The sequence below is a fragment of the Acidobacteriota bacterium genome, from assembly GCA_026393755.1.
GTDB lineage: Bacteria > Acidobacteriota > Vicinamibacteria > Vicinamibacterales > JAKQTR01 > JBAXOX01.
In genome coordinates this window covers 1-57,105 of sequence record JAPKZO010000004.1, presented here as the reverse complement: position 1 = coordinate 57,105, position 57,105 = coordinate 1, and the positions used below count along the sequence as shown (strand labels likewise).

The following is a 57,105-nucleotide window of genomic DNA, read 5'->3' as shown; positions in this document are numbered from 1 at the left end:
TTCTCCGCGGCGAACGAGTCGCGGGTAATGTGGATGGCCTTGATCATCGCCTTCGGCGGCAGTTGCGCACCCTCGAAGCTGTCGACGCGCATCGTCGCGCCGGTTCCAGCCATGTCCTGAAGCTGCCGCGCCATCTCGGTCGGATCGTCCGATAGCGCGTCGATCTGTTCGCGCGTCAACGCCGACCCGAACGTCGCTCCGCGATCCGATGCGACCGTCTGCTTGTCGCGGCCAACGGTAATCTCCTCCGTCAACCTCGCCATCGGCAGCACGAGCACGCCCTTGTTGTCGCCGGCCTTGACGCGAAGGTCGTTAATGGCGCCGATTTCGAACCCGGGGAACTCCCCGCTCACGGCATACCGGCCGGGCGCGAGCCCCTCGAACGTCGACACGCCCTTGTCCGATGACTTGGCTGGAGCAATTGTCGCTTTCTTGGTCGTGTCGTCGATGCCCACGATCGTCACCGTGGCATTCGGGATGACCAGTCGGCTCTGATCGACAACGGTAATCATGAGCTTGCCCGTGGGCGCCGGCTTGGTCTGAGCCGACGACACGGCGGGCAGACTGGCGAAGACCAACAACAGCAGAACCGCAATGATCGCACGACGAATCATAAAGCCTCTCAGTGCTTCGACTCACAAATACGGCAGCGCATTCTCCGGAACCCAATTCAGTCACCCTGCTCGCTCAGCACTGAGTCCTGACCCTTCGACCGGCTCAGGGTCATCCCGAGCCAGGTCGAGGGATGAGGGAATACGTTCGTCGCCGAACTTATGAATCGAAGGACTCAGCGCTCCGGCTACTTGAGGGGAGCAAATCGCCTAGGGTCGATCTTCTTGTTGATGGCGAACTCATCGAAGGTGGGTCGATCTTCTTGTTGATGGCGAACTCATCGAAGGTCATTTCTTCGATGGTGTCGCCGGCCACGGCGCGGCGCAGGCGGAACGGGAACTTCAGTCCGTTGCCAATGTCGCGATAGTCTGCGTAGTAGACGCGGTGCTCGATGAGCCTGCTAGTGAGGGCTTGCTTCCGCAGCGCCATGATGTCCTGCGCGTACTTGGCCAACTCTTCCTTGGGTGCGGTGGCTGGCGGAGCCGCCGGTGCCTCCACGACAATCGACCCAGGCGGCAGGGTCGCGGGGGCGGGCTGGTCGGGCGTCTTGATGACGACGTTGGTCGCCGGCACCGTCCAGCTCACCATGACGGGCAGGTGCGTCCCACTGTTGATGAACAGCTTGAGCAGGAATGTGCCAGCGCCTTTGACTTCCAGCACATCGGCTTTGCCCTGCGGGGCCTCGGCCTGGCCGATGTGCCTGAAGGTGACTGGATAACTGCTGAACGACGCGGCGAACATTCCCAGCGTGAGCCTGACGAAGTCCTGCTTGACTGTCGTGACTCGCGCCTTGCGCGGATCTGGCGGTGGACCAGATGGAGGTCCGCCAGCAGTTGGCGGCGTCCCACCCGGTCTTCCCGACATCGCAGTCGCAGCCGCCGCTGCCGCGGCGAGCGGATCACCTGACGCTGGCCGCGTTCCGCCCGGCGCTGTCGCGCTTGTTTGTGGCGGGGCTGTGGCTCCGGGCGGCGGAGCGGCTGGCGCCGGTGCGCCAGTCGCGGGGCCGGCAGCCGGCTTTGCGGGAGTCGCTGGTCCTGGAGCGCCGGGCCGGGCCGCCATCGGCGGAGCCGGCGGCGGCGGCGGGATCTGAATCAGACTGTCGCCATTGAAGCCGCTGGACGTCGGGTCGGATTCCTGCGCGGGAATCTCGTCCTTCCGGACGTACTTGTCTGGCAGTTCACACCACATCTCGAAGACGATTGGCACCAGATTGTTGCCACGCAGCTGGCGTGTCCGCCCCGTCGCAGTAAACGATGTCACTGCTGCCAGCTTCTGCTCGCCACCGAGCGCCGCGCGGGCCGCAGCAAGCACGCTCGCTGCGTCGACCACCGGGTCGACGCGTTCTGCGACGACGCCAGCCACCAGGCACAGCACAACACCCACGCTCAGAATCACACGCATCGAATCCCTCGCTGTTGAAGACGCGAAAAGTGAATGGGTCACATCTCCGGCCTATCGCGAAGAGTGACGGGAGCACTTTATACGCACTCACACAACGTGCGACAACCCCCGTACGGGGGAGGAGACCGCTGTCCATTGGGGGCGTGGCGCGGACGGCGGAGACAGTTGTCCATATTAGACGAAAGGGTGCTCGTCGAAGTTTGGAAAAATTCGTGACAGGGGTCACTTCTGGACGCGGACGGTAAACCGGGTGGCCAGGACGACGAACAGGCCGACCACGAACAGGATGGCGCCGGGAGCCGCGTCCGACACCCGGCTCTCCGCGCCGAGGATCTGCGCGGTCCAGCTGGCAGAGCCGGCCACACTGTTCAGAAACAGCAGCACACCCCCGATCAGGCACGCCAGTCCGAGCACCAGCCCGCAGAGCGAATACACAAACTGGTACCACGACAGCAGCCGGTACGTCCTCGCGTCCTGCAGTGTCGACGGGAGATCGAGTTGGAAGGGCATAATGGGCGCATGGTAGCACCCCGTCGATGCCGAATTCGGGCGTGCCGCGGCTCGCGGGACAGGAAGTGTGCAATGCGGTTTTCTGCTAGACTCAGACCACTTTCAGCAACGAATCGTAACTGTCGGGACGGGTTGACGCCGGCCCTCCCGGGAGAAGGCGCTGTCGATGACGATCGCGAGGCAGTTCAACATCCTTGTGTCATCCGTGTCGCTGCTGGTTCTGGCTGTGGCGGCAGCCCTGGCCTACCAGTTTGCCAACGTCTCTGCACAGGGCACCAGCCTTCTCGAGAACCTGCAGCGGACCTCGACACTCAGCCAGCAGCTCACCCGGGGCAACGCCGAACACCTCGTGCAGATGCAACGGCAGTTGGTTCAGCGCGAGCCTGGGTTTGCCGAAAACCTCAAGGAACTGAACTACAGGCTCGGCGAGAGGTACACCGAGTACCTGAAGCTGGACATCGGCGTTCAGGAACGCCTCACGGTCGAGCGGGCCAAGGCGTTGCAGTTCGATTCCAATCTCCTGTCGATGCAGGCCGCCTCCGAACTGGCCGCCGGCAAGTCCGCCGAGGTCGCCGTCAGCGTCCAGCGGCTCTATCGACTCCACGACGAAATCAGGACCGAATTCGACCAGCTGAGTGCGCTCCAGTTGGCCAAGCTCCGCGACGTCGTGGTCCACCTCGAGCGGCTTGGGAATCGGGGTCTGGCGGCCTTCTTCACGTTGATCGGACTGACGGTTGTCGGAGCGGTGGTCTCGACGGTCGTGCTGCGCCGGAGGATTCTCGGGCCGGTCAGCGAGCTTCTTGCTGCATCGGACCGCATGCGGCGTGGCGACCTCACGGCCCGCGTTCAGGTTCGCGTTGCCGACGAGTTCGGCCAACTCACCGAAGGTTTCAATTTCATGGCCGAGTCGCTGGCCGAGAGTTATGCCGGTCTCGAACGCAAGGTGGAGGACCGGGCGAAGCAGCTCCATGACGTCCAGGCCAAGTTGAGCCGGGCCGAGAAGATGTCGGCGGTGGGGCTGCTCGTCAGCGGCGTCGCCCACGAGTTGAACAACCCGCTTGCGACGATCAGGGGCTTCGCCGAACTGGCGAAGATGGAGCTGACCCCCGGCGGCGACCACGCCAAGGCGATCGGCCTGCTCGACGAGGCGGACGCACAGGTGGAACGGTGCCGCAAGATTGTCGCCAACCTCCTCCAGTTCGCGCGCCAGCAGGAGCCGCGGTTGGAGGCGGTCGGCGTCAACGAGATGGTGGATCAGGTGCTGAGCCTCCGGGAGTACGAACTGGGCACGCGCAACATCACGCTCGTGCGCGAGTTCGACCCGTCCAACCCGGTGATGAGCGCCGACCGCAGCAAGATGCAGCAGGTCATGCTGAACCTCCTGAACAACGCGCACGACGCCATCCGCGGGGAAGATCGCGCAGGGACCATCTGGGTTCGGACGCGCCGGATCGGCACCAGTGTGGCCATTGAGTTCGCGGATGATGGACCGGGGTTCCGCGATCCGGTCAAGGCCTTCGATCCGTTCTACACGACGAAGGACGTTGGCCAGGGCACCGGGCTGGGGCTGAGCGTGTGCTACGGGATTGTCGAGGAGCACGGCGGCGAGATTCTCGCGGGCAACTGGGAGAAGGGTGCCCGGGTCGCAATCACACTGCCTGTCGGCGATCCTGACAGCGTCGCGAAGAACGCTCAGCCGGCCCCGCCGTCACCCGAGCCAGCCAGCCGCGAACCGGGTACGACGTCCGAACGGCGTGCTCTGGTCGTCGACGACGAAGAGATGCTGGTGCGGCTGCAGGTGTCCTACCTGGCGAAACTCGGCATTCAGGCGACGGGCGTGGCCACGGGCGCCGAAGGCATTCGCCACCTCGAGGCGAATGACGTCGATCTGATCATCTCCGACGTCCGAATGCCGGGGCCCGTCGACGGCATCCAGCTCTACGAGTGGGTTCGCCTCAACCGGCCACGACTCGCGCGGCGGTTCGTGTTCGCGTCAGGCGACCTGGTTGGTATGAATCAGGGTGACTTCTTTCAGCGGACCCTGGTGCTGCGGGTGGAGAAGCCGTTCCGATTTGCCGACTATGCCGACGTGGTGCGTCAGGTGCTGGCGTCGGAGAGGACCTGATGATGAAACGTCTGTCGTTGGTGACGACCGTGGCGATCGGCCTGACGGCGCTGGCGTGCCAGGCGCGGCCGTCCCGCGTGGTGTTCGGCATTGGCATGACGGCCAGTACCCACGCCGCGGTCCAACTGGCCGCCCGGGAGATCAATGCAGAGGGCGGCATTGGTGGCGTTCCGCTGGAACTGGCCGGACTCGACTTCAGCGGGATCCAGGACGAATTCAACCCCGTGACGGTGCTCCACCTGGCGGATCGTTTTGTCGGGGACCACGAACTGCTCGCCGTGATCGGGCACAGCGACAGTGCGTCGACCCTATCGGCCGCGGCGGTGTACAACAAGAGCGGCGTGCCCCAGATCGTCACGATTGCCACCAATCCCGCCATTACCAGCATCGGCGTCTGGACTTACCGGCTCTGCCTGTCGGATGCGGCGCAGGGGCCGGCGCTGGCCGACTACGCGGTAAGCGACTGGCACAAAAGGCGAATAGCCGTGTTCTTCGTCAACGACGACTACGGCCGCGGCCTGGATCACCGGTTCGAAGAGCGCGCGCGTGAACTCGGCGCGGAGATTGTCTCGTCCGTGATGCATCGGAATCTGCTCGATGACGATGACAGGAAGATGATTCACTCGGCGCTGGTGGGCATGAAGCGGGGCACGCCGCCGGATCTGATTGTTCTGTTCCAGCGCGCGGCGGCGGCCGTGTGGACTGTGCGGGCGATTCGCGAGGCCGGTCTCTCGGTCGACCTGATTGGGGGCGACAATCTTGCGCAGTATTCTGTCGCAAGGCTTGGTCGGGAGCTGACCAACGGCGTTCGCGTCTCGCAGTTCTTCAGCCTCGACCACAGCGATCCGCGCGCCGAGCGGTTTGCCAAGGCGTTCCGCCAACTCACCGGCAGCGATCCGGACTACGGCCAGGCGTTTGCCTATGATGCGGTCTTTCTGCTTCGGGACGCCGTGCTCCAGGGCGGCTACTCGAGGGCCGGCATCAAGGCCTATCTCGACCGTCTCATCCAGGATCGCATTCCTGTCCACGGTGTAGGTGGCACGTTTACATTCGGCGCGGACCACGATGCGAGACGCCCGCTCTACGTGTCCGAGATCCGGAACGGTCAGTTCAGCATCCTGAAGACCCTGGCCGTGAAGTAGAGCGGTGTATCATGCGCGGAGCCGTCGCCCCGGCGTTCGGGGTGCACGCGTGTCCGTCCACTCACCGAGGGTCATTCGATGCGTCGAATCCTGTTTGCCGTGCTCTGTGCCTGTGCCGTCGGGAATCTGTTTGTCGGCGCGCAGCAACCTCCGTCCACACCACCGGTTGCCGGCCAGCCTCAGTCGAAGGCCCAGGTCGCGGCGGCAGGAGCCGTCAAGACGACGCCGGTCAAACCGCCGGTCCCCTTTACGCTCTCCATCGACAACATCATGCGCGGCCCGAAGCTGGTGGGCAACGCGCCGTCAGCGATCCGATGGGCGCAGGATTCTTCGAAACTCTACTTCTCGTGGCAGAAGTTCACCGAGGATCGCGCCAACACCTACGCCGTCAATCGCGACGGGACCGATCTGAAGGTGCTCAGCCAAGAAGAGGCGCGGCAGGTGACTGCCGGAATCACAGGCCGGGCCGACCGGACGCGCAAGCGGCTGCTCACCGCCGAGGGCGGAAACATCGTCATCTATGACATGCTCACCCACGCGCGCCGACTCCTGATAAAGACCGCCGCCGCCGAATCGAGTCCGCGCTGGGCCCGCGGCGATAGTGCGATCACGTTTATGCGCGACGGCAACTTGTTTCTGATGACGCTCGACGGCAGCGGCAGCGCGCCGGCAGAAGTACAGCTGACCGACGTCGTGGCCCCCGCCGGTGAGGCTGCGGCTTCCGCCTCTGCGGGCGGCCGGGGCGCGACGGGGGGATCTGGCCTGACGGGCGGGCGTGGTGCGGCAGGGCAGGGCGGTCGCGGCGGCGGCGACCAGACGCTTACCGAGTCCCAGCGGAGGATGCGCGACGAAGAGCTGAAGCTGATCGAGTACCTGAAGCGGCAGGCAGATCTGCGCCAGCAGAGCGGGCGAGGCGGCATGGGCGGCGGACGGGGAGGTCGCGGCGGCGCCGGCGGGCCCGGAGGCGGGCCGGCCGATTCTATCGCGAGATTTCAACTGGCCGCCCGGCAGAGCGTCACCGACATGATCTTGTCGGCCGACGAGAACTACGTGTTCATCGGCGTGACCGAACGGCCGGAGGTGGCGGCTCGCAACCAGGACGTGCCGAACTACGTCACCGAATCGGCCTATCCCGAAATGATCAACGGCCGTTCCAACGTCGGCGATTCACAGTCGCGCCGCCTGCTCGCCATCCTCGACCTGAAGCAGAACAAGGTGGCCTGGGCCGACGGGAGCGCATTCGCCGGCAGCGAGCGGACCATCAAGCCGGCCGAAGCCGTGAAACCGACGGACGCCGCAAAGGCGGGCGACGCGCCGAAGTCCGCCGAAGCGGCGAAACCGGCGGACGTCGCAAAGGCGGGCGACGCGCCGAAGTCCGCCGAAACGGCGAAACCGACGGACGTCGCAAAGGCGGGCGACGCGCCGAAGTCCGCCGAAGCGGCGAAACCGACGGACGCCACGAAGGCGAACGCGGGGCCGCGCATCCTCGACTGGGGCGTTCCCGACTGTTCAGACGATGGGAGCCGATGCGTCACCGCGGTGCGAGCACGGGACAACAAGGACCGGTGGCTCGTCACGATAGACCCGGCCACCGGCAAGGCCACCGCGATCGACAACCTGCACGACAACGCCTGGATCCGGGAGGGATCGGTCGCCACGGCCACTGGCGGGGGCGGCTTCGGAGGCGGTGGCGGCGCCGGACTGGCGTGGCTGCCCGACAACGCACGTGTCATCTTCATGGCCGAGAAAGACGGCTGGATGCACCTGTACTCGCTCGACGTGACCGCGGCGCCCCCGGTGGCGAAGCCCCTGACCTCGGGCAAGTGGGAAGTGGCCAGCGCGCGGCTGTCGAACGATCGGAGCAGGATCTTCTTCGCCTCGAGCGAGGTGCACCCGGGTGAGCGCCACTTCTACACGATGTCGGTAAACGGTGGAGCCCCCACTCGAATCACGACGGCAACCGGCGGGCACGACGTCACCGTATCGCCCGACGAGAAGTCGCTGGCCGTCGTCTATTCGTCGAGCACGAAACCGCCAGAGCTGTTCGTGATGCCGTTCGCGGCAGGCGCCCAGCCAAAGCAGGTCACCACCTCGCCAACCCAGGACTTCCTGTCCTTCAAGTGGATCGATCCGAAGATCGTCACGTACAAGGCGCGCGACGGCGCGATCGTGTACGCGCGACTCTACACGCCGGAGATGATTGGCGCGAAACGCGACCCGAAGCACCTGGCCGTCGTCTTCGTCCACGGCGCGGGATACTTGCAGTTTGTGACCAAGGCCTGGCCTTCGAGCTACTACCGCGAGCACCTGTTCCACAATCTGCTGGCGTCGCGCGGCTACGTCGTGATCTGCCCCGACTACCGGGCGAGCGCGGGCTATGGTCGGGACTGGCGCACCGGCATCTATGAACACATGGGCGGCAAGGACCTGGAAGATTCCGTCGACGCCGCGAGGTTCGTTGTGGCGACCGAGAAGGTCGACGCGAAACGGATTGGCATCTACGGTGGCAGCTACGGCGGCTTCCTCACGCTGATGGCGATGTTCACGACTCCCGATGTGTTCGCCGCTGGCGCAGCGCTGCGGCCCGTGACCGACTGGGCGCACTACAATCACAGCTACACGGCCCCGATTCTGAACCTGCCGCAAACCAGCGTCGAGGCGTACAAGCGCAGTTCCCCGATCTACTTCGCCGAGGGGTTGAAGGGGCAACTGCTGATTTGTCACGGCATGGTGGACACGAATGTGTTCTTCCAGGACACCGTGCGGCTGACCGAGCGGCTGATCGAATTGCGAAAGACCACCTGGTCGGTGGCGCCCTATCCGGTGGAGAATCACGGCTTCACGGAAGAAACGAGCTGGGCTGACGAATACAAGCGCATCTTCAAGCTGTTCGAGGATTACCTGAGGCGATAGGCCTGATTGATGTCGGACGCTGGTCCGCCCCCGCACGGCGTCCGTATCCGCGGGGCGACCTGCGTCACTCGGTGAATCGGCGGCACGCCCTCAGGCCGGGTGGGCGGAGTCTATGACATTCTGCGGCGTTCAATCCTGCGGAAGGAGATTCATGATGCGGCGGTTCCTGGTACTCACGGCTGCGTTCGCGATGTTCGGTGGTCCATCCGTCGGCGGCCAGCAGCAGGCGGCTCCGCCAGCGGCCACGACACCGGCGCCGGACGCCGCCCGCGCCTTCGCCCCCGATGTGCCGGAACCGGGTTCGGTCGAGAGCATCGCGCGCTTCACGACAGACAAGCGGTTCGTCAGCCCATGGGTCGCCTACGTTCCCGATGCGAAGTCCGTCCCTTCACCCACCAGGTTCCTCGGCCACATCGTCGGAGCCGCGGGCGAACTGTCGACGACGACGAAGATCTACGGGTACTTCCGGGCGCTGGCAGCGGCGACGCCTCGCGTGCGCGTCGAGGTGATTGGCCGGTCCGACGAGGGGCGGGACATCCTACTCGTGGCGGTGGCAGACGAGGACGGCATCCGGAACCTCGCGAAGGCGAAGGCCGCCTCAGCGGCGCTGGCCGATCCGCGCAGAACATCACCCGAGGAGGCGGAGCGCATCATCGAGTCCGCCCGGCCGATCTACTACTTCAACGCAGGATTGCACTCGACCGAGTCGGGCAGTCCCGAAATGGTGATGGAGCTGGCGTATCGCCTCGCCGTGTCAGACCAGCCGATGATCCAGGCGATCCGTCGAAACGCCATCGTGCTCATCAATCCCGTGTCCGAGCCCGACGGGCGAGACCGGTTTGTCGAATGGTTCTACAGATACCTCAAGGGCCGCACCGACTTTGAGAATCTGCCCGAGGTGTCCCCGCCGTACTGGGGCCACTACGTGTACCACGACAACAACCGCGACTCGCACCAGCAGGCGCTCGAGTCGACGCGCGCCGTGAGCCGGATGTTCTTCGACTATCATCCGACCGTCGTGCACGACCTGCACGAGTCGATCGCGCTGCTGGAGACCTGGAACGGCACCGGCCCCTGGAACCCCAACCTGGATCCGATCGTCATCAGCGAGTTCATGGAGATGTCGTTCGAGGAGGTGCGCTCCGCCGCGGGGTTTGGCATGCCAGGCGTCTGGACCTGGGCATTTGGTGAGGGGTTCGGCCATCACTATATGGAATCGGTGGCCACCAACCACAACGCCATCGGGCGCGGCTACGAGACATTTGGAAATGCCACCGCCGAAACCGTGCAGCGCACTATCACCAACCGCAAGTACCTCGGCAAGCCGGTGACCGGTCAGGAGTGGTACCGGCCGCTGCCGCCGCCGGCCCGGTTCTCCTGGTCCCTGCGCGACAACACCAACTACATGGAGACCGCGTGTCTGTCGATTCTGTCGTACACGGCGCGCAACGGGAAGGAGATGCTCCGCAACTTCTACCGCAAGGGCTACAACTCATGGCAGAAGGGCGTCACGCAGGCTCCGTACGCGTTTGCCATTCCGTCGGAGCAGGGCGACCGGCGGCGGGTGGCGCAGATGGTTGACATGTTGCGCCGGCAGGGCATTGAGGTGTCGCGCCTGACCGCGGCGCTCTCGGTCAAGGAGGGCGCGTTTCCGGCCGGGACGTATCTGGTCCGGCTCGATCAGCCGTACCGCAATTACGCCGTGGATCTGCTGCTGCCGCAGAAGTTTCCGGCCGATGCCGAATTCAAGCCGTACGACGACATCAGTTGGGCGCTGCCCGTGCACTTCGGCGTGACCGCGGCGCGCATAGACGACGAGTCGGTCAAGCAGGCGCAGACCGAACCGGTCGCCGGCGGAGACGTGGCCGTGGAAGGCCGCGTGACCGGTCAGGGAGAGGTATTCATCATCAAGGACACCGGCCAGGAAGCGCTGCTGGCTGCGCGAAGCAGGCTCTCACGTTTTGACGTGTCCATCGCCGAAGGCCCCTTCAAGATTGGCGACGTCGAGTATCCGGCAGGATCGTGGATCGTGCCCGCGCAGTCAGGCGTCGGGGCTGCCCTCTCTGATGTGGCGCACGAACTGGCGCTCGACATCACCGCCGTTGCTGCCGTTCCCGATGTGCCCAGCCACCGGGCTCCGCTGCCGCGGCTCGCCGTGTGGCACACCTGGGCCGACACGCAGGACGTCGGCTGGATCCGGCTCACGCTCGATCGCCAACACATTCCCTACTCGTACATCCGAGACGACGACATCAAGGCTGGCGGGTTGAAGCAGAAGTTCGATGTGATTCTCTACGGGCAGACCGGTCTCGCGCTCGCCGAGCAGATTCACGGCATCGATCCCAAGTTCGGGCCGATGGCCTACACGCGGACCGCGGAGTTTCCGAGTCACGGCGTGCCAGACGCGTCGGACGACATCACGGGCGGCATCGGCTGGGTGGGGATGGCGAATCTGCAGCAGTTCCTCGCAGATGGCGGTTTATTCGTGACTCTTGGCAACGGTTCCGCGCTTCCGATCGAGGGCGGCCTCGTTCGCAGTGTGTCGGCGGCGCCAGGAGGCGGGGCCGTGTGGACGCCAGGCGTTGAACTCACCGCCAGCTTCACTCGCTCCGAGCATCCGATCCGCTACGGGTATCCGAATACCACGTCGGCATTTCGCGAATCGGAGCCTGCCTATACCGTGCGCCGCGCGGATCGCAAGTGGATCGTGCTGCAGTGGGGGACGCGTCTGCCCAAGGAGGAGCGCGAAGACGCGGAGGCCGCCGCCGCGAAGCGTGGAGACCAGGGCGCCAGCCAGAGCCGCGCAGCGGACGAAGCCGCGAAGCCCGCGCCGATGGTGCTCAGCGGCGGAGCCAAGGGCGAGGACGTGCTCGAGGGGCGGCCGGCGATTCTGGACGTGCCGGCGGGCCGGGGTCACGTCATCGCGTTCAACTTCAATCCCCTGCACCGCGACCTGAACCGATCGGACTACCGCCTGCTGTGGAATGCGATTCTCAACTGGCAGGCGATTCTCGGCGCTCCCGACGCGCCGGAGCAGTAAGAACGTATGTCGTTGTTCGAACGCTTCGCGACCCCGATCCACGTAGTGACCACCCTTGGCATGTACGTCCAGATGGTCATACTCGGCGGGATCGCCACCGCGCCTGGCGCCTACGTGGCTCTCCACGCGTGGGACGCCACGGCGGGCTGGCCGCCGCTGGCCCGTGTGCTGGCGGGGTGTTGTCTGGGTTGGGGCGTGTACTTCTCGTACGCGATCTGCGTCGTGTTTGTGGTGGGAGCGTTTCGGGTCGTTACGAGCGCAGGTGCGCCTCTGGGCTCGTTTCCGTACTACTCGTTCAAGGCGATGAGGTGGGCCAACTACAACGCCCTCATCCTGATGGTGCGCTACACGTGCATGAACTTTCTCAGGGTGACGCCGTTCCTCACGCTCTTTCATCGGCTGATGGGGATGCGCATCGGCCGGCGTGTCCAGATCAATACGTGTGTGATCGGCGACTCGAACCTCATTGAGATTGGCGACGACTCCGTGATTGGTGGTGATGTGACGCTGGTCGCTCATGCGGCCGAGCACGGCCGGCTCGTGACGGCGCCAGTGAAGATCGGGAGCCGCGTCACGATTGGAGTGATGTCGGTGATCTTTCCGGGCGTGACCATTGGTGACGGGGCGACCGTCGCCGCCAACGCCGTCGTGACCAAGGGCACGACCATCGGCGCGGGAGAGTCATGGGGCGGCGTTCCCGCACGCCGAATCAAGTAGGGCGGCCTGGCCGCCGCCCACACCCAGGCTGATCCGAGTGACTGAAGTGCCGGATGCCGGCTCCGCGAGCGCGGCAGAGTAGCTGTAGAAGACCGCGGTCCGCGCAGCGTGCCCGGCGGCAAATGCTCCAGTTGTCAAACGCCGACCATTATGGTATGATTTAATATCTCCCTGGGAATACACCGCATGTCCACAGGCTCCGACAACGGCATGACCTCCCAAGTTCAGCCTACCGCGGCCTTTCTGACCGCGCTGCTCGACAGCATCAACGATGGAGTGATCGTCGCCGACCTGGACGGCCGGTTCCTGATTTTCAACGCGGCCGCACGCCGCATCCTCGGCCAGGGTCCCCTGCAGGTGCCGATCTCGAAGTGGACCGCTTCGTACGGCGCCTTTCTCGATGACATGGTCACACCCTATCCGCCCGAGCGACTTCCGCTGGCCCGAGCCCTTCGCGGCGAAACGGTCGCGGAGAGTTCCGTGTTCATCAGAAACGGGGACGAGTCGGATGGGGTCTGGCTCAGCATCAACGCGAGTCCCTTGCGGGGCGATGCCGGTGAGGTGACCGGCGGTGTCATCGTCTTCCGGGACGTCACGGCGAGCAGGCGCGAACTCGAGCGCGTGCGGTTTCTGTCAACGGTGGTTGAGCAGACCGCCGACGCCGTGATCGTCACCAATCCCCGCGGCGTCGTCGAGTACGTCAATCCCGCGGTCGAGCGCGTGACCGGGTTTCAGCCTGCAGACATGATCGGCAAGACGCCGCAGGTCTTGAAGTCTGGGCTTCACAGCGACGAGTTCTACTCCCAGATGTGGAGCACGTTGCTCCGGGGCGAGGTGTTCCGGGGAACGCTCATCAACCGCAAGAAGGCGAGCCGTGAGGTCTACTACTCGGAACAGACGATCACCCCCATCGTGGATTCGGCCGGGCGCATCTCGAGTTTCGTGTCGGTCGGCAAGGACCTGACCGAAATGCGCCGATCGCTCGAGCGCGATCAGAAGCTTCGACTCGCGCGGTCGGTCCAGCAGCGGATGCATCCGGCCGCACCGCCCGGAATCTGCGGATTCGACGTGGCGGGCTCGGCGTTCATGGCGGACGAGACTGGCGGCGACTACTACGACTTCCTCTCGCTGCCAGACGGCTGCCTGGGACTGGCCGTGGGAGATGTCAGCGGTCATGGGTTCGACACCGCACTGGTCATGGTTCAGACGCGCGCAGCGCTCCGGACCATTGCCGGTTCACACACCGACCCGGGTCTCATCCTGGCCCAGATGAACGCAAATCTCTTGACCGAGGTTGCCGAGGCGCAGTACGTCACTCTGGTGCTGGCATGCCTCAACGCTCAGACCCGCACGATGCATTACTCCAGTGCGGGCCACACGACGGGGTATCTGCTGTCGGCCTGCGGCGACATCAAGCGCGAGATCACCAGCACGGGCGTGCCCCTTGGCCTGTTTCCCGAGCAGGTCTACGAATCGGTTGTCGCGCCGGACTTGCAGCGAGGCGACGTGCTGGCGCTCATCACGGATGGCATCAGCGAGAGTTTCACCCGCGATGATGTGCCGTTCGGGTCGCTCGGGGCGCTGGAGGTCATCCGGCGGCACATCCACGAACCGGCTGCCGAGATCGTCAATCACGTGTATCGCGCGGCCCGCGAGTTCTGCGATGGTCCGCAGTGCGACGACATGACGGCCGTGGTGTGCAAGGTGGGTGATTGCGCCTAGGTCTTGCCACCTGAAGCCAGTTGTTGTCGCGTCCGCGCGAAGATGGATGGCCCATCGGCGGAGCTGGAGAAGCGGCGTCAGCCAGTCTCTCCCCGCTCCGATTCGGTCCACTGTCTGGGCGTGTCCGTCACCGGCTGCAGAATGACGGAGGCGAGGCCGATCAGCCCAAGGAGCACGAGCACGCCGATGCCCTGTCCCACCCGTGGGGGCAGGCCGATGACCGAGACCGTCAGCCAGGTCACGCCCGCCCAGATCAGGGGTCCCGTGATGGCGGAGAACCGCCCGACCATGCCGTAGAGCCCATAGAACTCGCCTATCCGCGAGGGGGGCGTCAGCCGCAGCATGTAGGGGCGATCCGCGGCCCACACGCCGCCTAACGCGACGCCGGCCGAGCAGGCGACGACGTAGAGCACCTGCAGCGGCAGGCCAAAGATACCGATGGCGGCCGCGAGCAGGAAGACGCCCGTCCACATGCAGAGGACATAGTTGAGGGTTCTCTTCGGACCGATCCGGTCCACCAGCCATCCCCAGGCGAAGCCGCCGACGACCGCGAAGGTGATCGCCGTCATCATGATCATCTTGCCCGCCTCTTCGCCCTCCGACTGGGTCAGGCCGGTGTTCATCGCCACGTTGATCGTGTAGAGGAACATGATCGAGATGACCGTGTTGATGGAATCCGTGTAGAACACCCGCCCGACCAGAAACCGGACCAGGCCCGGATACGCGCTTCCAGATCGGAACGTCTGAATCGTCTCGCGCGTGGACTCGCGCACCATCCGCAGGCTGAACACCGGACGTGGATGCGGATTGCCGCGCTCTTTCACGAACACGAAGCAGGGGATTGAGAACAACAGGAAGAAGATCGCGATCATCGTGAAGAGCAGCGGCAGGTCGGCCGACCCGAAGACCTGCTTCATCCCGAGACCGACCGCGATATAGGAGCCGAGATAACCGACGCCCACCCCGATGCCGCTGATCTTGCCGCGGTTCCCCTCGTGGCTGACCTCTGGGAGCATCGCGTCGTAGAACTGCAGGCCCGCCTGGTAGCCGACGTTCGCGATGATGAAGAAGAGCGCCGTCAGATAGAAGCCGCCGCGCGCCAGCAGGGTCGTGAACCCGACGCAGATGAGGGTGCTGATGACGAGGAAGGGCATGCGGCGCCGGGCGCGGTCGGTCATCGCCCCCAGCAGCGGTGACGACACGAAGATGATCCCCATCGAGATGGCCGTGATGATCCCGTACACGAAGTCGGCCCGCTGCGCCCCGACTTCCTGGCGCACCCACAGCGAAAAATACGCCGACACGACGCCCATCGAGAAGATCGTGTTGGCCAGGTCGTAGAGCACCCAACTGACGACCGCGCGGGTGGGGATCTTGCGCGGCGTGTTCGGTGCGGCTGATTCGGAATGGGCCTGCCGCGCGTCAGGGGCGGTCGTCATGCTTGGGGGAGACTACCACGACGGTCCCTGGAGCGGCGCGGGCGAGCCAGGAGACCGTTCGAACCCGGCACGCGCGATCTCTGGATGGCGGAACGCCGATAACCTCACCGGGTCGAGCGCCGTCAAACAACTCTGACCACCTCTGGTGCCCGCCCGCCAAGCGGCAGCCCTGTGCACTTGTGCACAGCCCGTTTGCGATCGAGGCGGGATAATTACACCGACTATGGCGACTTCAGTACACGCCCCGCCGGGCCCGGTCAGGCTATTCGTGTCAGAGGCAGGACAGATCAGCGCCTTTGCGATGAGAGCCATCCGGGTGGCGTTCCAGCCGCCCTTCGAGCTTCGAGAAGTCACGCATCAGATCTCCATGGCCGGCTGGCGCTCGTTGCCGCTGGTGATGACTTCCGGGTTCGCCATCGGTGTCGTGCTCTCCATGCACACACGGGCGACGATGGAGCGATTCGGCGCGGCCGCGATGATCCCGGCGGCCCTCGCGACGTCGCTGATCGCCGAGACCGGCCCACTGATGACTGGACTGCTTGTTTCCGGGCGCGTGGGTGCCGGCATTGGCGCCGAACTCGGCGGTATGCGGGTGACCGAGCAGATCGACGCGTTGGAATCGCTGGCCGTGGACTCGTTCCACTACCTGGTGGTCACGCGCATCATCGCCTGCATGATCGCGCTGCCGATTCTCACGACGGTCATGAATGCCTCCGGGATGATTGGCGGCTTCCTGGCCGAGACGGCGATGTCGCAGGTGTCGTTGCGGCTCTATCTCCAGGCCGCGTTTGCCGACATCGGCTTCATGGATTACATCCTGCCGACGCTGAAGACCGTCGTGTTCGGCTTCATCATCGGCACGGTGTCCGCCTACCTGGGATACACGACCACGGGCGGATCCGAAGGGATCGGCCGGGCGTCGACGCGCAGCGTCGTCATGTCATCGATGATCCTGATTGTCGTCAACGTCATCCTGGTCCGGATTATCTTCCTGCTGTTTCCGGCTGGTGCGCTATGACTCCGGCCGGCCCCGCGATCCGCTTCGACCACGTGACCAAGGCGTTCGATGACGACGTGATCCTGGATGACGTCTCCTTCGACGTGCCTCGTGGCACCGCGTGCTGCATCATGGGGCGCAGCGGGACTGGAAAGAGCGTCACGTTGAAGCTGCTGATGGGCTTGTTAAAGCCGGATGCCGGACACATCTACGTGAACCAGACCCCGATTGAAGCCCTCGATAGTGCCGGCCTGGTGGACGTGCGAAAGACGATGGGGTTCCTCTTTCAGTACTCCGCGCTCTTTGATTCGCTCTCGGTCGCCGACAACGTCGCGTTTCCGCTTCGCCGCCACACACGGATGTCCGAGGCGGAGATCGCGCGTTCGGTTCGCGAGAGGCTGGCGGACGTCGGGCTCGAAGCCGATCTCGACAAGATGCCGCTCGACTTGTCGGGAGGCATGCAGAAGCGGGTGGGGCTGGCGCGGGCGATGGCGCTGAAGCCGTCCATCCTGCTTGTCGACGAGCCAGGCAGTGGCCTCGACCCCATCACGACGCGGGAAATCGACGCGCTCCTGATGGACCTGAAGTCGTCGAGCCGCACGACGCTGGTGGTTGTGACACACAGCGTGCCCGGCGCGCGAAGCCTCGGCGACAACCTGATCATCCTGCACAAGGGACACATCGCCGCCCAGGGCACGGCCGACGAGCTGGACCGGAGCCGGGACGAGATCGTCCGGCAGTTCATGAGTTCAGCGACGGAGGGCGAGCATGGCATCCACGGATAGAGCCGCGATGGGAGCGTTCGTGATTGGAGGCCTGCTGCTGTTCGGGCTGGGCCTGTTCCTGATCGGGGACCGGCGCATGCTGTTTTCCGCGAGCCACGAGTACTACACGGAATTTGCGCAGGTCAGCGCCCTCGAGGTTGGAGCGAAGGTCCGGGTTGGAGGCATGAACGCAGGCGAGGTGATCGAAATCCGCGTTCCCCGGGGGCCAAAATCCACCTTTCGTGTGAAGTTCAAGATCGTCGAGAAGCTGTTTTCCGTCGTTCGCCTCGACTCGGTCGCGAGCATCGCCACCGATGGCCTGCTCGGAAACAAGTTTCTGCTGGTGGATATCGGGACCACCACGCTGGCGCCGCCCGGATGCACGCTCCCGAGTCGGGAGCCCTTCGAGATTGGCGATCTCCTGGCCAGAATCCGGAGCACCGTCTCGAACATCGACATGACCGTCGGCGCCGTCAAGGGCGACGTTACCAACGCCACGCAGACCGTCGCCGACACGGCGAAGCATGTCGATCAGATCGTCGTCGCCATTCAGGATCCGATGGATCGATTCACGATCGCGGTGAGCAGAATCTCCGAGGATGCGGGCGCGATCCTGGCGCGCGTCCGGGCCGGCGAGGGCACGCTGGGCAGACTCGTGAACGATCCCGCGGTGTACAACAGTCTGTCGGCCTCGGCCACTGAGGTCCAACGAGTGATGGAGAACGTCGGCCAGGCGTCCTCGGACGTGAGGGCCCTGGTGTCGCGATTCAAGTCCGGAGACATGCCGGCGGACATCGAGCGGACCGTGAAGAATGTGGGCGAATCGTCCGAGCGCGTGAAGGTGCTGGTGTCGGCCTTCCAACCGGGGCCAGGAGGCGGGGACGGCGCAGGCGCAGATCTCCGAGCCACGCTCGGCAGCGCCCGTGAGGCCATGTCGGATCTCGCCGAGAATCTGGAGGCGCTGAAACACAGCTTCTTCTTCCGCGGGTTCTTCAAGGACCGCGGCTTCTACGATCTCGGGAGCCTCTCTCCGGTCGAGTATCAGTCCAAGCAGTTCGAAAGCAATGTGACCAAGCAACGGGTCTGGATGCGGCAGGACGAACTGTTTGCGCTCAAGGCCGGAGGCGGGGAGGAATTGTCGGACGCGGGAAAGGCACGACTCGACGCGGTGATGGCGAACTTCCTGCGGTTCACGAAGGATCGCGCGATCATCGTGGAAGGTTATGTCGTGGCCGGCACGCTGGACGATCAGTTCCTGCGCTCGCGTGAGCGTGCAATGAAGGTGCGGACGTACCTCATCAGGAAATTCGCGCTCAGTCCGGACTACGTCGGGGCCATGCCGATGGGAGCGGTCGCGGCGTACGGGGACGGCGTTGCCCTCGTGCTCCTGAAGAAATAATCCGCCGCGCGAGCCAGCCGCCTGCGCCATCCAGCCGTGCAGGGCACGCCTCAGGCCGGCCTTGTGTATACTATCGGCCCGACACAGGAGGGGCCGATCATTCAGCACACAGGCAAAATAGGCTTCCGGATCTTCACTGATCCGGATCGCCCCGATCCGTCGCTGGTTCAGCAGTTTGTCGGGCTGGCCTCGTCAAATCTCGCCGACGCGATGGGGCGATTTCACTTCATGGATCCCGGCATCAGGATGCGGACCGGACTGCCTCTATGCGGTGTCGCGGTTACGGTGATGGCGCGCCCAGCCGACAACCTGATGGTCCACAAGGCGATGGAGGTTGCTCATCCCGGCGACATCATCGTCGTGAACACGAGCGGCAACACCACCAGCGCCGTGTTCGGCGAATTGATGGGCAACTCCGCGATCGCGGCGCGACTGGGCGGTCTGGTCGTCGACGGCGCCATTCGGGATGTGAGCGCCCTGACGGAACTCGGGTTTCCGGCCTTCAGCCGATCGGTGTCGGCCGGGGGCTGCGACAAGGACGGCCCTGGTGAGATTAACGTCCCGATCGCCTGCGGCAACACGGTCGTCAGGCCCGGCGACATTATCGTCGGCGACGACGACGGTGCCGTCGTCGTGCCGCGCGAGGATGCCGAACAGGTGCTCACGCTGGTCCGTGCGCTGAAGGAGCGCGAGGCCAGACGCGTCGCGGAGATTCGCGGCGGCGTCGTGTTCAAGGCCGAGATCAACGACACGCTGCGGGCGAAGGGAGTGGTGTGATGGAGCTGTTGCTGATGACCCCCGGGCCGACCCGAGTGCCTGAGCGGGTTTTGGCGGCCGGCGCGATCCCGATGATTCACCATCGCACCGACGAGTTCGGCCGCATGCTCGGGTCGGTCATCGAGAAACTCCGGCCGTTGTTCGGGACGGGCGGAGACATTTTGCCAGTCCATTCGACAGGCAGGGGAGCGCTAGAGGCGGCGATCACCAACCTGTGCTCGCCCGGAGACGAGATCGTCGTCTGCTGCGACGGGGTGTTCGGCGAGATGTGGGCAGACATTGCCGACGCGTTTGGCGTCGTTGCCCATCGCATCAGCCCGGACTGGGGCGTGGCGGTGGATCCGGCCGACGTGGAAACCGCCTTCCGCGCGCACCCCTTCGCGCGCGCCGTGCTCCTCGCGCACAGCGACACATCGACAGGCGCGCTGAACGACGTCGCGGCGATCGCGCGCGTCGCCGGGCGCGCAGGCGCGCTTGTGATGGTGGACGGAGTCAGTTCGATTGGCGGCACGCCCTTCCGCTTCGACGAGTGGGGAGTCGACCTCGCCATTACCGCCTCGCAGAAGTGCCTGATGTCGAGCCCCGGCATCGCCTTCGTCGCTATCAGCCAGCGCGCGTGGGATGCGTATTCGACGGCTCGGCTGCCTCGCTCCTATTTCGACTTCCAGGCCATCAGGAAGACGCTCGCCCGGACGAGACCCGAGACGCCCAGCACGACACCCGTCCATCTGATCGCCCAGGTCAACGCCGCGCTCGAGTTGATCGAGGCCGAGGGGCTCGACCAGATCTTCGCGCGCCACGCGGAGATGGCCCGCATTGCGCGGAGTCGCGCCGCCTCGCTCGGGCTGTCGCCACAGTGTCCAGGATTGACCAATCTGTCGCCGACCCTGACGGGGCTGCGCGTGCCGGACGGGGTCAGCCCGGCGCGGATTCGCGAGCAGCTGAAGGCCCGCGGCATCCTGGTGGGGCCTGGGCTGCGCCGCTACGAACCGACGTGCTTCCGCATCGGCCACATGGGCGACATTCGCCCTGCAGATGTCCATCGCACGATGGACGCGCTGGCAGAGGTGTTGGGCGCGGCCGGGCGGTAGTACAGTCTTCGACCATGCCGGGTAAGACCATCAGCGAGAAGATCCTGTCGCGCGCCTCGCACAGCGATGCCCGTGCCGGAGACCTCGTCATCTGCGACGTGGACGTCGCGATGGGGACCGACGGTTCTGTTCCCATGGCGCTCGACTACTTCGACCAGATGGACGGTCGCCGCGTCTTCGATCCGGCGCGCCTCGTGTTCGTGTTCGACCACTACGCGGCCGACCCGATGGCGGCGACCTTCTCCCTGCAGGCGCGCGCCCGGGAATTCGCGACCCGCCACGGCGCGGTCCTCTATGACTGCGGTGACGGCGTCTGTCATCAACTGATGGTCGAATCGGGACGCACGCGTCCTGGCGGCTTGATCGTCGGGGCGGACAGCCACTCGGTGACCGGAGGCGCGCTCAACGCGTTCGCGACGGGCATCGGTTCATCGGATCTTGCCGCGACGATGATCAGCGGACGCATCTGGCTGCGGGTGCCAGAGACGATCCAGATCACGCTGACCGGGGCTGCCGCGGCCGGGGTGTACGCAAAGGACATCGCGCTGGCGCTGGCCCGGCGTCTTGGCGCAGATGGAGCGGCCTACCAGGCGCTCGAGTTCGACGGACCGGGCGCCGGTCTCCTCGAGATCGAGGATCGGCTCGTGCTCAGCAACATGTCGGTCGAGATGGGCGCGAAGGCGGGAATCTTTCGCGCCGATGCGAAAACCGAACGCTACCTCGCCTCCCGCGCCGGCGAGCCTTTCACGCCGATCGAGCCGGACGCCGACGCGGTCTATGCCAGCCGGATTCAGCTCGATCTGGCCGAACTCGAACCCTGCATTGCGATGCCTCATCAGGTTGATCGGGTTGTTGCCGTCGGCCAGGCGGCCGGGACGCCGGTCCACATGGTCCTCGTCGGCACCTGCACGGGCGGCCGGGTCTGCGACATCCATCAGGCGGCCCGTATCCTCGTGGCCGCCGGGCGAATTGCGCCGGGAGTTCACGTGGTCATCGCGCCGGCGTCGCGCGAGGTCGAGACGCGACTGCGCGCCGACGGCACATTGGACCGGATCGGCGCGATGGGCGCGACGATTATTCCCCCAGGCTGCGGGCCGTGCTGCGGCACCGCTCCTCCCATTCCCGCTCGCGGCGCGAACGTGATCTCCACGGCGAACCGGAACTTCAAGGCCCGGATGGGGAACGCGACCGCGTCGATCTACCTCGCGTCACCTGCGACCGCGGCCGCATCGGCTGTCAGAGGCCGAATCACCGACCCGCGCGAGTTCGCGGAGGCGCTGACATGACCATTGAACTCGATGGCCGCGCCGTTGTCCTCGGCGATGACGTGAACACCGACTACATCATTTCGTCGAGCCGGAAGAAGGACTCGCTCGATCCTGGCGTGCTGCGGCACTTCCTGTTCGAATCGGTGGATCCCCTCCTGGCCGCTTCCATCAGGCCGGGCGATCTCCTGGTGGCGGGACGGAATTTCGGCTGCGGTTCGGCGATGGAGGTGGCGGTGACCGCCGTGCTGGCCGCCGGCATTCGCGCGGTGCTGGCGAGGAGTTTCGCGCGCACCTATTATCGCAACGCGATCAATAACGGCCTGATTCCGATCGAGTGCGACACCACCGGGATTGCCAACGGCGCGCGGCTCCAGGTCCTGATCGAGGAGAGAGGCGCAAGAGTCGTCGATCGGACTGACGGCCGGAGGATCGACGGACATCCGCTTCCGGCGATCGTGCTCCAGATCCTTGACGAGGGCGGACTCGTCCCGTACTTCCGGAAGCGCCACGACTTCACCATTCCATGAAACAGCACACGAAGATCCTCATCGGCCTGCTGGCGGGCGCCTTGTGCGGCGTGGCTTCCCAGGTCTCGGGCGGCGACTGGATCGCTCGGGCGCTCATCTCGATCGAGCCGCTCGGCACCCTGTTCATCAACCTGATTCTGATGGTGGTGGTGCCGCTGATTGTCGGAAGCGTGTTTGTGGCGATGGCCTCCCTTGGCGAGCGCCGCAGGCTCGGGACGCTCGGCGGCCGGACGCTCGGCTTCTTTCTGACCACGACGATGATCGGGGCCGTGATTGGGATGTCGGTGGCGCTGCTGGTCAGGCCTGGTGAGGGACTCGATCCCGCGATTCGGGACGGGCTTGCCGCCCAGTTTGAGGGCAACGCGAGCCGAGCGGCGGCTGCCAATGCCGCGCCCGGACTGATTCAACTGCTGCTGTCGATGATCCCGCAGAACCCCTTCGGAGCGGCGGCCCGGATGGAGTTGCTGCCGCTGGTCATCTGCACGCTGATCTTCGGCGCGGCGGCCAGCCAGATTCCGGAGGAGCGGCGCCAGGGCATGGTGCGGTTCTTCACTGGCCTCAACGACACCTGCATGGTCGTTATCAGCTGGGTCATGACGCTGGCGCCCTACGCCGTGTTCACGCTGATTGGCGCCATGGTCGCCCGGTTCGGCGTCGACCTGCTCCGCCATCTGATCGTGTACTGCCTCGTGGTCGTCGCGGGCCTGTCACTCCACCTTGTCGTGCTGGCAGTCGCGGTCAGGTGGCTTGCGCGAATGAAGGTGTTCGACTTCGTCCGGGGCGCCGCGAAGGCCCTGCTGGTCGCGTTCTCGACTTCGTCTTCGAGCGCAACGCTGCCGGTCAGCATCGAGGTTGCGACGAAGAACCTCGGTGTGCCTGCCGAGGTGGCCGCCTTCGTACTGCCGCTTGGCACGACGCTCAATCTGAATGGGGCGGCTGTCTACAAGGGGGCGACGGCGGTGTTTATCGCCCTCGTGTACGGCATCAGTCTGGGGCCGGCGACCTGCGTGACGATTGTCTTCGCGGCCACGCTCGCGGCGATCACCGGCGCCGGAGTCCCTGGCTCTTCACTGGTCACCACGCTGGTCGTGCTGAACGCGATTGGCCTCGGGCCTCACGCCGTGTCCGGGATTGCGTTGGTTCTTGGGGTCGACCGGCTGCTCGACATGCTGCGGACGACCGTCAATCTGACGAGCAGCCTGACGTGCGCCGTCTATGTCGGCCGGTGCGAACAGCGGGCTGATGTCCCTGTTCAGTCTTCGTCCGGTGCCCCGAGGAGCCACTCGTAGGCCGGCTGCGCCTCGACCCCTGGCGTGTCGACCCGGGCGAGCGCGTCGCGATCGAGCACCAGCAGCCGACGCGTCGCGCGCGGATGGTCCTTCGCTGCTGCGGCCAAAGCCCGCAACTCGCGAGCGAGCGTGTCGGAAGACGACGCGTCCGCGCACACCTGGATCAGTTCGTCTCCGGCGACCGGCCGGCGCGCGAGAAAGTCCACCTCCAGCCCGTCGCTCGTCTTGACGTAGCCGACCTCGGCGCCGCGCCTCTCGAGTTCGTTCAGCACGACGCTCTCGAGCGCGTGGCCGACGTTCGAGCGACCGCTAGCGTCAAAGGCCTTGATGAAACCAGGGTCCGCGGGATAGAGCTTTCGCGGGTTCGAGTTGCGCTGGCGCTCCGAGTCGGTGGCCAGCGGCACCGCGCTCAGCAGAAAGGTATCCAGGAGGTAGCCGAGCATCGAGTGTACGGCGTCCTTAGCCACGCCGTGCCCCTGTGCCTTCAGATCCTGATGCAGCCGGTGAGCGCTGAAGCTCCCCGCAGGGCTGCGCAGGCAGTGCCGCACGAGCCAGCGAAGCGCGGCCACCTGCGACACCCGGTAACGCTCGACCACGTCGCGGAAGAGAACGGTATCCACGTAGCCTTGCAGCAGCTCGATCCGGAGAGTCGTCGATAGCCCCTGTGCTTCAGGGAATCCGCCCTCGGCGAGGTACTCGCGAAAGCGTTTCTCGACGAGCGACCGCTCGGCCGCCGTCCAGCGCCGGGATTCGCGCCGCGGCTCGTCTCCGCAGTGGCGCAGAAACTCGCGGAAGCTGAAGGGCCGTATGACGGTCGCCATCCCGCGACCACGTAACGACGTGTGGACCTCGCGCGAGAGCATCCGTGCCGACGAACCGGAGACGACGATCTCGGCCTGTTCGGAGTCCAACACGCGGCGGACGAAGCGTTCCCACCCGGGAACGAACTGAATCTCGTCGAGGAACCAGTACACCGTCTCGCGCCCACGCAGTGCAGGGTAACGCCGGTAGTACTCTTCGAGCAGGAAGCCAAGCTGGTCGAGTTCGAGCCCCGCCAGCCGGTCGTCGTCGAAGCTGAGGTAGACCGCCCGCTCTGCAGGCCCGGCCGCCCGGCGCTCGCCCAGCAACTGACGCAAAAACGTGGTCTTTCCCGCGCGGCGCATCCCGATCACGGCGTGCGCCTTACCGGTCACCGCGGGCAGCCGAACATCCCGCCGCGTGAACCCGACCGGCGGCGCGTCTGCCAGCGCCGCGCTCAGCTTCTCGGCCAGAACCGGGTGAAGGCTCATGACTCCACGTTAGGGCCAATGTGTCCTTTTGTCAAGGACACATTGTGCCACAACAAGCCTCAGCGCGAGGCCACATGTGGCGTTTAGTACCGACCACACTCCTGCACGACTTCGACAGTCAGTCGCAGCAGGCCCGAACGTGTCAGAACCTCTCCCGCTTCTCGAGATTGGCCTCGACCTGCGCCTTGTCGCGCCAGACCGGGTGGAGCGTCCTCGCGACCATCAGGGGAAGTTGGTCTTCCAGGTGTGGCGAGCCTGGCTGACTCGCATTGCCGTAGCTGAGGGCGCACAGGGCCTTCTGTTGCCGGGCGAATTCAATCGCGCAGACGAAGGTCTCGCCATGCGCGGCATAGGAGCGATTGCCTTCCTTGCGAGTGTACGAAATCGTACGGAAGACGCCCGACGCGCCGGCGCCGCCGTTTCCAGGCAGATCGGCCTTGCCGCTGGCGAAGCGGTACACGTCGCCCCACTTGACGTCGAGCGCGCCGTAGACCCGCCGGCACTCGTCGGCTGCGGCGTCCAGCGCGGTCAGCGCGGACGCGGCGTCGGCCAGGCCATAGGCCGAGTCGAGCGGGTGCGCGGGATCGTACTTGACTCTCAACCTGCTGGCGATGCCCTGCTGCCCGGTGAAGTACTTGTCGACGAACATCTGGAAGAGCACGCCGCCGCGGCTGTCCACTTCGGTCTGACGATCCCATTTGTCGAGCACGCGCGCGGCTTCGGTGCCGCCCTTGGCGGCGGCCAGCAAATCAGGCAGGACCTTGTCGGCGAGTTCCATCCGCGTCGAATGCTTCTTGGCGAGCAGTTGATCGAAGCTGATCTTGGAATCCTCGGTGATCATCCGCAGAGATCGAAGCGTCCGCATCTGGGGCAGCGTCTCGCCCGTCGGCGCGACAAACGGCGGGTACTTCGCGCGGTCGAGCTGCGGAAACGTCATCGTCCAGGGCGGCTCGTTCGTGTTGGCCGTCCAGCCGCTCGCCGGATCGGTCGCTCTGGGCAACTGATCGACGGGGATGTAGTCGGTCCACATCGTATCGGATGTGTCGCCCGGCACGAGCTGCGACCAGTAGGCGTAGTCGTGCCCCTTTCGCCGCGGGACCAGTCCGTCGAACGTGAACATGATGTGGCCCTGATCGTCCGCGAAATTGGCGTTCCACATCGGCACGCTCATCATGCGCAACGCGCTCTTGAATTGCTCCAGCGTCGTTGCCTCGCCCATGCGGAACCATTGTTCGAGCATGCGCGGGCGATCGAGCCCGGCGACGCGCATGGCCACCGTCAGACCCTTGTCGTCGAACACCACCGGGCCGTGAAGGCTGCGCCGGATGTCCAGCGTCTCCTCGCGAGCCGATCCGTCCGGTTGTCTGATCTTGAGCGTCCGGGTCTCACGCTCGAAGGGCCGCAGCGTGCCGTCGAAGAGATACTGCCCGTCCTTCACCGTCAGCCGGAAGAAATCCACGGTGTCGATCGTATTGACCGTCCGTGCCCAGCCCGCGTGCCGGTTGAACCCGACGACCGGAACCGGGAACCCGATCTGCGGGGCGCCGTACAGGTCGTAGTTCGGGCCAACCAGGTGCACTTCCATGTAGCGGTAGAACGTGTCGCCCCACGAGAGATGCGGGTTGATGATGAGCATCGAATTGCCGCTCGCCGAGTGCGGCGGTCCGATGGCCCAGGTGTTCGACCCTGGCGTCAGCTCTTTCTCATCAGCAGGAGGCACGACGGGAGCCGCCCCTGATCTGAGCGCGGCGTTCACCTCGCGCTGCATGCGGCTGCGTGAGGCCATGTACATGTAGTGCACGACCCGGAGCGAATGACCGACCACGTCGACGCCGGAGACGGGAAGCACGACGAGGCACGCGGGATCGATGGCCTCGGGATGTGCCTTGCCGTAATCGTTGATGCCCCGCGCGAACTCATCCAGGTACTTGCGGAATGTCGGGTCCTGCGCGTCGTACCAGACCCGCGCGCGGTCCGGGACGCCGTTCAGTTGCAGCCATCGGTCAAGTTCGAGATAGGTGGGGCCCCAGTACTCCGCCGCGCGCCCTCGTGATTCGCCGTAGAGCCGCAGCAGGAGGTTGGCCTGGCTCTGCATCTGCGCCCATCCGTGGGCGTAGAACATGCCGTCCCGGTCAGCGGCGTAGATGTGGGGGACGCCGTAGCGATCCCACAGGATCTCGGTCTTACCGGCAGACGCGAGCGGGGAGGTGACGAGCCCCGCGAGGACGAGGCACAGGGTGAGGCGAAGGAGTCTGGAGTGCTTCATGGCGGTCTCGTTGGTGGTCGAACGCAGGGGCGACCGTTCGGCCGCCGGGACAACGATACAATATCCGGGCGCGGATCGGCGCGCCGGTTCGCGAAGATCCGCGCGATTGTTGAACGAGGGGAGCAGCGTCCCCGGGAGGGCAGCATGAGACGCACCCGCATCAGCCTGTTCTACGTGATCGGCTACCTCATCCCCGGCGGGCTTGGTCTGCTCGTCGCGCCTCAGTTGGCGCTGAAGCTTCTCTTGTCGGGTGGCACCTACGGCGACGTGATGCCCCAGATGGTCGGCATGATGATGGTCGCGCTGGGGCTGTTCGTGTTCCAGATTGTGCGCAAGAAGGCCGAGGGCCTGTACCTGACCGCCCTGGCGGTCCGGAGCGCGATGCTGCCCGTCCTGCTGTCGTTGTATGTCGCGTCTCGCGATCCGCTGTTCATCACGCTGCTCCTGATCGTGGGATTCGGGGTCGTGTACACCGGAATGAGCTACCGGCTGGATCTGCGGGACAGGAGGTCCACGCTCGGTTGAAGACCACATAGTGTAGATTCTCAGGGAATCAGACGGCGCGCCGTCCGGGTGGGCGGCCATCCAGCAGGGAGCACGCGATGGGGCAGAACTTTCATATCGGCATTATGGGCAACCTGTTCTCGGGCAAGACGACCCTGATGCAGGCGCTCGCGCGCGATCCGTACAAGCAGGATCTCGAGGCGCTGCTGGGCGGCGCCGAGCTGTGCACGTTCTCGGAGCGCGTGGATAAGGGCTCGCTGATCGACGAGTGCCTGGCGCTGTTCTATCACGATCGCGTGTCGAACATTTTCGCCACGGAACTGGCGTTCCTGCACATGCGCACCATCCAGCAACGCGAGATCCGCCATCTCATGACGCGAGAGAGCACACGGGGCGTGATCATCGTCGAGGACCGGCCGTTTATCGACGGCCCCGAGGTCTTCGTCAAGCGCATGATCGAGTCGGCCGAGATGCCGTCCGCCCATGCCAAGCTGTACCGCACACTGTTTCACCAGACGCTGCGCAACGAGCACATCCGTCTGCCCGACTTGACGGTGTACCTCCGCACCGAGCCCGGCCTGCTGGAACGGCGGCGTGCCAAGCGGGCGGCCGAGGGCGACGGCTACGCCGAGACGATCACGGAAGACTACTTGCGACAGATCCACGACAGCTATGAACGCGTTGCGGCCAATTGGAAGCGCACGCTGCTCGATTATCAGGAGCACGCCATCGTGCCCCCCGATGCCGACCTCCTCACGCTGCCGGCCGAGATTGATATGGGCGAGCACCCCGACTACGTGCACGTGGCGGCGGGGACCATCCGCGAGAAGGTCCGCCGCATGATCGCGTCACGCCAGCGGGGCCAGTGAGGAATGGTGCGATCGGGGCGCGTGTGACGTGAAGAACATCGAGATCAAGTGTCCGGTCCTCCGCTTCGACGCGGTGCGGCGCGCGCTCGACGCGCTGGGCGCGGTCCGGCAGACGCCGGTCCTGCAACAGGTTGACTGGTACTTTTCCGTCCCGCATGGCAGGCTCAAGCTGAGGCAGGCCAACGGCGGACCGGGGGAGTTGCTGTTCTACGTCCGGCCGTCCCGGCGAGGCCGCCGGCTCAGCGTGTATGGCCGATCACCAGTTCCCGACGTGTCGGGGATGAGAAGTCTGCTGAGGACGGCGCTCGGGGAATCGGCCTGCATTCGGAAGAGCCGGGAGGTCTGGCTCTTCCGCAACGCCCGGATTCATCTGAATCGCGTGAGCCGACTCGGCACGTTCGTCGAAATCGAGGTCGAGGTCCGGCGCGGGCCCCGCCAGGCACGCGCATTGATGGACATGCTCATCAGCACACTGCGATTGTCACCGGCCGCGTCGATCGGCGGGTCGTACGCCGATATGAAGCTGGTCAGATTCTTACGAAGTACGGAATCGTCATGATCACAGCCCCAACGGCCAGGAGAAGAATGGTGTTGGAGATGAAGTACGGAAAGACCATGAGGACGAGTCCGCAGATCAGGGGCACGACCGCCTTCTGTTTCTTGCCGTACACGAAGAAGCCGAGCCCGATCGAGCCGAAAAGCGGTCCCCACAGCAGCGAAGATGCGTCCAATTCAACCTCTCGTCATGCAAGGATAGCAGGAACGCTCGCCGTTGCCGCGGCTGTCGGCGATGGGCCCTCCGGGCCCGGGCGCGGGCGTTTTCTGCAAGAATACGCCTGGGCCATGTAACCGAGAAGCTCGCGTTCAGGTCCAAGATACAGGTTCGTACCAGCTAACCGGCGTGGAGGTCTTGACATGGTCCAGAGATTGAAGATCGTGACAGTCGCCGCCGCCATTGTCCTCGGCGCGGCTTGGATGGGGACAGCCGCCAGCGCGCAGACGGCGACGACGGCCCAGAAACCACCTGCGGCAGCGGGTCAGAAACCAGCCGCGCCCGCCGCGCAGGCGCAGCCGGTCACGCCGACGCCAGGCCCGATGGCGGGAGCCGGCCGCGGGCCGACGGGCCGTGGTGCCGGACCGATGGGGCAGGGCATGGGCCAGGGCATGGGTCCGATGGGGCCGCGCATGGATGCGATGGTCCAGCGACTCAAGGCGAGGGTTCGACAGTTCAAGCAGCGCCGGATGCGCCAGGGCGCCATGCGAATGAACCAGCTCATGCGCCGCGGGGGAGGCCAGGCCTTCGGGCCGATGGGCCGTGGGATGGGCCAAGGGATGATGGGCCATGGCGCCGGGCCGATGGGCCGTGGGATGGGCCAGGGGGTTGGGCCGATGGGCCGTGGGATGGGACCGCGTGGCGGAGGGCCGCTGGCGGGCATCATGGGCCGGCTTGACCTGACGCAGGCGCAGAAGGATCAGATGAAGGCGCTGGGCGAGCAGCACCAGAAGGACGCGGCACCGATCCACGAGAGGCTCCAGGCGGCGCGGCAGAAACTGAGAGAGGCGATGGGCGCGCCGGTGCCTGACGAGGCCGCAGTGCGCGCGGCTGGAGGCGCCCTGTCGGCAGCGCAGATCGATCAGTTCGCGCTGCAGGCGCGGCACCAGGCCCAGATCATGAAGGTGCTGACACCCGAACAACAGCAGCAGGTGATTCAGAGGCGCCAGCAGCAGCGCCGGGGACAGCCCCGGTTGCGGCTATGATGTCTTGCGGACCGGATCCGCGCGGAGGTTCTTGCGATGACCATTAAACCCGTGGTGCTGACCACGTTGCTCGCGGTCGGACTGACGGCGCTCTGCGTGTCAGTCCTGCTGGCGCAAGGGACCGTGCGCCCTGTCACGAAACTGTTCATCTCAGTCGATATGGAGGGGATCACCGGCGTGGTGCAGCCGGCTCAGCTTGGCCCGACCGGCTTCGAGTACCCGCAGGCTCGCGAGTGGGCCACCGGCGAGGTGAACGCCGCCATCACGGCCGCACGGTCGGCTGGCGTGAAGGAGTTCGTCGTCTGTGACTCGCACGGGAACGCCCAGAACCTGCTGATCGACAAGTTGCCCGAGGACGTGCGGATCGTGCGCGGCTTTCCGCGCCCCCTTGAGATGATGCAGGGGATCGATGGGTCGTTCGGTGGGGTCCTCCTGATCGGTTATCACGCCTCCGAGTGGAATGTCGATGCCGTGCGCAGCCATACCATCTCCAGCATGAAACTGCTGGGGATCAAGCTGAACGGGACATTCGTGATGGAGGCCGTGTTCAATGCGGCCATTGCCGGCCACTTCGGCGTGCCCGTGCTCTTTGTCTCGGGCGATCGGATTGCCGTCGCAGAATTACAGAAGACGCTGCCGCAGGTCGAAGGGGTGGTCGTCAAGGAGCCGTTTGGGTTTCACTCGGCCATGACGGTCACGCCGGCCCGGGGTCGCCAGTTGATCGGAGAGGGTGTCACGCGCGCGCTGCTCAAGGCAAGCCAGGCGCGGCCGTACACGCTGAAGACGCCCATCGATCTCGAGGTCGGCTTCAAGTTCACACCTGACGCCGAGCGGGCGGCTTACATTCCCGGTCTGTCGCGCGTCGACGCGCATTTCGTCAGAGGCACATTCGCCGACATGCCGACCATCACGAAACTGATCCAGGTGCTGACCGCTCTCGAGCCGATCCAGTAGACAACCCAGTCGGTGAGCCGAGAGTGAGCGAAGACTGCGCGGACGAGAGAACTCGAACCCCATGCCATCGGCAGACCAGCGTCTGTCTTCACGCCTTCGGCCGGGCGAACCGTCGCGGCCCGCTCAGATTCCAGTATCCCAGCGTTCCGGCCGTCAACGCCGCCAGGCCCCCGACGCCCAACGCCCACCGCGGGCCCACATACTCGCCGATCCATCCGACGATTGGGCCGCCGATCGGCGTCGATCCGAGAAACGCGACCACCCACAGAGCCATCACGCGTCCCCTCATCTCGGGCGCGCTTTCCAGCTGGAGAATGGTGTTCCCGAGCGAGAGGAAGTTGATCGAGAAGACGCCGACCAGGACGAGGGCGGCCACGGCAAACGGCAGGGTGGGTGCGACGGCGGCCGCGAGAATGACGATGCCGAACAGGAATGCCGCTCTGACCAGCATGCCGGGCACGACGCTCTGGCGGCTCGCGGCGTACAGCCCTCCAATCACCGATCCGACGCCCATCGCCGCGGTGAGGGCCGCATACGTCCCCGCGCCGCCGCCCAGCGTGAACTGCGCGAAGAGCGGGAGAACCACCTGGAATTCGTAGGCGAGCGTGCCGATGATCGCCATCATCAGCAGTGCGTTTTGCAGGACCGGTGTGGACCTGACGTACCGGAGCGCGTCCCCGAGCTGGCCGCTGGCGCGCGCGACCAGGGGAGCGGGATGGAGTTGCCCGGCGTTCATCATTCGCAGCGCGATGAGGACGGCGATGTACGATGCCGCATTCACGAAGAAGCAGAACGCGAGCCCCACGTTGGCGATGAGAATCCCGGCCATCGCGGGGCCGGCGACCCGCGCGAGATTCACGAGCACAGAGTTCAGCGACACCGCGTTCTGGATCTGCTCTTTTCCGACCATCTCGAAGACGAAGGTCTGTCGAGTGGGATTGTCCACCGTGTTGACCAGGCCGAGGCAGGCAGCCAGGCCGCCCACCATCCAGAGCCGCACCGACCCGGTCTCCACCAGCACGCCGAGCACCAGCGCCAGCACGCCGGCCGCGAACTGCGTGTAATATAGAATCGTGCGCTTCGGGAATCGGTCGGCGATCACGCCGCCCCACGGGCCGAGGACGAGAATTGGCAGGAACTGCAGCGCCGTCACCAGGCCCAGGGCGGTACCTGACCCGGTAATCTGGAGCACCAGCCAGGACTGGCCGATCATCTGCATCCAGGTGCCGGACAGGGAGACCGCCTGCCCGATGAAGTACAGCCGAAAATTGGAGATGCCGAGCGAGAAGAACGTCCGTCGAAGTGAACCCGCGCCAGTCATCGCGACCATTGTACCTGCGCGCGGCGGTGCCCCGTCTTCTCGCAGGAGCGCCATCACGCGGCGACGTACAACGGTTCTGCGGCGCTCAGGACCTTGTCTCGGATTCGCGGGCTCAGGAACTTCGGGGTCACCATGTCGATGCGTCGACCATTCAGGAGTTCAGAGAACTCTCGCTCGATCGTGACGAAGCGCAGGCCAGGAACATGGCCGGGCAGGAACTCGACGAGGACGTCCACGTCGCTGTCAGCCCCGAAGTCGTCCCTTAGCACAGAACCGAACAGCGCCAGGCGGGCGATGTGGTGCCGCTGGCAGAACGCCGATACCGCCTCCCGATCGATCGACAGGTGTGGACTCATCGTCTGGCCTCTCATGCCTATGATAGCGCAAGCCTAAGCTTGCGAGCCGAAGCTCACGCCGGGGGTCATGGGGACGGTCGGAGAATCGGGGTTTACCCAGCCGAAGCTCACCCGAGGCTGGTTTGAGCTGAGGGTGAGCGAAGGCTGGTGCGGAAGAGAGGATTTGAACCTCCACGACCTTGCGGCCACAAGCTCCTGAGCCCTGGAGATTCGGTGGACCCGTGTGAGCAGAACCGCACGGGGCGGTACTCGATCCGGTCAGAAGCGAACGGAAGAGAATCCGTCGAACGGAAGATCTCGCACGGACTCGCACAAGCCATATTCCAGCCATTCTGATCAAGCCTAGAGGTTCGTCACGAGGCGCCTTGAGGGGGCGCGCGACGCCAAGTGTCACCTCGCGCGACAGGACGTTTCGACGCCTACTCGGCGGGCGGCGCTATCTTCTGCTGGGGCGCCTCCGGTTCTGGCGCTTCACCGTCTGTCTCGACGGGCTCGTGTCCCACCGCCGTACGGGTCTGTGGATCGATGATGAGGCTTGCGTTGCAGTGAGGACAGTCCTGCCGGTAGGTCCCGGCATCCTGGTTCGACGACGCAAGCGAGAGTCCTTGCGTGGACGTGTCCCCGACCGGTGTGGTGTCGATCGTCACCGGGTTCCCGCACGCCGGGCATCGGATGGCCGACTGACCCGCGAAGGAGCCGGCCATGAAGCCGACGCCGACTAGAATGGGGATGTTCCAGAGCCTGAAGGCGGCAAGCCACCCGAGGACATCGCTCATTTCAGGGCTCTCGCCGAACATTCCGCCCACCAGCAGGTAGACGACCCCGGTCCGGGCGAGCTCTACGGCGATGCCGCACACGGCCCCGATCCCACCCTTCACGAACATTGGCAGGCTCCGGTTGGCCACCCAACTGGCCAATGCGGCCGCACCCACCATGCCGATGATGTCGACGAAGACCAGAAAGGCTCCGCCAAGGAACGAATGCATGGGCCCTCCTTCGGACAGCGAGCCCGGGCTCTCGCCATCGAAACGATTCATGCCTCGAAGCGTTCTCCCGGACTTGGTCGACGCAACTGGACGATACCATGAGGGGGCGCCGCTCGCCTTCGGTTCAGGAGATCAACTGAGCGTCGGTTATCGGACGGCCCGGGGGCCGGATGCCCAGAGCATCGGACGGCCCAGACACAGGCACGACCCTGCGGAACGGTATTTCCCAGGCGTTGCGGTGTCAACCGATGAGACGCACGGTTCGACCGGCGGCTCTCGGACGCCTCATCATGGTGAATTGGGCGAGAGTAGGAGACGTCACCGTGACCTGGCGTTCGGTAGGGCGGCGGCCAGAGCATTCGGTGCGGAGGAGCCGTCGACCGTGCTGGCGCACATCGAGACTACGGAGCGGAAGTGGGCGCGGACAAGTCCCGCGATGATTGTCTCGTTCTACGACCAGACCCATCCGAGAGCGTCAGTCGGCAGGATTGCGGGATTCAGGACGCAACCGCCGTCGGGGAAGGACACCTCAAAGAAGAAGGGGAAGTCTGCCAACGGAAGGAAGTCCAGCGGGAAGCGGAAAGGGACGCCAACCAAGCGCCAAACACGTTAGGCCGACGCTTGGCGGTCGATTGTCGCCGTCGCCGTCCATCTCCAGTCCCGCCAAGTCGTCGCCGTCCTGGCAATCCCCCAAGCGGGAACAGGGGGTCGAGCGTCCGAACAGGGACTCGGTCATTTGGAGCAACCCGTGCTGCAACAACCCGTGCTGCAACTGTCGAGGGCGTTGGCGGGGTGATGTATGCTCGCGCGCAAGGGGTTCCCGACCCTGATAGCGAGACGGGAAGAGGGAGGCAGGAATGCAGTCTTTCCAGTTCGCTCCCCGCGAAGGTAGTCTGCTGAAGGTGTTGCTCGGCGTCTGCTTGCTGCCCGTCTTCGCCGTCGCCTCCTTGGCGCATTCGCAACATGCGTACGCGTCGCTTCTCTTCTTTTTGGTCGGTCTGATGGGCACCTGGCGAGAGTACATGCGCTGGCGCAGGACGCATCCCTGGCAACGCCCGTGAGAACCACAGCCGTCTAATACGCCACTTGGCGTCCCCACAGGGACGGAAGCGGTTTGGTAGACCAAACCGCTCTCAGGACTCCCCAAACCCGCTATACCAGCCCATTCGACAGCACCGAACGAAACCACGCTGGCTACACGCTGAAAGGGATGTGGAGATTCGTACCTGAATGGGTCACTGACGAAGCGACCTACGACAGCGGCTTGATTGTCCTGCCGCACTTGCCCAAGAGACGAGAACGACGACGCCAACAACAGCGGCATGACTATCGTGCCGCGCTCTCCACAGAAGGGACACCAGCATGCCAATAGAACAACAGACGCGAGACCGCCTTGTCGGATTCCGCGTGACGCGACATGAACACACCTTGCTGCGCCAAGTGGCAGCAGCCGATGAACGCAGCGTGACGGGACTACTCCGCAAGATGCTAGCCGAGTCCGTCGCGGGGTTTGGTGCTACCAAACAACAACGAACCGCGGAACAGAAGGAGACAAGCCGATGAACAAGCCCACCGTCGTAGAGATTCCCACTAACGCGACTGATCAGGTCGTCCGCCTAACGCTTGAACAAGTTCTGAAACACATCAAGGACGCCCACGGACCCCGCAAGGAAGCCGTCCGTGTCACGATCGAACAGCGCAGGTGAAAGTGAGCCGATACTCAGGCGCGCAACGCGCCGTGCGCGCGGCGCGTCTGCACCAACCGCACAATCGCCGTCACGATCGCCGCCGCCGCAAGAACGGCAATCGCGGAGAACACCGCCTTTTGCATCACAGAGAGATCATCGATGAGCACCTCCGTGAGAGCAATGCCCAACATAAGCGGCAGCAACACCAGTCCGATCCACAACGCGCCAGGATCACGCTCCGTGAAGAATCGCTTTCCCACCATCACGCAGCACGGTACGAGCACTGCCCACGCGGCGTAACGCACCCAACCGACACTCAACACGGACACTGCCATCGCCACCATCATCGTTCCTCCGACCGCGCCCTGCTTGCCACCTCGTCGCCAGTTGGTGCACGCGATTCCGACCTGAACGAGACCACACACGAGGATCCCCCAGCAGACAGTTGTGTCGATGGTCATTGTTCGCCTCCGCGTCCCGCCGCCGATTCTACCTCAGCATCGCTTGCCGACCCAGCGGCGCCTCGCCTGCCGTGTCACGGAGAGTGAGTCGTTGTGCATCTCCGCCGTGAGCGGAGCACCGAAGGCACTGGCGCGCAAACACCCGTATTTCGGATGCTGCCTTTACAAAAACCCTTACAAAGTATCTTCACACGAACGACGACCCCGCGAGCGGGTCGCCGTAAATGCCTACGCAAGCGGGAAGAGGTCCGCCTTCGCCGCTACGCGGCTTCGGCGACGCAGGCGCGTGAGGCTTGGAGGTCCGCCTTCGCCCTTCGGGCTACGGCGGACAGCCTTCATCTGGCTTGCCAGCCGAAGCTCGCGCCGGGTCGAAGATGCAAGCGAGCGAAGGCTGGTGCGGAAGAGAGGATTTGAACCTCCACCCCCTTGCGAGGACAAGCTCCTGAGGCTTGCGCGTCTGCCAGTTCCGCCACTTCCGCACTTGAAGAGCTCGGCAGGAACAAAAAGTATATCAGCCGCAGCGCGGACGGGCAACCAGGAGGCAACACCGCGAGACAGCCGCGAGGCAACCCGCCCGCTTGCGCCCATCCCCAACACGCGGCTCCCGGGGACGCCGCCGCCCACGCGGAATCCCTCGCGAGTGCGCCGAGTCTGCCGCTACAATACCCCCGTACACCATGAGCTCCCTCCAGGACGTCTTCGCCTCAATCAACCGGCTGCTGGAGGCCGGTGTGATCGAAGCCTACGCCGTGGGTGGCGCAACGGCCGTGCTGTTCTACGCGGAGCCGGCGCGGACCTACGACGTTGACGTATTCGTGATTGTTCGAGGGGCAGGCCAACATGAACTGGCCCCGCTCGCCGGGATCTATGATTGGGCACGCGCCCAGGGATACAGGACAGAGGCCGAACACGTCCTCATCGACGGCGTACCGGTCCAGTTCTTGCCGGCGTACACTGCGTTGGTCGAGGAGTCAATACGCGAAGCGCGCCCCCTGACCTACGGCAGCGAGCCGGTTCGTGTCGTTGGTCCGGAACACTTGGTGGCGTTGGCACTGCAGGCCGGCGGCGCCAGGCGCCGCGAACGCGCGTATCAGTTGCTGGAATCAGGGGACGTCGATCGCGCGCGCCTGCTCGAACTCCTCACGCGTCACGGGCTTCCAACGGAGATCCTCGATGGCGCATGATCCCGATAACTCGGTGCAGAACGCTGTGGCTCAGCGTCTGTTCGCCGCAAAGGCCGAGTGGCATCTGGCGCAGGCGCGCCTGCCGATCAAGGAGAAAGTGCGAATCCTGCTCGAACTGCAGCAGCAGGATCTTCCTCTTATCGCGCGACAGCGGCCCCTACGCTCGTGGGAACGGCCCTGGCCGATCACGCCATAGACATCATTGACTGCCGTCGGCGGCAGGCGCCTCACGCGGTGCGCTTGAGGATGACCAGCGAAATGTCGTCGTACGGCCGCGCGTTGTTGATGAACGTGCTGACCGATGAGAGCAGCCGCGCGCCGGCATCAGCCGAAGTGAGCGCCGCAAGCCCAGGCATCAGCGCCCGCAGACGCTCGTCCCCGTAGAACTCGCCGCTGGCATTCATCGCGTCGGTCAACCCGTCCGAATACACGACGAGCATCTCGCCCGGCTGCAACTCAACCCGCTGTTCCTCGAACGTCGCCCTCGGCATCAGCCCCATCGCGATGTTGCCGCGAGGCAGGTCGTGGAATCCCGCGGTGGACAAGACGATGGGCGGCATGTGCCCGGCGTTGACCAGCGTGACATGGCCGCTGTTGGCGTGCACATCGAGATACACCAGCGTCACGAACCGGTTGGGCAGGCCGTCCCGGCAGAGAATCGTGTTGACCCGTGACGCCAGGTCTTCGAGCGAACTCGCCTCGGTCGCCAGCGCGCGCAACGTGGACTGCACCTTGGCCATCAGCAGCGCGGCCGGCAGCGCCTTGCCGGCGACGTCGGCCAGGGCCATCGCATGCCGTCCCGGCTCGACCTCGAGGTGATCGACCAGGTCGCCGCCGACATCGTTGGCGGGCATGGTGTAGAGCCACACGTCCCAGCCCGGCACGGTCGGATTGCCTTCCGGCATCAGCGCCCGCTGGACCGCACGCCCCGCGGCCAGTTCGTGCCGGGCCACCAGCTTGTCTTTGAGCTCCAGCATGAGCAGCAGGAGCAGCAGGACCCCGCTCAGCAGCGGAACGTCGACGCCGCCTCCCGTGCGGCCGTCGTCGGTTGAAAACGTCATGCGGCCCGACACGAGAAAGACGAGCGCAACAATGAGCATCACACGCCGCGCCGGCGACAGCTTGAGGAACAACGACTTCAACAGCCACCAGAGCCGGACGAAGAACCGCTTGAACCGCGACAGCTCCTGCAGGCGCAGGCGGTATTCATCAGACAGATAGAACGACTCCAGATCCTCGAACGTGCGGCGGATCGTCGCCCAGAATCCTCCGCTCCGGACGTCGTCTCCAAAGCCCCGGAAATCATCCTTCAACTGATCCCAGAGCCTGGGGTCGTCCGGCGTGCCTGGTGCGTGAGTCTGCATGAATGCTCTCGTTGGTTCCCGTGACGGCGGGCTTTCGTGCCGCCGCCATTATAGTTCCCGGCCTGCATTCCATATTGACGGACACCGACGCCCGCAAGTTCACCGCCCCGGCATCTTCCCGCCGGACCGGACACTCGGCCGTCCGGTGCGCCGCCGGCCGGGAAGCCGCTCGAGCAAGTGCTATACTCGCAACTTTGGGGGAAGGAGGCCATCGGTGGCAATTCGTCGCGGCGTCGGCCTGGTTCTGACCATCCTGATCTTGGGCATCACCATCTCGGTGGGTGGCATGCTGGTGCTGATGATGCTGGTCGGCCGCGAGCCGGCCGTCGCCAGCAATTCGGTGCTCACGCTGCGCGTCGAGGGCGACCTCGACGAAATTGCTCCCGACAACCTGTTCGGGAATTTCGTCTCAGCCAGGCGCCCGACGGTGCGAGGCCTGGTGGACAATCTCCGCAAGGCCAAGGTCGACAACCGGATATCGAGCGTCATCATCAGACCGGGAAATCTGACGTCAGCCTACTGGGCCAAGCTGCAGGAAGTGCGCGACGCGATCCTGGACTTCAGGAAGTCCGGCAAGCAGGCCATAGGGTTTCTCGAGTACGGCGGGACGCGCGAGTACTACGTGGCGACGGGATGCGATCGCATCTTCCTCTCGCCGCCCAGCCCGCTCGATCTAAGCGGCCTCGCCAGCTATGCGCTGTTCCTGCGCGGGACGCTCGACAAGGTCGGCGCCACCGCCGACTACGAGCACATCGGTGACTACAAGACGGCGCCCAATCAACTCACGCAGAAGACGTTTACGCCGGCGCACCGCGAGATGGAAGAGTCGCTCAACAACGACTTCTTCGATCAGCTCGTGCAAGCCGTGGCCGAGAGCCGGCACAAGAGCGTCGAGGTCGTCAAGGCGCTCATCGACGAGGGGCCGTACCTGCCGGAGAATGCCCTCCACGCCGGCCTGGTCGACGTGGTGGCCTACGAGGACCAGATCGAGGAGAAGGCGACACTGGCAAAGACGAAGACCGTCTCGCGCCTCGAAGCCGACGCCTACAGCAAGGTGAGCCTGGAATCGGTCGGCCTGGGCAAGGGCCCCCGCATCGCGGTCATCTATGCGATTGGCCTCATCAATTCAGGCCGCAGCGGCTACGACCCGATGAACGGGCCGGTGGTCGGCTCCGACACGATCGTCGAATTCATCCGCAAGGCGCGCAAGGACAGTTCGATTCGCGCGATTGTGCTGCGGATCGACAGCCCCGGCGGCTCGTCGATCGCATCAGACGTCATCTGGCGGGAGCTGATGCTGGCTGGCACGGGAACCCGTCCCCTCCCGGTCGTCGCGTCGATGTCTGATCTCGCGGCGTCAGGCGGCTACTACATCGCCATGGCAGCGCCGGTCATCGTTGCGCAGCCAGGAACGCTCACCGGTTCGATCGGCATCTACGGCGGCAAGATCGTGACCGGCGGCACGTACGAAAAGCTAGGGATGAATATCGAGGCCATCAGCCGCGGCAAGAACGCCGAGATGAACTCGCCGGTCCGCCCGTTCAATGAATCGGAACGCCAGAAACTGAAGGAAGAGCTTCAGGCGTTCTACGACCAGTTCGTGGAGAAGGTCGCCCAGTCGCGCAAGATGAAGCCCGAAGCGGTGGACGCGATCGCACAGGGGCGGGTCTGGACCGGCCGGCAGGCGAAGCTCCTCGGTCTGGTGGATGCGCTCGGCGGACTCGACCGCGCGATTGCCCTGGCCAAGGACCGCGCGAAGATCCCGCCGTCTCAGCAGGTCGAACTGGTCACCTATCCGCCGCGCCGAAGCCTCTTCGATGTATTGAGCGAGTCGTTCGGCGGGGGAGCCGACGAGCGCGCGGAAGTGGCCGCGCTGCTGGGGTTCGCCGATCGGAGGGCGATCGGGGCATTGACGGCCCCTCTTCGCCTGTTCCGCCGCGGCGAGCCGCTTGCCCTGATGCCCATGGGGTACATGCAGTAGGACGAAAATGGGACCTGGCCTCTTTTTCGTCTTACCGTCCGGAGAGAAAATCCTCGATCCCGAGCCTGACCGCCAGCGCGGTCTTTGCGCGGAACGCCGGATCCAGCATCAGACTCTCGTCGGCCGGATTCGACATGAAGGCCTGCTCGACCAACATCGACGGCATCCAGGTGATCAGGCGGATGGGCGTGTAGTTGAACGCCCCCACATTGCCGAAGTCCCCGAGGCCGGTTTCCCCCAGCAGCCGATGGTGGATCGCGGTCGAGAGATCCCGGCAGAACGCGTACTTGAAATACGTGCTCGTGCCGCTGATGCGCAGGTAGCCGCTTGAGGTGTCGGCGGAATTGGCGTGCATGCTGATGAAGAGATGCGCGTCAGACTCGGTGGCACGGCGCGCCCGTTCGGCGAGATTCGGATTCTCGTCGCCGGGCCGGACGACGACCACGCGGGCGCCGACCCGCTCGAGCTCGGCCTTGAGCGCCTCGACCGTCAAGCGGTTGATGTCCTTCTCGAGCGAGCCCGTCTGGCCGCGCGCGCCCACATTGGATGGGCCGCCGTGCCCGGGCTCGAGCGCAATCGTCAAGCCGTGCAGCGGTGACAACGCCGTTGCAGAGAGCGTCGGCGGCCTGCGAATGGTGAGACGCAGGGCGCCCCGCGTCTGCTCGACCTTATAGCCCCACAAGCGGCCGTCGTTGAGCGTGATGCGCACGCGAAGATGTCCGGCGGCGGGCTGCTCGACCACCGCATCCCGGACGAGCGACGCCGTGGCGCGCTGCGTGATCCAGGTCGCCGCGTTGTGCGCACCATAGAAATCTACGTCGATCGCTGCCCGTCCGTCGGGGCCTTCCGTCGACCGCACGGCGTACGGTACCGGCGAGGTGTAGGGAATGACCACCGTGTCGCCGGCTGCGTCACCCGACACGCTGAGCGACGTAAAGAACAGGTAGGGCATCTGCGCGGCTGCCGGCGCCGGAACCACCGAGCGCGTGGCGACCCAGCCCTCCGTATCGGACGCCAGCCGCACGCGGTAGGCATCACCGCGCTGCCCGGTGATGCGCAGCACGGTGCCGCCGCTCAGTTCAGCCAGGTTCGGCCCTCCGAGGCGCACTTCGTGCACACCCCACGTGAGGTCGGCACCCTCTGTCCCAACAACGACCAGTCGCACACGATCCGGATTCCATACGCCGACCGTGCCGACTGATGCGGCGTCGAGGCTGCGCCTGCCGTTGACCTTCGTGCCGGCCGCCGCCTTCACGCGCACCTGCACGGGCGCCGCAGACGTGTCCTCCCGTTCCGTAAACGCGGCGTAGCCGACGTACGTGCCGGTCGGTCGGCCGGTGGCCGGATCGGTCGCCTCCGCCAATCGCAGCCACGGGCCCTTCGGCAGGCGCGCGTCCACCACCATGCCGGGGGTGGCGCGCAGCGACAGCTCAATCGGCTCGCCGGGCATCACCCGGAGCGCTGCCTGCGGCTGAATGCTCTTCGCGTCGATGAACAATTGGTCGGTCGGCGGCACCTCAGGCTGTGGAGGTGCCGCGCGCTCGACTTCGATCTCGCGGACCGCGGCCGCGCCGCCCGGAAGACGCGCCTCGATGCGGATCGTGTTCCTGCCCATCACGAGGGGCACGCGATCGCGGACGAAGATGCCAGTCGGAAACACGGCAGCGTCCACGCCCGCCACCTGCACGACGGCGTCGCGAGACGTGCGTCCGATGACGTTGACGAACTCGCGTGTGGTCGACGAGTGAGCCTCCTTGGGGCCCATCACGGTCAACTCGACCGAGGCGGACCCGGCCTGTTGCGCCGGGCGCTCGGCACGGAGTGCTCCTGCCGTCATCACCAGCGTGGCGCACACGGCCATCACCGCCCGTCTCGCATTCGTGGACTGCCTCATCACATCCACCTCCAGGAACACGAAAGGGGTCGGACCTAATTTCTCACGAGCACGTGCATGTAGAAATTAGGTCCGACCCCTTTCTCTTCGCGGCGATCCGAACGCCCGCGTTAGCCGCCCGTCGACCGATCGAGGGCCTCGCGGTTCATCTGGATCTTCATCTTCTGGCGCGCCTTCATCATGTAGGCGCCGAAGAACTGATTGCGCCGCTGGCTGAGCAGATCCTGTCTGATCGATTCCCGCCCGCCTGCCGCTTCGCCGGGGGCCACGTCTTTCCGCTCGACCACCTTCAGAATCGTGGTGCCATCCAGCGTCATAATCGGGTCGCTGACTGATCCGACAGCCTGCGCGAACGCAGCTTTCTCCACTGTCGCATTGACGCCCACATCCGGCAGTGCCGTGCCGCGCGCGACGAGATCGCTCGTCTTGGCCTCGACCCCCGCCTTCTTGGCGGCTGCCACGAAATCGGCCGCCGTCTTGAGGGTTGCCGCCAGCGTGGCGGCCTTTTCCGACGCCAGCCTGCCCGCCTTCTCCTTGATCACGTCGTCGCGAACCTTGTCCTTCACGATGTCGAGCGTGGGGATCTTCGGATCCTCGCGGCCCGAGACTGCGGCAAACGCGTAGCCGCGGCCCACTCGCAACGGGCCGCTGACTTCATCGGGGCCCAACTGGAAGATCTCCGCCGAGACCTGCGGCGAACCGCCGAGTCTGAGCAGCGGCTCTTCGCGCGTAAAGAACCCGGTCTCCTCGACCTTCCATCCGTGCGCGGCGGCGACCTTGTCGAGATCGGGCGGCGTCTTCAGTTCCTTCGCCACTTGATCGGCCAACGTGTCGGCGGCCTTTTGCGCCTTCTCCATCGCCAACTGCTCGGTGATCTGCGCGCGCACCTGATCAAGCGTCTGCGTGGTGGCCGGTTTCCGGTCGACGACCTTGATGATGTGGAACCCGAAGCTGGTCTTGACCAGGTCGCTCATCGTGCCGGGCGCGAGTGCGAAGGCGACCTCGTCGAACTCAGGCACCATCCGGCCTCGTGCGAAGTAATCGAGGTCGCCGCCCTGTTTGGCGGTCGGCTCGTCCTCAGAGTACTTCTTCGCCAGGTCCGCGAAGTTGGCGTTCGGCTTCTTCGCCTCGGCCAGCACCTTCTCCGCCGCGGCCCGCACGGCCTTTTCGTCCTTGCCTTCGGTCTTGAAGAGGATGTGGCTCGCGCGCACCTGCTCCGGCGTCGAATACGTCTCGATGTTGTTGTTGTAGAACCGCTCCACCTCGCGCGAGGGCACGATGACAGCCTTACGCTGGGCATCCAGATCGATCAGCACGTACTTCACCTTCCGACGCTCGCCGATGCGGTACTTCTCCTTGTTCTTCTCGAACGCGGCCGCGATTTCGGCGTCGGTCGCCGTCGCCTGGGCGCGGAACGCATCGGCGGAGACGTGCACCAGCTGCACCTTGACCTTCTCGTTGCGGCGCCGATACTCCGCGTCGGCTTCGGCGTCGGTCACGGTCACCCAGTCGGTGACGACGGCCTGCAGCTTCTCGACGAGCAGCTGACGCTTGAGGCTCGCCGCGAACTCGGGCGGGGAGAGGGGCGAACGCGAGTTCCTGAGCGCCGCCTCGAACGCCTGTTCTCCGACGAACCTGCCGTTCTGCTGGAACTCCGGCATCGACACGACGCGCTGGCCCACTTCCTCATCGGTCACGGTGATGCCGAGGCGTCCGGCTTCGGCCACCATGGCGCGCTCGTTGATCAACTGTTGCAGCACCTGCTGTTCGAATCCGAGCTGCTTCAGCAACTGTTCATTGATGCCGGCGCCATACGCCTGGCGGTACGCGGCCACCTGGTTCTGGTACGCCCGGCGGAATTCCGCGGCGCTGATGCTGTGGCCATCGACCTGCGCCACCTCGCTGTTGGGAGACGTGCCGCCCTGGTCGCCCAGAAAACTGGGGACATAGAACACCACGAACGTCAGACACACCAGCGCCAGGCTCCATTTGAGCCAGCCCTTATGGCGTCGCATCCGATCAAGCATCGTCATAGTACGTACCCACTCCAATAACCAGATCTTCTAAGTGTATCGTTCAAGTTGAAGGGTCTGCAAGCACTTACCCAAACCCGCTTGCAACGGCCCGGCACCACGTGTATCCAGTCGGTTGGATCTGAACGTGAAGCGGACTGGCACTGTGCTATATTTGCTGAGGATTAAGGAACTTAGCGGGCCGGCCCGCTTCATCGCTTGGCGGTCCTTCGAGGGTCACCGGTGAAGACCGTGAGAAAAGCGGGCGCCCCGGCGTCCGATCCGTCGAGTCGGCTGTGGGGGGCGCAGCGCGATCTGCGTGTCCGCCTGCAACGGCGCGAGACGCTGACCGAGGTGGTGCGCGCCTCACAGGGCGAAACTCGGCCCGCGATGGTGGCGCAAGCGCTTGTCGATCGGGTCAGCCGCTGGATGCCCGTGCCGGTCTGGGGGGTGGTGTTCAACGAGGGACCCGGGTCGACGCCCGTCGTGCTGGCCTGGACCGATGCCGACGACGGTGCGCAGGCGGCGTTCCGGACGGTGGGCGCGTGGATCACCCACCACGGCAAGGAGTTCCTCACTCGCGATCTGGCTTCCGATCCGCGTCTGAATCAGCCGATGGCGGCCACCGTCGTGGGGTTTCCGCTGATGGTGCGAGGCGGAACCGCTGGCGCCCTGGTGGGCCTCGATCGGACGACCAGCCGGCTGCTTCCACGATTCGGGGCTGGGGTCCTGCCGCTGCTGCAGCAGGTCCTCGAGCCGGTTGCGGTCGCCATCGACCAGGCGCAGCGGATTCAGCGGGTCGAAGCGCTGTCGGTGACCGACGACCTGACGGGGTTGTACAACTCGCGGTACCTCAAGGAGGCCTTGAACCGCGAGACGAAGCGGGCGGTTCGCTACGGGCGCGCCCTGTCGGTGCTGTTCATCGATCTGGACGGCTTCAAGTCGGTGAACGACCGGCACGGTCATCTGCTCGGGAGCCAGGCGCTGATCGAGGCGGCCCTGGTGATCCGCGGGTGCGCGCGCGAGAGCGATGTGGTCGCTCGCTATGGCGGTGACGAATTCGTCGTGGTGCTGCCCGAGACCGCGAGTCCGGGCGCCATGGTGGTCGCCCGGCGCGTGGGCGAACGTCTGGCCTTGCACCCGTTTCTGGCGGCGTCCCAGCTGAATCTGCGGCTGACGGCGTCGGTTGGCGTGTCGACACTACCGGGCGACGCGACGTCGCCCGAAGAACTGCTCCACGGCGCGGATCTTGCTATGTACCGCGTCAAGGAAGACGGCAAGAACGGTATCGGCCTGGCCTCGGACAATCAGTCGGGCCGCAAGGAGTAAGGGCGTTGGCGTTTCGTTCCCTCTTGTCATTGTTCTCGAGCGACCTGGCGATCGACCTGGGCACCGCCAATACGTGCGTCTACGCCCGCGGCCGCGGGATCGTATTGAACGAGCCCTCGATTGTGGCCATCAACAAGGTCACCGGCAAGGTTGAAGCGGTCGGCCGCGAGGCCAAGGAAATGCTGGGCCGCACGCCCGGCAACATCGTGGCGATCAAGCCGATGAAGGACGGCGTAATCGCCGACTTCGAAGTGACCGAGAAGATGCTGACCTACTTCATCAAGAAGGCGCACAACGGCGCCATGTGGGTTAGGCCCCGGATTGTCATCGGCGTGCCGTCCGAGATCACGCAGGTGGAGAAACGCGCCGTCAAGGACAGCGCCTACCGCGCGAAGGCCAGCGAAGTGCACCTGATCGAGGAAGCGATGGCGGCGGCCATCGGCGCGGGCATGCCCATCACCGAACCGACCGGCAACATGATCGTCGATGTCGGCGGCGGCACCACTGACATCGCCGTCATCTCGCTGGCGGGCATCGTCTACAGTAAGGCTGTGCGCGTGGCCGGCAACGAGATGGACGAGGCCATCATTCAGTTCATCAAGCGGAACTATAACCTGCTCATCGGGGAGCGGACGGCCGAGCAGATCAAGATCGAGATCGGATCGGCCTTCCCCCTTGACGAGCGTTTGACGATGGAGATCAAGGGCCGGCACCTGATCGAGGGCGTGCCGAAGACCATCACCATCAGCGACGAAGAGGTGCGCGAGGCGCTGGCCGAGACGGTCAATGTGATCATCGACGCCGTGCGCGTGGCGCTGGAGCGGACTCCGCCCGAACTCTCGGCCGACATCGTCGATCGTGGTGTCGTGCTGACCGGGGGCGGAGCCATGCTCAAGAACCTCGACAAGCGTCTTCGTGAGGAGACGGGGCTGCCGGTGGCGATGGCAGAGGATCCGCTGGCGTCGGTCGTGCTGGGCGCCGGCAAGATGCTCTCGGACTTCAACCTGCTGCGCAAGATTTCCATCGACTGACACGACGATTGGCCCGAGGCGCCCGGAGCCAGCGTGGTTCGGGCGCTGTCGGTACCGCGGGCGGCGACCAGATGGCCCTTCCCGACACCCGCCACCGCGTCCGCTACCTGTTTGTAGCGGTCATGGTGGGTCACATCCTGCTCATCTCGACGCAGGTCAGTTCGCGCCCCGGTGTGTCGCTGCTGCAGGCGGTGCTGACGTCCGGGCTGACAGAAGCGCAGCGCGCCCTCTGGGCCGTCGTCGGCGCCGGGCACGGCGTCTGGAACAATTACGTGGCGCTGCGGGGTGCCCGGGAGGAGAACCAGCGGCTCAACCGTGAGGCCGCCGACCTGCGCGTGCAACTGCAGCAGGAACGCGTCGCGTCGGAAGCGGTGGAGCGCCTGCGGGCGCTGCTGGATCTGCGTGCGCGCGTCGCGTGGACGACGACCGGGGCCGATGTGATCGGCGGAAGCGTGTCGCCAGAGTTTCGGTCGATCGTCATCGACCGGGGCCGCGCCGCCGGGATCCTCCCCGGCATGGCGGTGTTGACACCGGCGGGGCTGGTCGGACGCGTCGTCTGGTCCAGCACGCACGCGGCGACGGTCCAGTTCATCGTGGACAAGAGTGCGGCGGCAGCCGTGATCGTGGAACCGTCGCGGGCGCAGGGCGTCGTGCTCGGAAACGGCGACGGCACGCTGCGGCTCGATTATCTGGCCGCGTCGGCCACCGTACAGCCGGGCGATCGGGTCGTGACGGCCGGTGTCGACGGTATCTATCAGAAGGGGATCGTCGTCGGATACGTCCAGAGAGTCAGCCCGGTGGTGATTGTGCAGCCGGCGGTGGATTTCACGCGCCTCGAATCCGTGCTGATCGTGGTCTCCCCGGCGCCCCAACCCGCGCCAGAGCGTCCACCGGCAGACCCGCAGGATAAGCGATGAAGGCGGTACGGACCATCGTGGCCGTGGCGCTCGCCCTGATTCTGCAGAGCCTGCTGGCCCGAATGGCCGGATCGACCCGGCTGCCGATCGATCTCGTGCTCGTCGTCGTGGTCACAATCGCCATGTTGTATGGCCGGGTGGCGGGTTTGCTCGGCGGCACGCTGGCCGGGCTGGCGCAGGACGCGCTGGTTGGCGGCGTGATGGGGGTTGGCGGAATGGCATCGAGCCTGGCGGGATTCCTGGCCGGTTACATCGGAACGCAGTTCATTGTGACCCAGACGATCCCGCGCTTCCTGCTCTTCGTTGGTGCGACCGCCGTGCATGGCGCCGTGTTCATGGGGCTCTACCAATTGCTTGGCCTGCGCGGGTTCGATCGGCCATTCCTCGACTTGACGGTGCGGGCCCTGGCCAACGCCGCCGCGGGCATTGTGCTTTTCGGTCTGGTGGAGACCCTGCCGGGCCTGCCCGAACGCTGGCGGATTCGACGGGAGCATCAACGGAAGGTGCGGTTTCACTGACCTATGCTGACTGGAACGGCCGACGGCCGGCGTCGAACGGCGGTGCGCCTCACCGTGTTCTCGGTGGTGGTCAGCGTGTGCTTCGCCGCGCTGGGCATCAGCTTCTGGTACATCCAGGTGCTGCACAACCAGATGTACCGCGAGATGGCCGAAGCCAATACGGAGCGGCGCCTGCCGCTGCGCGCCCCGCGCGGGATCCTGTTCGATCGGAAGCTGCGCGTGCTGGTCGAGAACCGCGACGCGTACGTGATCTCGATTCTCCGCGAGCACAGCGGGAATCTCGACCGGACGATGCGGCTGCTGGCCGATGCCACCGGAGTGCCCGAGTCGCAGGTGCGCGAGACGGTCGCGCGGCACATGAGCACGCCGCGCTATCAGCCCATTGTCGTGATCGAAGATGCCTCGCTCGCTCAGGTGTCGGCCGTGCTGGCGCGGCGGCTGGACTTCGAGTTGCCAGGAGTGTTCGTCCAGCGTGTGCCGACCAGGCGGTACCCGTCGGGAGGGTTGGGCGCCCACCTGCTGGGGTACGTGAGCGAGATCAGCGAAGCGCAAATGGCGTCGGATAGACTGCAGAGCGGCTCGATGGTGGGGCAGTCCGGTATCGAGAAGGCCTACAACAAGCTGCTGATGGGAACCGATGGCGAGCGGCGGGTGATGGTGAATAACGTGGGGCGCGAGATCACGGCGCTGGCCGAATTGCCTGCCACTGAGGGACACCGGATCCAGCTGACCATCGACTACGATCTGCAGCAGGCGGCAGAGGACGCCTTCCGCGTGTCCGGGTACTCGGGCGCGGCGGTGGTGCTTGATCCGCGGAACGGGGAGATTCTGGCCCTGACCAGCGTGCCGTCCTACGATCCGAACCTCTTTGCGGCCGGGATCGATCCAGCCACGTGGAAGCGGCTCAGCACCGATCAGCTCCGGCCGCTGCAGAATCGCGCTATTCAGGGACGCTACTCGCCGGGGTCGACCTTCAAGGTGGTCGTGGCGACGGCGGCGCTCGAGGAAGGCATCATCACGCCGGATTTCAAGGTGACGTGCCTCGGCGGTGCGACGTTCTTCAACCGGTTCTTCCAGTGCAACTCGAAGGGCGGGCACGGCACACTCGATCTGCGCCACGCCATCGAGCGGTCGTGCAACGTCTACTTCTACACTATCGGCAACATGGTGGGCATCGACAAGATTCACAAGTGGGCGGAGATTCTGGGCCTGTCCGGCAAGACGGGGATCGACCTGCCGAACGAAGCCGAGAGCCTCGTTCCGTCGAGCGCATGGAAGAAGGCGAACACCGGCCAGCGCTGGTATTCCGGGGAGACGATTTCGGTGGCCATCGGACAGGGCCAGGTGTCGGTGACGCCGCTAGCCCTGGCCTTGACGTACGCCACGGTGGCGAACGGCGGCGCCAGATTCACGCCGCGGCTGGTGCGCGCCGTCAATGACGGCTCCGGATGGAAGACGCCAGCCGACGTGAACGCCGGCGTCATCCCGAGATTGAAGCCGGAGACCGTAGCGGTGCTGCACGACGCGTTGTCACTGGTGGTCAACGGGGCCGGGACGGGGGGAGGCGCGCGCCTGATTGGCTACGAGGTGGCCGGCAAGACTGGCACCGCGCAGGTGATTTCGCTGCAGGGCGCCAAACAGGCCGCAGGCCGCACCGACGTGGATCTGCGCGACCACGGATGGTTCGCGTTCTTCGCGCCCAAAGACAACCCTGAGGTGGCGGGCGTCGTCTTTGCCGAGCACGCGCTGCACGGGGCGAACGCGGCCCCCCTGGTGCGGCACATCATCGAAACGTACTTCGCGAGCAAGGAGGGGCGGCCGCTGCCGGTGCTGGCTCCCCCGCCACCACCCGCGGTCAAGGCTGCGGCAGCCCCTGCCGCCGGGCAGGACCGCCCGCACTAGACTAGAGGAAGGCCGTCGGCGAGCGATGTTCAATCGGCGTCTCTACCGGTATCTGGACTGGCCGCTCGTGGCGGCCGTGTACGCGCTTTGCGTGATCGGCGTGCTGATGATCTACAGCACGACCGGCGACGCGACGCGCGCCGCCACGGCGCGCCTGTTTCTCGTCCAGATCTACGCCATCCTGATCGGGACGGCCGCCTTTGTCATCTGCCTGAGCGTCGATTATCGGTCACTGGCCGATCGCGCGCATGTCCTCTACATGCTCGCGCTGGGAACGCTGCTGTACGTGCTCGTGTTTGGTGTCGCGCGCGGCGGCGGCCGCCGCTGGATTGTGCTTCCGCTGTTCAATCTCCAGCCGTCCGAGTTCGTGAAGCTGGCGCTGGCGCTTCTGCTGGCCCGGCTGTTCGCGTCCAACGTGCAGAAGAACCCGACCACCGCCAATCTGGTGATCGGAGGACTGCTGACGGGCGTGCCGCTGCTGCTCATCATGATTCAGCCGGATCTCGGCACGGCGCTGACTCTGGTGCCCGTGCTGATCGGGATCGCGTACGTCGGCGGCATGAGGCTGCGTGTGGCAGGCGTCCTGCTGGCCCTGACCATTGTCGCCGCGCCCGCCGTCTGGACCTACGCGCTCAAGGACTATCAAAAGGCGCGGGTGGTGACGTTTCTCGACCCGTGGCGCGATCCCCGCGGGAAGGGCTATCAGCAGATCCAGGCGCAGATTACGGTTGGCGCCGGAGGATTGTGGGGCCAGGGCTTCCGGAAAGGCACGCAGGGACAGCTCAACTTCTTGCCCGTCGCTCACAACGACTTCATCTTCTCGGTGCTGGCGGAGGAACACGGTTTTGTCGGCGTGCTGTCGGTCCTCGGCCTGTACCTGTTCATCGTCGTGCGTTCGCTCGACACGGCCAGGCACGCCAAGGATCGCCTGGGCACCTATCTGGTGGTCGGTGTGCTGTCGAGTTTCACATTCCAGGTGCTCTACAACATTTCGATGTCGGCTGGATTGGCGATCGTCAAGGGAATCCCGCTGCCGCTCATGAGCTACGGCGGCTCGTCCATGATCGCGACGCTCGCCGGCTTCGGACTCGTCCTCAATGTGAGGATGCGGAGGTTTACCAACTAGTGAACAAAGAAATGATTATCACCTCGAACGGCCATCAGACGCTGGTGGCGATCCTCGAGGACGACCAGGTCATGGAAGTGTCGGTCGAGCGCGAACGCCAGCGCGGTGTGGTCGGCAACATCTACAAGGGCCGCGTCTCGAAGGTGCTGCCCGGGATGCAGTCGGCATTCGTGGACATCGGTCTCGAACGCGACGGCTTCCTGTACGTGTCGGACGTGGTCGACACCATGGAGGCGTTCGAGCGCCTCGGCGTCGACGACGAAGACGCCGACGAGGGAGGCGCACGCGTCGAAGGCGTTGGCGACCCGGGAAAGGGCCGCGAGCGCGGTGAGACGCCGAAGATCGAGACCCTGCTCAAGCAAGGGCAGGAGATTCTGGTGCAGATCGTCAAGGAGCCGCTGGGGACCAAGGGGGCGCGGCTCACCTCGCATGCGACGATGGCCGGACGGTTCCTCGTATTCATGCCGACGGTCGACCATATCGGCGTCTCGCGCAAGATCGATTCGCGCGACGAGCGATCGCGCCTGCGGGGCATCGTCAAGCAGTTCCGCGAAAAGGAAGGATTCAGCGGCGGCGTGATCATCCGCACGGCGGCCGCCGGCCGCCCGCAGGAGGATCTGACCAACGACCTGGTGTACTTTCAGCGCGTCTGGGGCGAGATCCGCCAGCGCGTCGACTCGTCTCGTTGCCCGGCGGTGGTGTACCGGGAGGAGGGGCTGGTGTCGAAACTGGTCCGCGACCTGCTGACCGACGAGTACTCCGCCATCAGGGTTGACGACCCCGCCGAGTTCCAGAACGTCAAGGAACAGGTGGAGCGCTTCATGCCGGCGCTGGCGGGCCGGGTCAAGCACTACACGAAGGACTTCCCGATCTTCGAGGAGTACGGCGTCCAGTCCGAAATCGACAAGGCGCTGCGCAGCAAGGTCTGGCTGAAGTCAGGCGGCTACATCGTCATCAACCAGACCGAGGCGCTCGTCGCGATTGACGTCAACACGGGCCGGTTCGTGGGCAAGCGCAACGATCGGCTCGAGGACACGATCGTCAAGACCAACGTGGAGGCGGTGAAGGAGATTGTCCGGCAGGTGCGCCTGCGCGATCTGGGCGGCATCATCGTGCTCGACTTCATCGACATGGAAGAGCGGAAGAACCGGCAGAAGGTGGCGCAGGCGCTCGACCAGGAGTTGCGGCGCGATCGGTCGCCATCGAAGGCCGTGCAGGTGTCTGATTTCGGGTTGATCATCATCACGCGCAAACGCGTCAAGCAGAGCCTTGAGCGCGTGATGACCGATCCGTGTCCGTATTGTTCGGGCACCGGCATGATCAAATCGGCCGCGACGATCTGTTACGAGATTCTCGACGAGGTGCGCAAGGTCGGCGGCGAACTGGACGGCCCGGGCCTGGTGCTGCGGGTCAATCCGGAGATCGCCAAGGCGCTCCGCGAGGAGGAAGCCTCCGTGCTGCGCGAACTGCAGGCGACGCTCGGCAAGACCGTTTCGATCAAGCCCGACCTCAACCTGCACCACGAGCAGTTCGACGTGATGGCGATGTAGGGGCCGGCGGGCTGGCGCCGCGGCACGCTGGCCGGGGCTACTTGAGGCGTTCGAGTTCGCGGAGCGGGAGCGGGTGTGACGGCAGCAGATCGATCGTGCTGTCGCGCGGGTTCCAGCCGAGCCGGATGACCGTGACTTCGACCGACCGGCGGCCGAAGCGTTGCGCTTCGATACAACTCCACATGTAGATATCGATGTGCCGTCCCTGGATCATCGGACCGGTGTCCATGATCGTGTAGATGCCCGAGTAGGGCGGCTCCGCCAGTATCTGGATGACCGAGCCGACCGGCAGCAGCGCGGAATCGGCGGCGGCGACTCCGGTGCGCGGCCACACGCCGGAGGCTGTCAGAGCGCCCTGGCAGTAGGCCGTGGCGCTGAACAGCAGCCTCGCGCCCGGCGCAGGCAGGGCCGTCGATTCACGAAGCACCGCCTGCCTGGCGGCATAGCGGGAATCGAAAATCGTCACCTCGTACAACGCGACGAATGAGAGCGCGGCCAGCGCGGTGACGACGAGCTTCTGCCAGATCGATCGCGAGATCATCAGTGCGACTCCGGCGGCGTCACGCTATGCGCCCTCAGATGGAGGTGCTTCCGGCCGGCGACAATCGCCGGCAGCGCCAGCAGGTACGCCAGACCGGCCAGCAGCACAGCGCCGGCAAGCGACCCGAGATGGTACGGCCACAGCAGCGGGCGCATCAACTCCAGTAACCCCGTCCAGAACGGCTGGTTGAACATCGCGTTCGACACCAGGTGCTCCAGCCGCGACGCGAAGTCGAGCGGCAGACGCACACCCAGCACCCTGGCCCCGGCCAGGGTCGCCACGGTGTAGTACGGCGCCAGGAACCAGGGCAGATTGACGTACACGCCCACGACCACCGCCACGCGGTTCAGCCCGAACAGAAACGCGCAGGCAAGACCGAGGATGGTGTGCACGCCCAGGAACGGAGAGAAGCCCCAGAACACGCCGACCGCAAAGGCCGCCGCCGTCCGCCGCGGCGAGTCGTGGATGTGCAGCAGCGCCTCGACCCACTTGCGAAGCAGGGCGCGCGTGACGTGAATCATCTGAAGTGCTCGTACCCGGCGGGCACCTGGCATGCTCCGCCGGCCGTCTTCAGGCGGACCGTTCGGGACGCCGTCACGGTACCTATCCGCGTCAACGGCAGATCGCCGAGCGCCTGCCGCACCGACCGAAGCCTCGAACGCTGCCGGGGGCCGACGGTGAAGAGCAATTCGTAGTCGTCGCCGCCGCACAGTGCCGCCATGACGGGATCGGCCGATCGCGCGACAAACCATGCGCGGGCCTCCGTCGATACTGGCAGCGCCTGAGCATCCACGACGATGCCCGCCTTCGAGGCGGACGCGATCTGGTGGAGGCCATCGGCCAGTCCGTCACTCAGATCGACGCATGCCGACGCGGCGCGGTTGGCGGCGAGCAGGAGACCGAGCCGGATCCGTGGTTCGGGCCGAAGATAGGCCTCTTCGCACGCGGTCATTGCGCCGGCGGTTCGGGGGCCGGAACCAAGCGACTCGAGCCCGGCGGCCGCTGAGCCCACCTGGCCGCTGACCCACACCTCGTCTCCAGGGCGCGCGCCAGATCGCGTCAGGAACTTCCTCCGGTGGACGGATCCGACGGCGGTGACATCGATGCAGAGGGGCCCCGGTGTCCGGGTGATGTTGCCGCCGACCAGGGCCACCTTGTGGCGGGCGGCCGCCGCCAGGAGGCCGTCGACAATGGCCGTCAGATCCGACAGCGGGAGATCGTCCGGGAGAATCAGGGAGAGCAGCGCCACGCGCGGGCGGGCCCCCATGGCGGCCAGGTCGCTGAGGTTAACGGCCAGCGCCCGATGGCCGATGGCGTCTGGCGGCGTGAACGCCCGATCGAAGTGGACGCCGTCGACCAGGGCGTCGGTGGTGAACACGTCCAGCGAACGCGGCTCCGGTTCGACCACTGCCGCATCATCGCCAATGCCCAGCGCGACCCACGACGGCGCCGGAGGCACGCGCGTCCGGATCAGATCGATCAGGGCATGCTCGCCGGTCGCCGCGACGCTACTTGGCGTACTCAACGGCCCGCGTCTCCCGAATGACGGTGACCTTGATCTGGCCCGGGTACTCGAGCTCGTTCTCGATCCGACGCGCGATGTCCTTCGAGAGCCAGACGGCTTCCTCGTCGCTGATCTTCTCGCTCTCAACCATGATCCGGATCTCGCGGCCCGCCTGCAGCGCAAACGCCTTCGACACGCCCTTGAACGAATCGGCGATGCCTTCGAGCTTCTCGAGGCGCTTGACGTACGATTCGAGCGTGTCGCGCCGGGCGCCGGGCCGCGCGGCGGAGATCGCGTCGGCCGCCTGGACAATCATCGCTTCGAGCGACGGCCAGTCGATGTCCATGTGGTGCGCCGCCACCGCGTCGAGCACGGCCGGTTGTTCACCGTGCTTGCGGAGGAACTCGAGCCCGATTTCGAGGTGCGTGCCCTGCATCTCGCGATCGATGGCCTTGCCGATATCGTGCAGGAACGCCGCGCGCACGGTGACCGGCGTGCGCAGCCCGATTTCGCGGGCCATCGTGCCGGCCAGGAAGGCCACTTCCTTCGAGTGCTCCAGCACGTTCTGGCCGTAGCTGGTCCGGTACTTCAGCCGGCCCATCAGCCTCAGCACCTCGGGATGCAGATCATGCAGGCCGAGTTCGAACGCAGCGGCTTCGCCTTCGTGCCGGACTTCCTCGTCGAGTTCGGTCTTGACCTTCTCGACCACCTCCTCGATCCGCGCCGGGTGAATGCGGCCGTCGGCGATCAGGCGCTCGATGGCGCGCTTGGCGATCTGGCGCCGGTACGGATCGAAGCCAGACAGGATGATCGCTCCCGGTGTGTCATCGACGATCAAGTCGACGCCGGTGGCAATCTCCAGGGCCCGGATGTTGCGGCCCTCTCGGCCGATGATCCGCCCCTTGAGGTCTTCGCTCGGCAGGTCCACCACCGAGACGGTGGTTTCGACGGCGTGCTCGGCGGCGCTCCGCTGCACCGCTTCGGTGACGATCTGGCGGGCCTTCGCCGCGGCGGTCTCGCGGGCTTCGGCCTCGAGGCGCTTCACCAGGTTGGCGGCATCCCGCTTCGCGTCACCCTCAATCTGCTTCAGCAGCAGTTCCCGGGCCTCGTCTGCGGTCAGCCCGGCCACGCGCTGCAGTTCGCGCTGCTGGTCCGCGACCAGCGCCTGGTACTTGGCGGCGGTTTCGGTGCTGGCCTTGTCCCGCTTCTGCACGCCCTGCTCCTGGGCGCGGAGTTCCTTTTCCCGCTGCTCCAGGAGCGTGGCCCGTTCGGTGAGCGTCTGCTCGCGGCGATTGAGCGTCTGCTCGATCCCGGTCAGTTGCTGCCGGCGTTCGCGCGCCTGGCGTTCGCCTTCGACGACCAGCTCGTGCGTGCGCTCTTTCGCTTCGAGCAGCGCTTCCTTCTTCGCGTTCTCGGCCTCGCGCGCGGCGTCCCGGACGATGCCGGCCGCCTTCTCTTCGGCGCGCCCCACGATCTCGACAGCCGCACGCTTCCGATTCCCGAACCAGACGAACAGGCAGATCGCGCCAATCGCCGCGGTAATCAAGGCGTTGACGACGTAAGACACTTCGTTCATGCCGCGTCCTTTCGAGGCCCGCTTCTGGCGGGGCCCTCGCGAAGGCTACGCGCCCTGACGGGTGTAGCACCCCGCGGCGATGGCAGCCGTGGATGAGAGAATTAGACGAAAGGCCCCGCTTTGCCGTGTGGAGAGGTCGATGAACCTGCCATTAGCAGGTGGAACCGCTATAAGAGCCGGGCTTCAGGCTTCCTCGCGCGGAGGCATGCACACCGCTCGGCATCGCAGCTCCTCGGGTGAAACGTTGGCTCAAACGAGCCTCCGACCATCACGGGCAAAGCAGGGCACCCAGATTCAAGTCTGGAGGGATCTTAGAACGGAGGGAGGTGGGGGTCAAGCGCCCCGCCCGGCTTGCCCACCCCCAGTTTTGAGCATCACTGAAAAATGACACGGAAGCGTGCCTGTTGAAACGGCGAGGTATGTGTGTTACATTACACATATACTATGGCTACCCGCGCATCTGAGACCGTGACCGACGTCGAGCGCTGGTT

At 65.3% G+C, this 57,105-nt stretch carries 48 protein-coding genes, 1 tRNA gene and 1 other RNA gene; 30 read left to right on the top strand and 20 right to left on the bottom strand.

All coding sequences use genetic code 11. The features are described from left to right. The 3 genes from NTV05_01215 to NTV05_01205 all read right to left on the bottom strand — a co-directional run. A partial coding sequence (locus NTV05_01215; GenBank protein ID MCX6543013.1) for a carboxypeptidase-like regulatory domain-containing protein occupies window positions 1-614 on the bottom strand: 614 nt, incomplete at its 3' end. Between the two features lie 157 nt (window positions 615-771). Then, window positions 772-2,013: a hypothetical protein gene (locus NTV05_01210; GenBank protein MCX6543012.1), complete on the bottom strand. Its 1,242-nt coding sequence runs from the start codon at window positions 2,011-2,013 to the stop codon at window positions 772-774. Between the two features lie 222 nt (window positions 2,014-2,235). Further along, the gene (locus tag NTV05_01205; GenBank protein ID MCX6543011.1) at window positions 2,236-2,523 is read right to left on the bottom strand and encodes a hypothetical protein; all 288 of its coding nucleotides are present in this window, start codon (window positions 2,521-2,523) and stop codon (window positions 2,236-2,238) included. A gap of 166 nt (window positions 2,524-2,689) precedes the next feature. On the opposite strand from NTV05_01205, the gene NTV05_01200 reads away from it, so the two are divergent. The 6 genes from NTV05_01200 (at window position 2,690) to NTV05_01175 (ending at window position 14,182) form a co-directional block, all read left to right on the top strand. Then, window positions 2,690-4,648 carry an ATP-binding protein gene (locus tag NTV05_01200; GenBank protein MCX6543010.1) on the top strand — a complete coding sequence of 653 codons (1,959 nt, stop codon included), beginning with the start codon at window positions 2,690-2,692 and terminating at the stop codon, window positions 4,646-4,648. Then, window positions 4,648-5,790: an ABC transporter substrate-binding protein gene (locus NTV05_01195; GenBank protein MCX6543009.1), complete on the top strand. Its 1,143-nt coding sequence runs from the start codon at window positions 4,648-4,650 to the stop codon at window positions 5,788-5,790. Before NTV05_01200 ends, NTV05_01195 begins: the two co-directional genes overlap by 1 nt. A gap of 78 nt (window positions 5,791-5,868) precedes the next feature. Then, complete coding sequence (locus tag NTV05_01190; protein ID MCX6543008.1) at window positions 5,869-8,703, top strand: prolyl oligopeptidase family serine peptidase; 2,835 nt, start codon at window positions 5,869-5,871, stop codon at window positions 8,701-8,703. Window positions 8,704-8,854: 151 nt separating this feature from the next. Further along, complete coding sequence (locus NTV05_01185) at window positions 8,855-11,743, top strand: M14 family zinc carboxypeptidase (GenBank protein ID MCX6543007.1); 2,889 nt, start codon at window positions 8,855-8,857, stop codon at window positions 11,741-11,743. 6 nt (window positions 11,744-11,749) lie between these two features. Beyond that, the gene (locus NTV05_01180) at window positions 11,750-12,460 is read left to right on the top strand and encodes a DapH/DapD/GlmU-related protein (protein ID MCX6543006.1); all 711 of its coding nucleotides are present in this window, start codon (window positions 11,750-11,752) and stop codon (window positions 12,458-12,460) included. 186 nt (window positions 12,461-12,646) lie between these two features. Continuing rightward, a complete protein-coding gene (locus NTV05_01175) occupies window positions 12,647-14,182 on the top strand; it encodes a SpoIIE family protein phosphatase (protein ID MCX6543005.1) in 1,536 nt (511 codons plus the stop codon). Window positions 14,183-14,259: 77 nt separating this feature from the next. Here the strand turns inward: NTV05_01175 and NTV05_01170 are convergent, their stop codons facing one another. Further along, window positions 14,260-15,621, bottom strand: a complete 1,362-nt coding sequence (locus tag NTV05_01170) for an MFS transporter (GenBank protein ID MCX6543004.1) — start codon at window positions 15,619-15,621, stop codon at window positions 14,260-14,262. A 223-nt stretch (window positions 15,622-15,844) separates the two neighbouring features. Between NTV05_01170 and NTV05_01165 the strand changes: the two genes are divergently transcribed. The 8 genes from NTV05_01165 (at window position 15,845) to NTV05_01130 (ending at window position 23,733) form a co-directional block, all read left to right on the top strand. After that, window positions 15,845-16,639, top strand: a complete 795-nt coding sequence (locus NTV05_01165) for an ABC transporter permease (protein MCX6543003.1) — start codon at window positions 15,845-15,847, stop codon at window positions 16,637-16,639. Further along, a complete protein-coding gene (locus NTV05_01160; GenBank protein ID MCX6543002.1) occupies window positions 16,636-17,403 on the top strand; it encodes an ATP-binding cassette domain-containing protein in 768 nt (255 codons plus the stop codon). Before NTV05_01165 ends, NTV05_01160 begins: the two co-directional genes overlap by 4 nt. Then, window positions 17,387-18,781, top strand: coding sequence for an MlaD family protein (locus NTV05_01155; GenBank protein MCX6543001.1), 1,395 nt, complete (start codon window positions 17,387-17,389; stop codon window positions 18,779-18,781). Before NTV05_01160 ends, NTV05_01155 begins: the two co-directional genes overlap by 17 nt. Before the next feature lie 63 nt (window positions 18,782-18,844). Then, window positions 18,845-19,558 carry an RraA family protein gene (locus NTV05_01150; GenBank protein MCX6543000.1) on the top strand — a complete coding sequence of 238 codons (714 nt, stop codon included), beginning with the start codon at window positions 18,845-18,847 and terminating at the stop codon, window positions 19,556-19,558. Then, window positions 19,558-20,649, top strand: coding sequence for an alanine--glyoxylate aminotransferase family protein (locus NTV05_01145; GenBank protein ID MCX6542999.1), 1,092 nt, complete (start codon window positions 19,558-19,560; stop codon window positions 20,647-20,649). The genes NTV05_01150 and NTV05_01145 overlap by 1 nt, the downstream gene beginning before the upstream one ends. 14 nt (window positions 20,650-20,663) lie before the next feature. Beyond that, a complete protein-coding gene (locus tag NTV05_01140) occupies window positions 20,664-21,935 on the top strand; it encodes an aconitase/3-isopropylmalate dehydratase large subunit family protein (protein MCX6542998.1) in 1,272 nt (423 codons plus the stop codon). Further along, entirely contained in the window at window positions 21,932-22,444 is a 513-nt protein-coding gene (locus NTV05_01135) for an alpha-IPM isomerase (protein MCX6542997.1), read from the top strand. The genes NTV05_01140 and NTV05_01135 overlap by 4 nt, the downstream gene beginning before the upstream one ends. After that, window positions 22,441-23,733, top strand: a complete 1,293-nt coding sequence (locus NTV05_01130) for a dicarboxylate/amino acid:cation symporter (protein ID MCX6542996.1) — start codon at window positions 22,441-22,443, stop codon at window positions 23,731-23,733. Before NTV05_01135 ends, NTV05_01130 begins: the two co-directional genes overlap by 4 nt. On the opposite strand, the gene NTV05_01125 is transcribed toward NTV05_01130, so the two are convergent. Together NTV05_01125 and NTV05_01120 are read right to left on the bottom strand one after the other, a co-directional pair. Further along, a complete protein-coding gene (locus NTV05_01125) occupies window positions 23,697-25,022 on the bottom strand; it encodes an ATP-binding protein (protein MCX6542995.1) in 1,326 nt (441 codons plus the stop codon). The genes NTV05_01130 and NTV05_01125 overlap by 37 nt on opposite strands. Window positions 25,023-25,164: 142 nt before the next feature. After that, window positions 25,165-27,288 carry a penicillin acylase family protein gene (locus tag NTV05_01120; GenBank protein ID MCX6542994.1) on the bottom strand — a complete coding sequence of 708 codons (2,124 nt, stop codon included), beginning with the start codon at window positions 27,286-27,288 and terminating at the stop codon, window positions 25,165-25,167. A 144-nt stretch (window positions 27,289-27,432) separates the two neighbouring features. Here NTV05_01120 and NTV05_01115 point away from each other — a divergent pair, with 144 nt between their 5' ends. The 3 genes from NTV05_01115 to NTV05_01105 all read left to right on the top strand — a co-directional run bounded on the left by NTV05_01115 (window position 27,433) and on the right by NTV05_01105 (window position 29,220). Continuing rightward, the gene (locus NTV05_01115) at window positions 27,433-27,813 is read left to right on the top strand and encodes a hypothetical protein (protein MCX6542993.1); all 381 of its coding nucleotides are present in this window, start codon (window positions 27,433-27,435) and stop codon (window positions 27,811-27,813) included. A 77-nt stretch (window positions 27,814-27,890) separates the two neighbouring features. Continuing rightward, on the top strand, window positions 27,891-28,661 hold the full coding sequence (locus NTV05_01110) for a deoxynucleoside kinase (GenBank protein ID MCX6542992.1): 771 nt from the start codon (window positions 27,891-27,893) through the stop codon (window positions 28,659-28,661). Between the two features lie 28 nt (window positions 28,662-28,689). After that, on the top strand, window positions 28,690-29,220 hold the full coding sequence (locus NTV05_01105; GenBank protein MCX6542991.1) for a class IV adenylate cyclase: 531 nt from the start codon (window positions 28,690-28,692) through the stop codon (window positions 29,218-29,220). Here NTV05_01105 and NTV05_01100 read toward each other — a convergent pair. Next, window positions 29,189-29,392 carry a hypothetical protein gene (locus NTV05_01100; GenBank protein MCX6542990.1) on the bottom strand — a complete coding sequence of 68 codons (204 nt, stop codon included), beginning with the start codon at window positions 29,390-29,392 and terminating at the stop codon, window positions 29,189-29,191. The two genes, NTV05_01105 and NTV05_01100, sit on opposite strands and share 32 nt — an antisense overlap. A 184-nt stretch (window positions 29,393-29,576) precedes the next feature. Between NTV05_01100 and NTV05_01095 the strand changes: the two genes are divergently transcribed. Together NTV05_01095 and NTV05_01090 are read left to right on the top strand one after the other, a co-directional pair. After that, window positions 29,577-30,419 (top strand): Spy/CpxP family protein refolding chaperone, encoded by an 843-nt coding sequence (locus tag NTV05_01095; GenBank protein ID MCX6542989.1) that lies wholly within the window; start codon window positions 29,577-29,579, stop codon window positions 30,417-30,419. 36 nt (window positions 30,420-30,455) lie between these two features. Then, complete coding sequence (locus tag NTV05_01090) at window positions 30,456-31,373, top strand: M55 family metallopeptidase (GenBank protein MCX6542988.1); 918 nt, start codon at window positions 30,456-30,458, stop codon at window positions 31,371-31,373. Window positions 31,374-31,461: 88 nt separating this feature from the next. Here the strand turns inward: NTV05_01090 and NTV05_01085 are convergent, their stop codons facing one another. The 3 genes from NTV05_01085 to NTV05_01075 all read right to left on the bottom strand — a co-directional run bounded on the left by NTV05_01085 (window position 31,462) and on the right by NTV05_01075 (window position 34,036). Then, the gene (locus NTV05_01085; protein ID MCX6542987.1) at window positions 31,462-32,694 is read right to left on the bottom strand and encodes an MFS transporter; all 1,233 of its coding nucleotides are present in this window, start codon (window positions 32,692-32,694) and stop codon (window positions 31,462-31,464) included. Between the two features lie 53 nt (window positions 32,695-32,747). Beyond that, complete coding sequence (locus NTV05_01080; GenBank protein MCX6542986.1) at window positions 32,748-33,050, bottom strand: nucleotidyltransferase family protein; 303 nt, start codon at window positions 33,048-33,050, stop codon at window positions 32,748-32,750. A gap of 419 nt (window positions 33,051-33,469) precedes the next feature. After that, the gene (locus NTV05_01075; GenBank protein MCX6542985.1) at window positions 33,470-34,036 is read right to left on the bottom strand and encodes a hypothetical protein; all 567 of its coding nucleotides are present in this window, start codon (window positions 34,034-34,036) and stop codon (window positions 33,470-33,472) included. A 1,559-nt stretch (window positions 34,037-35,595) separates the two neighbouring features. Here NTV05_01075 and NTV05_01070 point away from each other — a divergent pair. Beyond that, a complete protein-coding gene (locus tag NTV05_01070) occupies window positions 35,596-35,742 on the top strand; it encodes a hypothetical protein (protein MCX6542984.1) in 147 nt (48 codons plus the stop codon). A gap of 14 nt (window positions 35,743-35,756) precedes the next feature. On the opposite strand, the gene NTV05_01065 is transcribed toward NTV05_01070, so the two are convergent. Together NTV05_01065 and NTV05_01060 are read right to left on the bottom strand one after the other, a co-directional pair. Beyond that, window positions 35,757-36,185, bottom strand: a complete 429-nt coding sequence (locus NTV05_01065; protein MCX6542983.1) for a hypothetical protein — start codon at window positions 36,183-36,185, stop codon at window positions 35,757-35,759. Window positions 36,186-36,577: 392 nt separating this feature from the next. After that, window positions 36,578-36,664: transfer RNA gene (locus NTV05_01060), tRNA-Leu, on the bottom strand. A 198-nt stretch (window positions 36,665-36,862) separates the two neighbouring features. Between NTV05_01060 and NTV05_01055 the strand changes: the two genes are divergently transcribed. Both NTV05_01055 and NTV05_01050 read left to right on the top strand, forming a co-directional pair. After that, complete coding sequence (locus tag NTV05_01055; GenBank protein ID MCX6542982.1) at window positions 36,863-37,369, top strand: nucleotidyltransferase; 507 nt, start codon at window positions 36,863-36,865, stop codon at window positions 37,367-37,369. Further along, window positions 37,359-37,565, top strand: a complete 207-nt coding sequence (locus NTV05_01050) for a hypothetical protein (GenBank protein ID MCX6542981.1) — start codon at window positions 37,359-37,361, stop codon at window positions 37,563-37,565. The genes NTV05_01055 and NTV05_01050 overlap by 11 nt, the downstream gene beginning before the upstream one ends. Window positions 37,566-37,596: 31 nt before the next feature. Here NTV05_01050 and NTV05_01045 read toward each other — a convergent pair whose 3' ends face one another. Then, on the bottom strand, window positions 37,597-38,733 hold the full coding sequence (locus NTV05_01045) for a PP2C family protein-serine/threonine phosphatase (protein ID MCX6542980.1): 1,137 nt from the start codon (window positions 38,731-38,733) through the stop codon (window positions 37,597-37,599). 214 nt (window positions 38,734-38,947) lie between these two features. Here NTV05_01045 and sppA point away from each other — a divergent pair, with 214 nt between their 5' ends. Continuing rightward, window positions 38,948-40,714 carry a signal peptide peptidase SppA gene (gene sppA / locus NTV05_01040; protein MCX6542979.1) on the top strand — a complete coding sequence of 589 codons (1,767 nt, stop codon included), beginning with the start codon at window positions 38,948-38,950 and terminating at the stop codon, window positions 40,712-40,714. 31 nt (window positions 40,715-40,745) lie between these two features. On the opposite strand, the gene NTV05_01035 is transcribed toward sppA, so the two are convergent. Continuing rightward, complete coding sequence (locus NTV05_01035) at window positions 40,746-42,608, bottom strand: N-acetylmuramoyl-L-alanine amidase (protein MCX6542978.1); 1,863 nt, start codon at window positions 42,606-42,608, stop codon at window positions 40,746-40,748. A 110-nt stretch (window positions 42,609-42,718) separates the two neighbouring features. Next, window positions 42,719-44,641, bottom strand: a complete 1,923-nt coding sequence (locus NTV05_01030) for a SurA N-terminal domain-containing protein (protein MCX6542977.1) — start codon at window positions 44,639-44,641, stop codon at window positions 42,719-42,721. A 222-nt stretch (window positions 44,642-44,863) separates the two neighbouring features. Between NTV05_01030 and NTV05_01025 the strand changes: the two genes are divergently transcribed. From NTV05_01025 to NTV05_00995, 7 genes are all read left to right on the top strand, one after another. After that, window positions 44,864-45,949 (top strand): sensor domain-containing diguanylate cyclase, encoded by a 1,086-nt coding sequence (locus NTV05_01025; protein MCX6542976.1) that lies wholly within the window; start codon window positions 44,864-44,866, stop codon window positions 45,947-45,949. A gap of 29 nt (window positions 45,950-45,978) precedes the next feature. Beyond that, window positions 45,979-46,980 carry a rod shape-determining protein gene (locus NTV05_01020; protein MCX6542975.1) on the top strand — a complete coding sequence of 334 codons (1,002 nt, stop codon included), beginning with the start codon at window positions 45,979-45,981 and terminating at the stop codon, window positions 46,978-46,980. Window positions 46,981-47,051: 71 nt separating this feature from the next. Beyond that, a complete protein-coding gene (locus tag NTV05_01015) occupies window positions 47,052-47,897 on the top strand; it encodes a rod shape-determining protein MreC (protein ID MCX6542974.1) in 846 nt (281 codons plus the stop codon). After that, window positions 47,894-48,415, top strand: a complete 522-nt coding sequence (gene mreD / locus NTV05_01010; protein MCX6542973.1) for a rod shape-determining protein MreD — start codon at window positions 47,894-47,896, stop codon at window positions 48,413-48,415. Before NTV05_01015 ends, mreD begins: the two co-directional genes overlap by 4 nt. 3 nt (window positions 48,416-48,418) lie before the next feature. After that, window positions 48,419-50,317: a penicillin-binding protein 2 gene (mrdA, locus tag NTV05_01005; protein ID MCX6542972.1), complete on the top strand. Its 1,899-nt coding sequence runs from the start codon at window positions 48,419-48,421 to the stop codon at window positions 50,315-50,317. A 25-nt stretch (window positions 50,318-50,342) separates the two neighbouring features. Continuing rightward, window positions 50,343-51,443, top strand: a complete 1,101-nt coding sequence (rodA, locus tag NTV05_01000) for a rod shape-determining protein RodA (GenBank protein MCX6542971.1) — start codon at window positions 50,343-50,345, stop codon at window positions 51,441-51,443. An 11-nt stretch (window positions 51,444-51,454) separates the two neighbouring features. After that, window positions 51,455-52,993 (top strand): Rne/Rng family ribonuclease, encoded by a 1,539-nt coding sequence (locus NTV05_00995; GenBank protein ID MCX6542970.1) that lies wholly within the window; start codon window positions 51,455-51,457, stop codon window positions 52,991-52,993. Between the two features lie 37 nt (window positions 52,994-53,030). Here the strand turns inward: NTV05_00995 and NTV05_00990 are convergent, their stop codons facing one another. The 5 genes from NTV05_00990 to ssrS form a co-directional block, all read right to left on the bottom strand. Further along, the gene (locus tag NTV05_00990) at window positions 53,031-53,534 is read right to left on the bottom strand and encodes a 3D domain-containing protein (protein ID MCX6542969.1); all 504 of its coding nucleotides are present in this window, start codon (window positions 53,532-53,534) and stop codon (window positions 53,031-53,033) included. Then, complete coding sequence (locus NTV05_00985; protein MCX6542968.1) at window positions 53,534-54,055, bottom strand: DUF2062 domain-containing protein; 522 nt, start codon at window positions 54,053-54,055, stop codon at window positions 53,534-53,536. Before NTV05_00985 ends, NTV05_00990 begins: the two co-directional genes overlap by 1 nt. Continuing rightward, window positions 54,052-55,059 (bottom strand): thiamine-phosphate kinase, encoded by a 1,008-nt coding sequence (gene thiL / locus NTV05_00980; protein MCX6542967.1) that lies wholly within the window; start codon window positions 55,057-55,059, stop codon window positions 54,052-54,054. Before thiL ends, NTV05_00985 begins: the two co-directional genes overlap by 4 nt. Next, window positions 55,043-56,614 carry a ribonuclease Y gene (rny, locus tag NTV05_00975; protein MCX6542966.1) on the bottom strand — a complete coding sequence of 524 codons (1,572 nt, stop codon included), beginning with the start codon at window positions 56,612-56,614 and terminating at the stop codon, window positions 55,043-55,045. Before rny ends, thiL begins: the two co-directional genes overlap by 17 nt. A gap of 108 nt (window positions 56,615-56,722) precedes the next feature. Further along, window positions 56,723-56,903: non-coding RNA, 6S RNA (ssrS, locus tag NTV05_00970), on the bottom strand. Between the last annotated feature and the right edge of the window lie 202 nt (window positions 56,904-57,105).

Bases quoted from the DNA above. Each gene is read 5' to 3' on its own strand.
- NTV05_01210 (MCX6543012.1), bottom strand. From the start codon at position 2,013: ATGCGTGTGATTCTGAGCGTGGGTGTTGTGCTGTGCCTGGTGGCTGGC.
- NTV05_01205 (MCX6543011.1), bottom strand. From the start codon at position 2,523: ATGCCCTTCCAACTCGATCTCCCGTCGACACTGCAGGACGCGAGGACG.
- NTV05_01200 (MCX6543010.1), top strand. From the start codon at position 2,690: ATGACGATCGCGAGGCAGTTCAACATCCTTGTGTCATCCGTGTCGCTG.
- NTV05_01195 (MCX6543009.1), top strand. From the start codon at position 4,648: ATGATGAAACGTCTGTCGTTGGTGACGACCGTGGCGATCGGCCTGACG.
- NTV05_01190 (MCX6543008.1), top strand. From the start codon at position 5,869: ATGCGTCGAATCCTGTTTGCCGTGCTCTGTGCCTGTGCCGTCGGGAAT.
- NTV05_01185 (MCX6543007.1), top strand. From the start codon at position 8,855: ATGATGCGGCGGTTCCTGGTACTCACGGCTGCGTTCGCGATGTTCGGT.
- NTV05_01180 (MCX6543006.1), top strand. From the start codon at position 11,750: ATGTCGTTGTTCGAACGCTTCGCGACCCCGATCCACGTAGTGACCACC.
- NTV05_01175 (MCX6543005.1), top strand. From the start codon at position 12,647: ATGTCCACAGGCTCCGACAACGGCATGACCTCCCAAGTTCAGCCTACC.
- NTV05_01170 (MCX6543004.1), bottom strand. From the start codon at position 15,621: ATGACGACCGCCCCTGACGCGCGGCAGGCCCATTCCGAATCAGCCGCA.
- NTV05_01165 (MCX6543003.1), top strand. From the start codon at position 15,845: ATGGCGACTTCAGTACACGCCCCGCCGGGCCCGGTCAGGCTATTCGTG.
- NTV05_01160 (MCX6543002.1), top strand. From the start codon at position 16,636: ATGACTCCGGCCGGCCCCGCGATCCGCTTCGACCACGTGACCAAGGCG.
- NTV05_01155 (MCX6543001.1), top strand. From the start codon at position 17,387: ATGGCATCCACGGATAGAGCCGCGATGGGAGCGTTCGTGATTGGAGGC.
- NTV05_01145 (MCX6542999.1), top strand. From the start codon at position 19,558: ATGGAGCTGTTGCTGATGACCCCCGGGCCGACCCGAGTGCCTGAGCGG.
- NTV05_01140 (MCX6542998.1), top strand. From the start codon at position 20,664: ATGCCGGGTAAGACCATCAGCGAGAAGATCCTGTCGCGCGCCTCGCAC.
- NTV05_01135 (MCX6542997.1), top strand. From the start codon at position 21,932: ATGACCATTGAACTCGATGGCCGCGCCGTTGTCCTCGGCGATGACGTG.
- NTV05_01130 (MCX6542996.1), top strand. From the start codon at position 22,441: ATGAAACAGCACACGAAGATCCTCATCGGCCTGCTGGCGGGCGCCTTG.
- NTV05_01125 (MCX6542995.1), bottom strand. From the start codon at position 25,022: ATGAGCCTTCACCCGGTTCTGGCCGAGAAGCTGAGCGCGGCGCTGGCA.
- NTV05_01120 (MCX6542994.1), bottom strand. From the start codon at position 27,288: ATGAAGCACTCCAGACTCCTTCGCCTCACCCTGTGCCTCGTCCTCGCG.
- NTV05_01115 (MCX6542993.1), top strand. From the start codon at position 27,433: ATGAGACGCACCCGCATCAGCCTGTTCTACGTGATCGGCTACCTCATC.
- NTV05_01110 (MCX6542992.1), top strand. From the start codon at position 27,891: ATGGGGCAGAACTTTCATATCGGCATTATGGGCAACCTGTTCTCGGGC.
- NTV05_01095 (MCX6542989.1), top strand. From the start codon at position 29,577: ATGGTCCAGAGATTGAAGATCGTGACAGTCGCCGCCGCCATTGTCCTC.
- NTV05_01090 (MCX6542988.1), top strand. From the start codon at position 30,456: ATGACCATTAAACCCGTGGTGCTGACCACGTTGCTCGCGGTCGGACTG.
- NTV05_01085 (MCX6542987.1), bottom strand. From the start codon at position 32,694: ATGACTGGCGCGGGTTCACTTCGACGGACGTTCTTCTCGCTCGGCATC.
- NTV05_01080 (MCX6542986.1), bottom strand. From the start codon at position 33,050: ATGAGTCCACACCTGTCGATCGATCGGGAGGCGGTATCGGCGTTCTGC.
- NTV05_01075 (MCX6542985.1), bottom strand. From the start codon at position 34,036: ATGCATTCGTTCCTTGGCGGAGCCTTTCTGGTCTTCGTCGACATCATC.
- NTV05_01070 (MCX6542984.1), top strand. From the start codon at position 35,596: ATGAACAAGCCCACCGTCGTAGAGATTCCCACTAACGCGACTGATCAG.
- NTV05_01065 (MCX6542983.1), bottom strand. From the start codon at position 36,185: ATGACCATCGACACAACTGTCTGCTGGGGGATCCTCGTGTGTGGTCTC.
- NTV05_01055 (MCX6542982.1), top strand. From the start codon at position 36,863: ATGAGCTCCCTCCAGGACGTCTTCGCCTCAATCAACCGGCTGCTGGAG.
- NTV05_01050 (MCX6542981.1), top strand. From the start codon at position 37,359: ATGGCGCATGATCCCGATAACTCGGTGCAGAACGCTGTGGCTCAGCGT.
- NTV05_01045 (MCX6542980.1), bottom strand. From the start codon at position 38,733: ATGCAGACTCACGCACCAGGCACGCCGGACGACCCCAGGCTCTGGGAT.
- NTV05_01035 (MCX6542978.1), bottom strand. From the start codon at position 42,608: ATGAGGCAGTCCACGAATGCGAGACGGGCGGTGATGGCCGTGTGCGCC.
- NTV05_01030 (MCX6542977.1), bottom strand. From the start codon at position 44,641: ATGACGATGCTTGATCGGATGCGACGCCATAAGGGCTGGCTCAAATGG.
- NTV05_01015 (MCX6542974.1), top strand. From the start codon at position 47,052: ATGGCCCTTCCCGACACCCGCCACCGCGTCCGCTACCTGTTTGTAGCG.
- mreD (MCX6542973.1), top strand. From the start codon at position 47,894: ATGAAGGCGGTACGGACCATCGTGGCCGTGGCGCTCGCCCTGATTCTG.
- mrdA (MCX6542972.1), top strand. From the start codon at position 48,419: ATGCTGACTGGAACGGCCGACGGCCGGCGTCGAACGGCGGTGCGCCTC.
- rodA (MCX6542971.1), top strand. From the start codon at position 50,343: ATGTTCAATCGGCGTCTCTACCGGTATCTGGACTGGCCGCTCGTGGCG.
- NTV05_00995 (MCX6542970.1), top strand. From the start codon at position 51,455: ATGATTATCACCTCGAACGGCCATCAGACGCTGGTGGCGATCCTCGAG.
- NTV05_00990 (MCX6542969.1), bottom strand. From the start codon at position 53,534: ATGATCTCGCGATCGATCTGGCAGAAGCTCGTCGTCACCGCGCTGGCC.
- NTV05_00985 (MCX6542968.1), bottom strand. From the start codon at position 54,055: ATGATTCACGTCACGCGCGCCCTGCTTCGCAAGTGGGTCGAGGCGCTG.
- rny (MCX6542966.1), bottom strand. From the start codon at position 56,614: ATGAACGAAGTGTCTTACGTCGTCAACGCCTTGATTACCGCGGCGATT.